This window comes from Streptomyces sp. NPDC005151, assembly GCF_053599875.1.
The window spans coordinates 200,282-254,918 of sequence record NZ_JBSFYR010000001.1 but is presented as its reverse complement, the minus strand read 5'-3'; the positions used below and the strand labels follow the sequence as shown (position 1 = coordinate 254,918).

Annotated in this window: 54 protein-coding genes and 4 pseudogenes (2 of these 58 cut by a window edge); 27 read left to right on the top strand and 31 right to left on the bottom strand. The window is 70.7% G+C overall.

Features of this window, described 5'->3' with window-relative positions:
• Positions 1–405, top strand: partial view of a chaperonin GroEL gene (gene groL, locus ACWD6R_RS01285; protein WP_451816782.1) — the 3' portion only. Its footprint begins 1,218 nt before the window's first position; only the last 405 of its 1,623 coding nucleotides appear in the window; its start codon lies off the left edge, out of view; it ends in the stop codon at positions 403–405.
• Between the two features lie 210 nt (positions 406–615).
• On the opposite strand, the gene ACWD6R_RS01280 is transcribed toward groL, so the two are convergent.
• From ACWD6R_RS01280 to ACWD6R_RS01270, 3 genes are all read right to left on the bottom strand, one after another.
• Positions 616–690: a 50S ribosomal protein bL37 gene (locus ACWD6R_RS01280; RefSeq protein ID WP_099504217.1), complete on the bottom strand. Its 75-nt coding sequence runs from the start codon at positions 688–690 to the stop codon at positions 616–618.
• 211 nt (positions 691–901) lie between these two features.
• Positions 902–1,483, bottom strand: coding sequence for a Uma2 family endonuclease (locus tag ACWD6R_RS01275; protein WP_451816781.1), 582 nt, complete (start codon positions 1,481–1,483; stop codon positions 902–904).
• A 56-nt stretch (positions 1,484–1,539) separates the two neighbouring features.
• Positions 1,540–2,355 (bottom strand): hypothetical protein, encoded by an 816-nt coding sequence (locus tag ACWD6R_RS01270; protein WP_451816780.1) that lies wholly within the window; start codon positions 2,353–2,355, stop codon positions 1,540–1,542.
• Between the two features lie 391 nt (positions 2,356–2,746).
• Between ACWD6R_RS01270 and ACWD6R_RS01265 the strand changes: the two genes are divergently transcribed.
• The 3 genes from ACWD6R_RS01265 to ACWD6R_RS01255 all read left to right on the top strand — a co-directional run bounded on the left by ACWD6R_RS01265 (position 2,747) and on the right by ACWD6R_RS01255 (position 4,935).
• A complete protein-coding gene (locus ACWD6R_RS01265; RefSeq protein WP_451816779.1) occupies positions 2,747–3,001 on the top strand; it encodes a hypothetical protein in 255 nt (84 codons plus the stop codon).
• 76 nt (positions 3,002–3,077) lie between these two features.
• On the top strand, positions 3,078–4,088 hold the full coding sequence (locus ACWD6R_RS01260) for a GlxA family transcriptional regulator (RefSeq protein ID WP_451816778.1): 1,011 nt from the start codon (positions 3,078–3,080) through the stop codon (positions 4,086–4,088).
• A gap of 100 nt (positions 4,089–4,188) precedes the next feature.
• Positions 4,189–4,935 carry an MBL fold metallo-hydrolase gene (locus ACWD6R_RS01255; RefSeq protein WP_451816777.1) on the top strand — a complete coding sequence of 249 codons (747 nt, stop codon included), beginning with the start codon at positions 4,189–4,191 and terminating at the stop codon, positions 4,933–4,935.
• An 84-nt stretch (positions 4,936–5,019) separates the two neighbouring features.
• Here ACWD6R_RS01255 and ACWD6R_RS01250 read toward each other — a convergent pair.
• Positions 5,020–5,177, bottom strand: a pseudogene (locus ACWD6R_RS01250) (IS701 family transposase); the annotation flags it as partial.
• Positions 5,178–5,233: 56 nt separating this feature from the next.
• Here ACWD6R_RS01250 and ACWD6R_RS01245 point away from each other — a divergent pair.
• Positions 5,234–6,232, top strand: coding sequence for an aldo/keto reductase (locus ACWD6R_RS01245; protein WP_451816776.1), 999 nt, complete (start codon positions 5,234–5,236; stop codon positions 6,230–6,232).
• Positions 6,233–6,487: 255 nt separating this feature from the next.
• Here ACWD6R_RS01245 and ACWD6R_RS01240 read toward each other — a convergent pair whose 3' ends face one another.
• The gene (locus ACWD6R_RS01240; protein WP_451816775.1) at positions 6,488–6,760 is read right to left on the bottom strand and encodes a DUF397 domain-containing protein; all 273 of its coding nucleotides are present in this window, start codon (positions 6,758–6,760) and stop codon (positions 6,488–6,490) included.
• Positions 6,747–7,583, bottom strand: coding sequence for a helix-turn-helix domain-containing protein (locus tag ACWD6R_RS01235; RefSeq protein WP_451816774.1), 837 nt, complete (start codon positions 7,581–7,583; stop codon positions 6,747–6,749). Before ACWD6R_RS01235 ends, ACWD6R_RS01240 begins: the two co-directional genes overlap by 14 nt.
• A 113-nt stretch (positions 7,584–7,696) precedes the next feature.
• Between ACWD6R_RS01235 and ACWD6R_RS01230 the strand changes: the two genes are divergently transcribed.
• From ACWD6R_RS01230 to ACWD6R_RS01220, 3 genes are all read left to right on the top strand, one after another.
• Complete coding sequence (locus tag ACWD6R_RS01230) at positions 7,697–7,942, top strand: hypothetical protein (protein WP_451816773.1); 246 nt, start codon at positions 7,697–7,699, stop codon at positions 7,940–7,942.
• Positions 7,939–8,172, top strand: coding sequence for a hypothetical protein (locus ACWD6R_RS01225; protein WP_451816772.1), 234 nt, complete (start codon positions 7,939–7,941; stop codon positions 8,170–8,172). Before ACWD6R_RS01230 ends, ACWD6R_RS01225 begins: the two co-directional genes overlap by 4 nt.
• Positions 8,173–8,391: 219 nt before the next feature.
• Complete coding sequence (locus ACWD6R_RS01220) at positions 8,392–8,997, top strand: Uma2 family endonuclease (RefSeq protein ID WP_451816771.1); 606 nt, start codon at positions 8,392–8,394, stop codon at positions 8,995–8,997.
• A gap of 138 nt (positions 8,998–9,135) precedes the next feature.
• Here ACWD6R_RS01220 and murQ read toward each other — a convergent pair whose 3' ends face one another.
• Together murQ and ACWD6R_RS01210 are read right to left on the bottom strand one after the other, a co-directional pair.
• Entirely contained in the window at positions 9,136–10,110 is a 975-nt protein-coding gene (murQ, locus tag ACWD6R_RS01215; RefSeq protein ID WP_451816770.1) for an N-acetylmuramic acid 6-phosphate etherase, read from the bottom strand.
• Between the two features lie 78 nt (positions 10,111–10,188).
• The gene (locus ACWD6R_RS01210; protein WP_451816769.1) at positions 10,189–11,106 is read right to left on the bottom strand and encodes a MurR/RpiR family transcriptional regulator; all 918 of its coding nucleotides are present in this window, start codon (positions 11,104–11,106) and stop codon (positions 10,189–10,191) included.
• A 123-nt stretch (positions 11,107–11,229) separates the two neighbouring features.
• Here ACWD6R_RS01210 and ACWD6R_RS01205 point away from each other — a divergent pair, with 123 nt between their 5' ends.
• Together ACWD6R_RS01205 and ACWD6R_RS01200 are read left to right on the top strand one after the other, a co-directional pair.
• Complete coding sequence (locus ACWD6R_RS01205) at positions 11,230–11,598, top strand: hypothetical protein (RefSeq protein WP_266983026.1); 369 nt, start codon at positions 11,230–11,232, stop codon at positions 11,596–11,598.
• Positions 11,595–11,882: a DUF4031 domain-containing protein gene (locus tag ACWD6R_RS01200; protein ID WP_451816768.1), complete on the top strand. Its 288-nt coding sequence runs from the start codon at positions 11,595–11,597 to the stop codon at positions 11,880–11,882. The genes ACWD6R_RS01205 and ACWD6R_RS01200 overlap by 4 nt, the downstream gene beginning before the upstream one ends.
• Positions 11,883–11,904: 22 nt before the next feature.
• On the opposite strand, the gene ACWD6R_RS01195 is transcribed toward ACWD6R_RS01200, so the two are convergent.
• From ACWD6R_RS01195 to ACWD6R_RS01175, 5 genes and pseudogenes are all read right to left on the bottom strand, one after another.
• Positions 11,905–13,137, bottom strand: a complete 1,233-nt coding sequence (locus ACWD6R_RS01195) for a Cmx/CmrA family chloramphenicol efflux MFS transporter (protein ID WP_451816767.1) — start codon at positions 13,135–13,137, stop codon at positions 11,905–11,907.
• Positions 13,138–13,229: 92 nt separating this feature from the next.
• Positions 13,230–13,910: an HD domain-containing protein gene (locus ACWD6R_RS01190; protein WP_451816766.1), complete on the bottom strand. Its 681-nt coding sequence runs from the start codon at positions 13,908–13,910 to the stop codon at positions 13,230–13,232.
• 54 nt (positions 13,911–13,964) lie between these two features.
• The gene (locus ACWD6R_RS01185; RefSeq protein WP_451816765.1) at positions 13,965–14,531 is read right to left on the bottom strand and encodes a hypothetical protein; all 567 of its coding nucleotides are present in this window, start codon (positions 14,529–14,531) and stop codon (positions 13,965–13,967) included.
• A complete protein-coding gene (locus ACWD6R_RS01180; protein ID WP_451816764.1) occupies positions 14,528–14,731 on the bottom strand; it encodes a hypothetical protein in 204 nt (67 codons plus the stop codon). The genes ACWD6R_RS01185 and ACWD6R_RS01180 overlap by 4 nt, the downstream gene beginning before the upstream one ends.
• Positions 14,732–14,821: 90 nt before the next feature.
• Positions 14,822–15,457, bottom strand: a pseudogene (locus tag ACWD6R_RS01175) (transposase); the annotation flags it as partial.
• Between the two features lie 119 nt (positions 15,458–15,576).
• Here ACWD6R_RS01175 and ACWD6R_RS01170 point away from each other — a divergent pair.
• A complete protein-coding gene (locus tag ACWD6R_RS01170; RefSeq protein WP_451816763.1) occupies positions 15,577–17,064 on the top strand; it encodes an LCP family protein in 1,488 nt (495 codons plus the stop codon).
• A 65-nt stretch (positions 17,065–17,129) separates the two neighbouring features.
• A pseudogene (locus ACWD6R_RS01165) lies at positions 17,130–17,246 on the top strand (IS982 family transposase); the annotation flags it as partial.
• Positions 17,247–17,660: 414 nt separating this feature from the next.
• Here the strand turns inward: ACWD6R_RS01165 and ACWD6R_RS01160 are convergent.
• Positions 17,661–17,768: pseudogene (locus ACWD6R_RS01160) on the bottom strand (DUF2891 family protein); the annotation flags it as partial.
• Between ACWD6R_RS01160 and ACWD6R_RS01155 the strand changes: the two are divergent.
• On the top strand, positions 17,757–18,596 hold the full coding sequence (locus ACWD6R_RS01155) for a 5-oxoprolinase subunit C family protein (protein ID WP_451816762.1): 840 nt from the start codon (positions 17,757–17,759) through the stop codon (positions 18,594–18,596). The pseudogene ACWD6R_RS01160 and the gene ACWD6R_RS01155 overlap by 12 nt on opposite strands.
• Positions 18,597–18,641: 45 nt before the next feature.
• Here the strand turns inward: ACWD6R_RS01155 and ACWD6R_RS01150 are convergent, their stop codons facing one another.
• Positions 18,642–20,930 carry a heavy metal translocating P-type ATPase gene (locus ACWD6R_RS01150; RefSeq protein WP_451816761.1) on the bottom strand — a complete coding sequence of 763 codons (2,289 nt, stop codon included), beginning with the start codon at positions 20,928–20,930 and terminating at the stop codon, positions 18,642–18,644.
• Between the two features lie 255 nt (positions 20,931–21,185).
• Here ACWD6R_RS01150 and ACWD6R_RS01145 point away from each other — a divergent pair, with 255 nt between their 5' ends.
• Positions 21,186–21,875 carry a copper homeostasis protein CutC gene (locus ACWD6R_RS01145; RefSeq protein ID WP_451816760.1) on the top strand — a complete coding sequence of 230 codons (690 nt, stop codon included), beginning with the start codon at positions 21,186–21,188 and terminating at the stop codon, positions 21,873–21,875.
• 177 nt (positions 21,876–22,052) lie between these two features.
• Here ACWD6R_RS01145 and ACWD6R_RS01140 read toward each other — a convergent pair whose 3' ends face one another.
• Positions 22,053–24,182: a HelD family protein gene (locus ACWD6R_RS01140; protein WP_451816759.1), complete on the bottom strand. Its 2,130-nt coding sequence runs from the start codon at positions 24,180–24,182 to the stop codon at positions 22,053–22,055.
• Between the two features lie 386 nt (positions 24,183–24,568).
• Here ACWD6R_RS01140 and ACWD6R_RS01135 point away from each other — a divergent pair, with 386 nt between their 5' ends.
• Positions 24,569–24,796, top strand: a complete 228-nt coding sequence (locus ACWD6R_RS01135; protein ID WP_451816758.1) for a hypothetical protein — start codon at positions 24,569–24,571, stop codon at positions 24,794–24,796.
• A gap of 34 nt (positions 24,797–24,830) precedes the next feature.
• On the opposite strand, the gene ACWD6R_RS01130 is transcribed toward ACWD6R_RS01135, so the two are convergent.
• The gene (locus ACWD6R_RS01130) at positions 24,831–26,474 is read right to left on the bottom strand and encodes a DNA repair helicase XPB (protein WP_451816757.1); all 1,644 of its coding nucleotides are present in this window, start codon (positions 26,472–26,474) and stop codon (positions 24,831–24,833) included.
• Between the two features lie 146 nt (positions 26,475–26,620).
• Between ACWD6R_RS01130 and ACWD6R_RS01125 the strand changes: the two genes are divergently transcribed.
• Positions 26,621–27,040, top strand: a complete 420-nt coding sequence (locus ACWD6R_RS01125; RefSeq protein WP_451816756.1) for a hypothetical protein — start codon at positions 26,621–26,623, stop codon at positions 27,038–27,040.
• Positions 27,041–27,181: 141 nt separating this feature from the next.
• Here the strand turns inward: ACWD6R_RS01125 and ACWD6R_RS01120 are convergent, their stop codons facing one another.
• Entirely contained in the window at positions 27,182–29,641 is a 2,460-nt protein-coding gene (locus ACWD6R_RS01120; RefSeq protein ID WP_451816755.1) for a helicase C-terminal domain-containing protein, read from the bottom strand.
• Between the two features lie 86 nt (positions 29,642–29,727).
• Here ACWD6R_RS01120 and ACWD6R_RS01115 point away from each other — a divergent pair, with 86 nt between their 5' ends.
• Positions 29,728–30,825 (top strand): hypothetical protein, encoded by a 1,098-nt coding sequence (locus tag ACWD6R_RS01115; RefSeq protein ID WP_451816754.1) that lies wholly within the window; start codon positions 29,728–29,730, stop codon positions 30,823–30,825.
• A gap of 41 nt (positions 30,826–30,866) precedes the next feature.
• On the opposite strand, the gene ACWD6R_RS01110 is transcribed toward ACWD6R_RS01115, so the two are convergent.
• From ACWD6R_RS01110 to ACWD6R_RS01100, 3 genes are read right to left on the bottom strand one after another with little or no spacing between them, the layout of a single operon-like run.
• Entirely contained in the window at positions 30,867–31,724 is an 858-nt protein-coding gene (locus ACWD6R_RS01110) for an ABC transporter ATP-binding protein (protein WP_451816753.1), read from the bottom strand.
• On the bottom strand, positions 31,721–32,797 hold the full coding sequence (locus ACWD6R_RS01105; protein ID WP_451816752.1) for a FecCD family ABC transporter permease: 1,077 nt from the start codon (positions 32,795–32,797) through the stop codon (positions 31,721–31,723). The genes ACWD6R_RS01110 and ACWD6R_RS01105 overlap by 4 nt, the downstream gene beginning before the upstream one ends.
• Complete coding sequence (locus ACWD6R_RS01100; protein WP_451816751.1) at positions 32,794–33,804, bottom strand: FecCD family ABC transporter permease; 1,011 nt, start codon at positions 33,802–33,804, stop codon at positions 32,794–32,796. The genes ACWD6R_RS01105 and ACWD6R_RS01100 overlap by 4 nt, the downstream gene beginning before the upstream one ends.
• 124 nt (positions 33,805–33,928) lie before the next feature.
• On the opposite strand from ACWD6R_RS01100, the gene ACWD6R_RS01095 reads away from it, so the two are divergent.
• The gene (locus ACWD6R_RS01095) at positions 33,929–34,558 is read left to right on the top strand and encodes an HAD family hydrolase (RefSeq protein WP_451816750.1); all 630 of its coding nucleotides are present in this window, start codon (positions 33,929–33,931) and stop codon (positions 34,556–34,558) included.
• Positions 34,559–34,574: 16 nt separating this feature from the next.
• Here the strand turns inward: ACWD6R_RS01095 and ACWD6R_RS01090 are convergent, their stop codons facing one another.
• Positions 34,575–34,808: a hypothetical protein gene (locus ACWD6R_RS01090; protein WP_451816749.1), complete on the bottom strand. Its 234-nt coding sequence runs from the start codon at positions 34,806–34,808 to the stop codon at positions 34,575–34,577.
• Positions 34,809–35,006: 198 nt separating this feature from the next.
• Here ACWD6R_RS01090 and ACWD6R_RS01085 point away from each other — a divergent pair, with 198 nt between their 5' ends.
• Positions 35,007–35,390 (top strand): cold-shock protein, encoded by a 384-nt coding sequence (locus tag ACWD6R_RS01085; RefSeq protein ID WP_358863230.1) that lies wholly within the window; start codon positions 35,007–35,009, stop codon positions 35,388–35,390.
• 120 nt (positions 35,391–35,510) lie between these two features.
• On the opposite strand, the gene ACWD6R_RS01080 is transcribed toward ACWD6R_RS01085, so the two are convergent.
• Genes ACWD6R_RS01080 through ACWD6R_RS01065 form a run of 4 tightly spaced genes read right to left on the bottom strand, consistent with a single transcriptional unit; the run spans position 35,511 to position 39,029 of the window.
• The gene (locus tag ACWD6R_RS01080) at positions 35,511–36,386 is read right to left on the bottom strand and encodes a 1,4-dihydroxy-6-naphthoate synthase (RefSeq protein ID WP_451816748.1); all 876 of its coding nucleotides are present in this window, start codon (positions 36,384–36,386) and stop codon (positions 35,511–35,513) included.
• Complete coding sequence (locus ACWD6R_RS01075; protein ID WP_451816747.1) at positions 36,370–37,065, bottom strand: futalosine hydrolase; 696 nt, start codon at positions 37,063–37,065, stop codon at positions 36,370–36,372. Before ACWD6R_RS01075 ends, ACWD6R_RS01080 begins: the two co-directional genes overlap by 17 nt.
• A 29-nt stretch (positions 37,066–37,094) precedes the next feature.
• Positions 37,095–37,577 (bottom strand): DUF2771 domain-containing protein, encoded by a 483-nt coding sequence (locus ACWD6R_RS01070; protein ID WP_451816746.1) that lies wholly within the window; start codon positions 37,575–37,577, stop codon positions 37,095–37,097.
• Positions 37,578–37,604: 27 nt separating this feature from the next.
• A complete protein-coding gene (locus ACWD6R_RS01065) occupies positions 37,605–39,029 on the bottom strand; it encodes an MFS transporter (protein ID WP_451816745.1) in 1,425 nt (474 codons plus the stop codon).
• A 396-nt stretch (positions 39,030–39,425) separates the two neighbouring features.
• On the opposite strand from ACWD6R_RS01065, the gene ACWD6R_RS01060 reads away from it, so the two are divergent.
• The 4 genes from ACWD6R_RS01060 (at position 39,426) to ACWD6R_RS01045 (ending at position 46,351) form a co-directional block, all read left to right on the top strand.
• Positions 39,426–40,361, top strand: a complete 936-nt coding sequence (locus tag ACWD6R_RS01060) for a DUF3027 domain-containing protein (RefSeq protein ID WP_451816744.1) — start codon at positions 39,426–39,428, stop codon at positions 40,359–40,361.
• 615 nt (positions 40,362–40,976) lie between these two features.
• Entirely contained in the window at positions 40,977–44,237 is a 3,261-nt protein-coding gene (locus ACWD6R_RS01055) for a sacsin N-terminal ATP-binding-like domain-containing protein (RefSeq protein ID WP_451816828.1), read from the top strand.
• A gap of 198 nt (positions 44,238–44,435) precedes the next feature.
• Positions 44,436–45,371: a hypothetical protein gene (locus tag ACWD6R_RS01050; protein ID WP_451816743.1), complete on the top strand. Its 936-nt coding sequence runs from the start codon at positions 44,436–44,438 to the stop codon at positions 45,369–45,371.
• Between the two features lie 206 nt (positions 45,372–45,577).
• Positions 45,578–46,351 (top strand): DUF5707 domain-containing protein, encoded by a 774-nt coding sequence (locus tag ACWD6R_RS01045; RefSeq protein ID WP_451816742.1) that lies wholly within the window; start codon positions 45,578–45,580, stop codon positions 46,349–46,351.
• 3 nt (positions 46,352–46,354) lie between these two features.
• Here the strand turns inward: ACWD6R_RS01045 and ACWD6R_RS01040 are convergent, their stop codons facing one another.
• Both ACWD6R_RS01040 and ACWD6R_RS01035 read right to left on the bottom strand, forming a co-directional pair.
• A complete protein-coding gene (locus tag ACWD6R_RS01040; RefSeq protein WP_451816741.1) occupies positions 46,355–48,823 on the bottom strand; it encodes an HAD-IC family P-type ATPase in 2,469 nt (822 codons plus the stop codon).
• A gap of 96 nt (positions 48,824–48,919) precedes the next feature.
• Positions 48,920–49,219, bottom strand: coding sequence for a DUF2530 domain-containing protein (locus ACWD6R_RS01035; RefSeq protein ID WP_451816740.1), 300 nt, complete (start codon positions 49,217–49,219; stop codon positions 48,920–48,922).
• Between the two features lie 187 nt (positions 49,220–49,406).
• On the opposite strand from ACWD6R_RS01035, the gene ACWD6R_RS01030 reads away from it, so the two are divergent.
• Positions 49,407–50,858: an NCS2 family permease gene (locus tag ACWD6R_RS01030; RefSeq protein ID WP_451816739.1), complete on the top strand. Its 1,452-nt coding sequence runs from the start codon at positions 49,407–49,409 to the stop codon at positions 50,856–50,858.
• Here ACWD6R_RS01030 and ACWD6R_RS01025 read toward each other — a convergent pair.
• Positions 50,851–51,042 carry a ribbon-helix-helix protein, CopG family gene (locus tag ACWD6R_RS01025; RefSeq protein ID WP_451816738.1) on the bottom strand — a complete coding sequence of 64 codons (192 nt, stop codon included), beginning with the start codon at positions 51,040–51,042 and terminating at the stop codon, positions 50,851–50,853. The two genes, ACWD6R_RS01030 and ACWD6R_RS01025, sit on opposite strands and share 8 nt — an antisense overlap.
• Positions 51,043–51,175: 133 nt before the next feature.
• On the opposite strand from ACWD6R_RS01025, the gene ACWD6R_RS01020 reads away from it, so the two are divergent.
• Complete coding sequence (locus ACWD6R_RS01020; RefSeq protein WP_451816737.1) at positions 51,176–51,616, top strand: MarR family winged helix-turn-helix transcriptional regulator; 441 nt, start codon at positions 51,176–51,178, stop codon at positions 51,614–51,616.
• 82 nt (positions 51,617–51,698) lie between these two features.
• A complete protein-coding gene (locus ACWD6R_RS01015) occupies positions 51,699–53,033 on the top strand; it encodes an MFS transporter (RefSeq protein WP_451816736.1) in 1,335 nt (444 codons plus the stop codon).
• A 78-nt stretch (positions 53,034–53,111) separates the two neighbouring features.
• Here ACWD6R_RS01015 and ACWD6R_RS01010 read toward each other — a convergent pair whose 3' ends face one another.
• A complete protein-coding gene (locus ACWD6R_RS01010; protein ID WP_451816735.1) occupies positions 53,112–53,702 on the bottom strand; it encodes a Uma2 family endonuclease in 591 nt (196 codons plus the stop codon).
• Between the two features lie 108 nt (positions 53,703–53,810).
• Between ACWD6R_RS01010 and thpR the strand changes: the two genes are divergently transcribed.
• Positions 53,811–54,374 (top strand): RNA 2',3'-cyclic phosphodiesterase, encoded by a 564-nt coding sequence (gene thpR, locus ACWD6R_RS01005; protein ID WP_451816827.1) that lies wholly within the window; start codon positions 53,811–53,813, stop codon positions 54,372–54,374.
• Positions 54,375–54,506: 132 nt separating this feature from the next.
• Here the strand turns inward: thpR and ACWD6R_RS01000 are convergent, their stop codons facing one another.
• Positions 54,507–54,637: the end of an alpha/beta fold hydrolase gene (locus ACWD6R_RS01000; RefSeq protein ID WP_451816734.1), read on the bottom strand. It continues 643 nt past the right edge of the window; the window shows 131 of its 774 coding nt (coding positions 644–774); its start codon lies off the right edge, out of view; its stop codon occupies positions 54,507–54,509.

Here is a 54,637-nt window from a genome sequence, read left to right as displayed (position 1 = left end):
GAGGGCATCGTCGCCGGTGGTGGCGTGGCGCTGCTGCAGGCCTCCGCCGTCTTCGAGAAGCTGGACCTCTCGGGTGACGAGGCGACCGGCGCCAACGCCGTCAAGCTGGCGCTGGAGGCCCCGCTCAAGCAGATCGCCGTCAACGGTGGTCTCGAGGGCGGCGTCGTCGTCGAGAAGGTGCGCAACCTGCCGATCGGTCACGGCCTGAACGCCGCGACCGGCGAGTACGTCGACATGATCGCCGAGGGCATTCTCGACCCGGCGAAGGTCACGCGCTCCGCTCTGCAGAACGCCGCGTCGATCGCCGCGCTGTTCCTGACCACCGAGGCCGTCATCGCCGACAAGCCGGAGAGGGCCTCTGCGGCCGCTCCGGGCGGCATGCCGGGCGGTGACATGGACTTCTGATCCTGACGGATCGGTAAGTGCCTGTACGTCGGCCCCCGGGACCAGTTGGTCCCGGGGGCCGATGTCATGTCCGGGCCGGTGCGGCCCTACGGCGTGAACACCATCGCAGGGAAGCGGGCCGAAGGCCCGTCCAGCAGAGGGTCGTCGTGCCCGCGCAGCCACCGGTCGAAGAACGACACCACGTACACGGCGGGGCAGGCGTCGGTGCGCTCAGGCGTTGGGGCGCTTGCCGTGGTTCGCCTTCTTCTTCTTGCGACCGCGTCGCTTGTTGCCTCGCTTGGCCATGGTGAATACCTCCTTATGTCGGGATTTGTCCATGCGTCAGCCAGTTTAATACCGCACCCACATGTGGGGTCGTGGTCTCGGCGTCGGTGGTGGCGTGGCGCTGCTGTGGTCAAGCCGGCGGATGTGGCGACCGATGACGGAACGCCACGGGCGCACCGCCGACCGGCAGCGGGCAGGCCGCACGGTCGGCCGGTCCTGACGCCGGGGGAGATCAGAGGGCGTAGTTCTTGAGTTTGTCGGTGTCCAGGGTGATGCCGACCGGGGCAGGGAGCGAGACTGTGTCTCCGTACGCGTGCGAGGTGCGGCTTCGGTACTCACCCTTGTGCGGGTCCGTGTAGACCACCAGCTTTTCCGCGTCACGGTCGATGAGCAGGTACACAGGGATTCCGGCGGCCGCGTAGCCGTCGCGCTTCTCGACGTGGTCGCGCCGGTCGGTGTCCGAGTTGTGCGACGTGACCTCCACGGTCATCAGGACGCCGTCCGGTGCCGCCCATTCACCGGTCTGGCCGACGAAGTGGTCGAGGGGCGCGAGAGCGCCGTCCGCCCGGGCGCGCCCTCCCCGATACGTCTCCACCTGAAGGCCCTGCTCCGGATAGAGGGCCAGCTCGGGGCGGTGCTGCATGCACTGCCGGAGCAGCCACATGACGATCGCCCCACGGATCTGGTCCGGCACCGGCTTGACCTCCAGCTTTCCGTTGATGAATTCGAGCGTCACGGTCTCGGGAGCGGACCGGGCGAGCTGCTCGAACTCCTCGACGGACATCTGTGCGTGGTCAGCGGTGCTGGGGGTCATGGCGTCGCCTCCTCCCCACCATCGTGCCCCGCTTTCGGCGCGCGTGAGCTGAACCGTCATGTCCGTGTCCTCTCGGTTCGGGGCACCATCGCCGCCCGCACCTCCGCCATCCGGTCACGGACCCCGCCGGCCGGGTTCCCGCGACTGCCCGCCGGTACGGGGACCTGCTCGCCCCGGCACGGTCCGCACTCGCCGCCTGGCAGCGCCTCCGGCCGCCCCGGCGCGCCGCACTTCGCGCATTCCAGGACCCGCAGCACGGTGCGTGGGGTGTGCGGGGCAACCCGTTCGGGTGGCATTTTGGCGGTCAGGCGACTGCGGACCAGTGCCGCCGCGTGATGCACCGGCACCGGCAACCCGTCGGTCAGCGCGTGCAGCAGCTGTACCTCGGTGGCGCCCCGGTCGAACCACAACGTGACGTACGGCTCCAGCGCCGCGCAGTCCGCCACCGACAGGCTCAGCGCGGGTGCGGTGCGGCCGAGCGCGGCGAGCAGGACGAACGCCCGGGAGCGGGTGGGCCGTTGCTGCTCCGGCGGCACGTCGCCCCTGGTGAACGCCGCCCACCAGTCGTCGTCGCGAGGCGTGCGGGAGAAAAACGTACGCGTCACCCAGCGCGCGCTGCCCGAGCCGATGACGTGTTCGCTGCCCCGGCGCAGATGCCCGGCCCGCTGAAGGTTGTTCAGCGCGGTCCGCAGCGCGCACTGCCCGTACGGGAGCACCTTGGCGAGGGTCTTCACGGATATGTCGGCGCCGTCCGGAAGCCCGTCGACATAGGCGGCGACAGCGGCCTCACGCGGCGGCAGGTGCGCGAAATCGTGTGCGGTACGGGGTTGTTGGCCGTGGGCGGACCGCTTGCCGTAGCCCGGATTGGCCATCGGGTGCGGCTGTGCGTGAGGAGGTACGTGCGGTGCGCACGGGGCAGCACTAAGCTGGCTGTCAGCCATTTGATCGCCTGTTTCGATCTCGTTGGTCAGACCCCTGTTCGGTGTTCCAGCACCGACAGGGGTCGTTCGTTATTCGGAACGCTAGAGCGTTCACACCGCGTGTGGCAAGCCGGTCACGAAAAGTGAACACGCCTGCTGGGGAGGGTGGGTGGGGAGAGGTCCCCCACCCATTCCTTGGAAAGAGGGCTCGGAGTGCGGGGCTTGAGCCCCGGGCCGTACGGGCCGTCGCCGGCGCAACGTCAACGCCCGCCACCCCCACGTCCTGACAGCCCAACGGCGCGAACGCGCCCGCGTTCGCAGCGAGGAAGGCGTTCGCTGGGCCATGGACGCCGCATCGGCGCTGCGCGAGCAGCAGGACCTGGACTTCGTCGTGGCTCCGCTGCCGAGCGTCCGTGGCGAGACGGTGCGCCGGCTCGGGGACCGCTACGGCGTCAGCGTCTTTCCGTACTCGGACGGCGTCCCCGGCGACTTCGGCCAAGCGCTCGCCGCATCGCAACGCGGCCCGGTCCCGGACATGCTGGCCCAGCACGGTCGCCCAGCAATTGAACTGCGAGCAGTGCGTGGCCAGTTGCCATGAGTCCTCCGGGTCCATGGCGGAATTCTGCAGAGTCGCGTCATTGCAGACAGGTCGGCGGCAGGCGACAGTGGAGGGCATGAACGCTTCGCTTCGTGATCCCCACCTCGTGGTGATTGCGGTGTTCCCCGGTATCGACGCGCTGGATGTGACCGGCCCTGCCGAGACGTTCGCCATCGCGAATCAGATGCTGCGATTGAGAGGAAGGTGTACGGACTACGAGGTACGCCTGATCGCTCAGCGACGCGGTCCGGTGCCGACCTTCTCCGGCGTCCAGCTGTACGTCGAGCACGAGTTCGCCGAGCAGCGGGAGCCGATCGGGACGCTGGTGGTGCCCGGCCGGGTGGATATCGGTGCGGACGGCGCGGTGCCGCGAGTCGACCCCGGGGTGGTGACGTGGCTGCGCGAGGTGGGGCCGTCCGCGGCGCGGGTGGCGTCGGTGTGCGCGGGTGCGCACGTCACCGCTGCCGCCGGGCTGCTCGACGGCCATCGTGCCACCACCCATTGGGCCACGGCCGGGCGGCTCGCCTCGGAACACCCGGCGATCGAGGTCGACGCCGACCCCATCTTCGTGCGGTCCGGGCGGATGTGGACCAGTGCCGGGATCACCGCCTCGATCGACCTCGCCGTGGCGCTGGTCGCCGAAGACCACGGCGACCAGGTCGCACTCGACGTCGCCCGCGCGATGGTGATGTACATGCAGCGGCCGGGAGGACAGAGTCAGTTCAGTGTCCCCCTGGCTCAACTCCCGGGCACCCGTGAGGACGTCCACAGTCTGCGACGCTGGATCGGCGAGCACCTCGACGGCAACCTGTCGGTGCACGCGCTCGCCGACCGGATGGCGATGAGCGAACGGCACTTCGCCCGCGTGTTCCTCGCCGAGACCGGCAGCACACCCGGCGCCTTCGTCGAACAGATGCGGCTGGAAGCGGCCCGCCGCCTGCTCGAACGTACCGACCGGCTGACCACCGACATCGCCAGGACCTGCGGGTTCGGCTCAGTCGAGACCTTCTACCGCGTCGTCCGCGACCGCCTCGGCACCACCCCCGGCGAATACCGGGACCGCTTCCGGATCTCCGCCACAGCCTGACCCCTGGCCCCTGACCCCGGCACGGCGCGACAGCGCGCCGTGCCGACCCTCGGCGTGCCCGGGACCACCCGACCACGCACTGGCAAGGAGAACGACCACCATGAAGATCACCGTGACACACATCGGCACCGCGACCGTCCTGCTGGAGATCGGCGGGCTCCGCCTGCTCACCGACCCCGTCTTCGACCCGGCGCAGTCCGAATACCCCTACGGGCCCGTCGTCCTGCGCAGCACAGCCGGCCCCGCGATCGCCGCCGGCGATCTACCGCGAATCGACGCCGTCCTGCTCAGCCACGACGAGCACGCCGACAACCTCGACGTCACCGGCCGGACCCTGCTCGCCGGACGCCCGGTGGTCACCACCGTCAGCGGCGCCGAGCGTCTCGGCGGCGCGGCGATCGGACTCGCCCCGTGGGCCACCCACGAGCTCACCGTGGCAGGAAGAACCCTCCGCATCACCAGCACCCCCGCGGAGCACATCGGCGACGTCGTCGGCTTCGTCGTCGAAGTCCCCGGCGAGAACGAAGCCGTCTACATCTCCGGCGACACCGTCTACATCGACGAACTCGACGAGATCAGCCGCCGGTTCACCATCGGGATCGCCCTCCTGCACCTCGGCGCCGCCCGCTTCAAGGAGTACAAGGACAGCCAACTGATCAGCATGGACGGCGACCAGGCCGCCGCGCTCACCCGCTCCCTCAACGCCCACACCGTCGTGCCCATCCACTACACCTCCTGGCGGCACTTCACCGAGGATCGCGAAGACGTCACAGCCCGCTTCGCTGCCGCCGGGCTCGCAGAGCGCCTTCACTGGCTCACTCCCGGCTCCCCTGAAGACCTCGGCTGACCTCCGTGCCGGGCCTCGGCACCCACTCCGAGGGCGGCGCACAAGTCCTTGCACCGCAACGGCTGCCCGGAGTCGGCCACATGCATCCGGCAGACGCCCGGCCATCGCCTGAATCGACTTGCGCCGACAGTCCAGCTCAGCCCCCGCAGATGGCACTCGCCCTGCGAACGCTGATCCCGCCTGGGCACCGAGGTAAACACATGCGTCACGAACTGCGCCAACTCCGCCCGCAGCCTTTCCACACCTGCCGCACATCGGCATCCTCGAACCCCATGTCCCCTTAAGGAGCGAGTTCCTCATGAAATACCGAAAGCTCGGCGCGAACGGCCCTGACATCTCCGCCCTCGGCCTCGGCTGCATGGGCATGTCGGGCGTCTACGGACCCGAGACCAGCGACCCCGACGAGTCCGGCTCCATCAAGGTGATCCATCGCGCACTCGATCTCGGCGTCACTTTCCTCGACACCGCCGACATGTACGGCGGTGGCAGGAACGAGCGCCTCGTCGGCCGCGCCCTGGCGGGTGCGCGCCGTGACGAGGTGATCCTGGCCACCAAGTTCGGCTTCCACCCCGGCGACGACGGCGTCCAGACGATCCGTAACGACGCGGCGTACGTCAGCGAGGCCGTGGACGCTTCGCTGGCCCGACTCGGGGTCGAGCACATCGACCTGTACTACATGCACCGCCGCAACCCCGACGTGCCGGTCGAGGAGTCGGTCGGCGCCATGGCAGAACTCGTACAGGCCGGCAAGGTGAAGCACCTGGGCTTGTCCGAGGTCAGCGCCGCGACTCTGCGCGCGGCCAACGCCGTACACCCGATCGCGGCGCTGCAGAGCGAGTATTCGCTGTTCACCCGCGGCATCGAGGCGGAGATCATTCCGACGGCGCGCGAACTGGGCGTCGCGATCGTCCCCTTCTCCCCGGTCGGCCGCGGTCTGCTCACCGGGACGATCACGACGTTGGAAGGCCTGTCCCCGGACGACTTCCGCCGCCAGAACCCCCGGTTCCAGGGCGACAATCTCGAGGCGAACCTGAAGCTCGTCGTCGAATTGCGCGCGATCGCCGAGGAGAGCGGCCACAGCGCCGTCCAACTCGCACTGGCGTGGCTGCTGGCTCAGGGCCCGGACATCGTGCCGATTCCCGGGACCAAGCGGATCACATACCTGGAGGAAAACACGGCTGCCGCCGAGGTCGAGCTGACGGCCGGACAGATTGCCCGTATTGAGGCAGCCGTCCCCGCAGGCGCCGTCATCGGTGAACGGTACGCGGCTTCCGGACGGGCGTACCTCGAACGTTGAGGTGGTCTTGGTACTCCAGCCGGACTTCTCCGCTCCCAGGTCGTGACCAGCGGGAATGGCGAAGTCCGGCTGGAGTACCAGCGGCATCCGTCGAAGGAGCGCTCTTCTTCGCCTGCTTCCTGACGGATGTCGCGCTCCGAAGAAGATCGGGACACTCGGGTAGGTGCAGTTTGTACGGCGCCGTAGGCGGGGTGCTTGACAAGCCGATGATGGGATTCTGATCCGCAGACCATCGGCAAGGTCGCGCCGCAGCCTTTACGCCTGGACGCGCTTGACGTTCGCGACGAAGGACGACCACGCCGCCGTACGGAACACGAGCGCCGGGCCGTCCGGAACCTTGGAGTCACGGACGGGGACGACCCCGGGGTGCCCGTCGGCGACTTCCAGGCAGTCACCGCCGCTGCCGCCGCTGTACGTCGACTTCCGCCAGGTGGCGACTTCGAGGCAGTCGCCGCCGCTCGCGCCGCTGTAAGAGGACTTGTGCCAGATCGCCGCGGACAGGTCGTAGTCAGAACTACTGGTCTTCATGAAGGTAATCCTCCGCCGCTGACTCGATCAGGGCCAGGGACGCTTCCGGTGACAATGCGCTGGCCACCACCAGATCGTAGGTCAGTTCGTAGTGCCTGACGGTGGCGGGATCGTCCTGCAACTTCCCTGTGCCCAGGCCCTGGAGATAGACGAGCGGGGGTGCGTCCTCAAAGGACATCAGCTTGAGCGGACCTTCCATGGCCATATGCGCGCCTGCGCTGTGCGGCAGTACTTGCGCGATGATCCGGTGTTCGCGGGCCAGCTTCAGGATGTGGCGGAGTGCCTCTGCCATCACTGCCGGTCCGCCGACCTCCCGACGCAGCACCGCCTCATCCAGAACTGCCCAAACCAAGGGAGTTGTTGGATCGGACAGCAGGTGTGCCCGGTCCAGCCTCACCGTGGTCAGGTCGTCGATCACGTTCTCCGATGCCGTCGGCAGCCCGCCTCGGAACACTGCTCGCGCGTACGCCTCCGTCTGCAACAGGCCGGGAATCAGCTGCGGTGCGTACTCCTTGATGGTCTTCGCAACGGCTTCCGCATCCGCCGCCTCCGCGAAGTGATCCGGGTACTTCGACTTCTTCAGGGCTACGCAGTTCCGTACGAAGAATCCGTCCGCATGCAGGATCTCGTCGAACTTCTGGGCCTGGTCCACCTGCATCCGGCGTGTACCGGACTCCAGTTGGCCGATGAACGAGCCACTGACGAAGAGCGGGAGACCGATTTCTTCCTGGGAGAGACCGGCTTTGTCCCTTCGGTGCCGGAGTTCGGCGCCGAGGAGGGCGCGCGGAGAGGAGGACGGATCGAGCTTCTTGGGACCCGGCATGACAACTCCCTGTGACACACGTGCGGTTGTTGGTTCTGCGCCCCTTCCAGGTTAGCCGCGCGTTGGACACGCTGGGTGGGCATTGCGATTACGGAGCGTGGAAGGTGTGCAGGATGACCAAAGCAGAGCGACGACGGGTCGCTGCCGGAAGAGTGCGGGAGACGGAGGACGCGGTGGAGAAGCTGAGGCAAGGGCTGAAAAGCGTCGGGCTCGTGCTGCCGTCGCTGCGGGTCGATCCGGTGTCATGCGCGGGGAACGAGCCCGCGCCGTTGGTGGACCTCGGGCGGTGCACCATCGATACGGCGCTGCGGCTGAGTGCTGTGCTGGTCGCGGACGGGCAACAGGGAGACCGGACATGACGGGTGAGGGGCTTGAGCCGTGTACGCCGGAACCCGGGTCGTTCGCGGTGGATTCCCGCGACGGGCGGGTGGGGCGCGTGATGGGGTGCGTCGGACCGTACGTACAGCTGCGGCCCCCGGGCGGTGGTGCGGAATGGGACTGCCCGCCGGAGTCCGTGCGGCCGGCGCCGCCCGGGGAGGTGCTGCGGGCCCGGGTCAGGGAGGTCAACCGGGAGGGACGGCTGCCGTAAGAAGCGAGGGGCGGCGCCCCGGCCGGGGCGCCGCCTGCTTGTGACGTCATGTAACGATATGGATGCATAGAGTCAGGATTGGCGCTCCGGGAGGGCGTCGGGGGAGACGGCGAGGTCGGTGCGCTCCTCACACGATCGTGGGACGCTGAGGGAAGCGGCGAACCGCCGCAGAACCGTCGATCTACGCTCCTCGTCAGGCCACAGGAGAAGGGACCCGCGATGACCGCCGCGATGGTCGAGAGCGACCGGCCCGCTGAGGGCCGCCCGTGGGAATACCTGCTGCAGACATGGCGTGAACTGGACGTGCCCGAGGGGTGGCGCGCCGAGATCGACGAAGGGCAGATCGTCTTGGTACCACCGCCTCATGCGCACCACAACGGCATCGCCGCCAAAGTGCAGCGCAGGCTCTACGGAAATCTGCCCGAAGAGCTGGAGATCTACCAGACCCTCGGGGTCCACGTCGCCCCACTGGACAAGCTCTATGTGCCGGATCTCGTGGTCATGCCATCGGAGTTGATCGATGCTGCCGACGCGGAAACCAGCGATCCCATGGACGCCTCCGAAGCCCTCCTCATCGTCGAGATCACGTCGAAGGGCAATGCCCGGGAGGACCGGACGAAGAAGTACCGCGCCTACGCGCGCGCGGGCGTGCCGCTGTACCTGCTGATCGACCGGTTCGACACGCGTGGCGCGATGGCCACGCTGTTCACGGAGCCGAACGAGGACGGGACGTACAAGCACTCCGACCCCGTGCCGTTCGGGAAGTCGCTCACGCTTCCCGAGCCCTTCGGCACGACGCTTCCCACGGGGGACTTTCCGGTGTGACCGGGCACGGCTGAGGGCGGCACCCGGTGCGGGTGCCGCCCTCTGTTGCGTTACGGGGTCAGGCGCGGGCCGGTTCCTGCGCCGGGTCCGTGGTCGGGGCGGCCGGGGTGCCGGTCGCCGTGGCCGCCGAAGGCGCCGTCAGGTGCTGCGGGGTGCGGCCGCGAGGGCGGCGCGGAGGTGGCCGTCGGACGCGGACAGGAGCGTGGCGGCGGTCGGGCCGTCGACCTGGCCGAGGATGGCGAGGATCGCGTTCTTCACCTCACCGTCGGTGGCGGCGAGCGCGGCTTCGATCTCCGCGTCGGATGCGCCGGTGGCGAGAGAAACGATCCGGCGGGAGCGGGCGCGCAGCTTCTCGTTGGAGGCGCGGACGTCGACCATGAGGTTTCCGTACGTCTTGCCGAGCCGGATCATCGTGATCGTCGACAGCATGTTGAGGACGAGCTTCTGCGCCGTACCGGCCTTCAGGCGGGTCGAGCCGGTGAGGAGTTCCGGGCCGACGACGACCTCGATGGGGTGCTCGGCCGCGGCGCCGAGCGACGAGTCCGCGTTGCAGGACAGGCCGATGGTCAGCGCCCCCTTGGCGCGGGCGTGCTCGACGGCCCCGATCGCGTATGGCGTACGGCCGGAGGCGGAGATGCCGACCACCGTGTCGTCCGGGGTGAGATCCAGTCCGTCGAGGTCGGCGGCGGCCAGCTCCTTGCTGTCCTCGGCGCCCTCGACGGCTGTGACCATCGCGGGCGGGCCGCCCGCGATCAGACCGACCACCTCGGACGGGTCGGTGTTGAACGTGGGCGGGCACTCACTGGCGTCCAGGACACCGAGCCGGCCCGCGGTGCCCGCGCCCGCGTAGATCAGCCGGCCACCGCGGGCCATGCGCGCGGCGACCCCGTCGATCGCAGCGGCGATCTCAGGCAGCCGGGCGGCGACGGCGGAGGGGACGGACTGGTCCTCGCCGTTCATGATCCGGGCTATCTCCAGGGTGGCCAGCCGGTCGATCTCGGCGAGCTCGGGCCGGAACGCCTCGGTGGTGAGCGTGGCGAGTTCGGCGCGCAGCTCCCCGTACTCGGAGGGCTGATCGGGCGTCGCGGCGTTGGCGTCGGTGGTGGGGGTCATGGAGAGCGGCTCTGCTTTCTCGATCTCGTGGCTCGTACGGTTCAGCGAGTGCGGGTGGGGGTGCGGGTGCTCGTGTTGTCAGCGGGTGCGGGGGGTGTGGCGGTGGGCCAGTGCCTCGTACGAGGCGGCGAGCGCCGGGGCTGCCGTCTCGTACGTCCGCTGGGCAACCCCTATGAACAGGCAGTCCACGACGAGGAGCTGGCTCGTCCGGCTCGACATGGCGGCGGGGCGCAGCTCGCTCTCGCGGGCGGTGGACGTGGTCAGCACGTGGTCCGCGTACTGCGTCACCGGGCCGTCGGGGCGGCCGGTGATCGCGATCGTCGTCGCGCCCCGGTCGAACGCCACCCGGAGCGGCTCGATCACATCACCGGTGGAACCGGAGTGGGTGATCGCGATCGCCACATCGCCGGAGCGGAGCTGCACGGCGTTGGTGACAGCCAGGTGCGGGTCCATGTGCGCGTGCGCGATCAGGCCGATGCGGAGCAGCTTCTGCCCCAGGTCCTGGGCGACGAGAGAGGAGGCGCCGACGCCGTAGATGTCGATCCGGCGGGCGGTCGACGCGGCGGTGACGGCGGCACCGAGCTGTACCGTGTCGAGTCCGGCGGCCGTGTCCGCGAGGGTCTGCTGCTCGTCGAAGGCGAGCTTGGCGACCACGTCGGCGATCGGGTCGTCGACGGCTATGTCCGCCGTGACGGAGGGGGCGCGGCCGGACTGCTGATGGGCGGCGAGCCCGGCGAGGGCGAGGCGCAGATCCCGGTAGCCGGGGTAGCCAAGGAGGCGGGCCGTGCGGACCACGGTCGCCTCGCTGGTGCCGGTGAGCTCGGCGAGACCGGTGACCGTCAGGGCGGCGCAGCCGGCCGGGTCATTGGCTACGGCCTCGGCGACCCGCTGCATGGAGCGCGTCATGGACGGTGCGAGCGTCCGCACCTTGGCCGCGAGTGCAGCCGGAGCGGGCGGCGCATCACCGCTGAAACTTTCCTTCAGGTCATTGGTCACATTTGAAAGATATTTTCAACCCTGCGGTCCGTCAACCTCTTTGGTCCCGACCTCTGACGGAACGGAGGCCGGGACGGGTGACTGGACGCAGGACCTGGTCGCACTCGGGGTGACAATGGCTGCATGGAGCTGAACCGCCTGGAGCAGGCGCTGCACACCGCCCGCGCCCTGGTCATGGCCGATCTCGCCGCAGGCGGTGTCGCCGAGGCCGAGATCGTCTCGCTCGTCGAGGACGCGGTGACTCACCGGCGCTGGTGGGTCGAGCATTGGCCGGACGGCGTGGAATACGTCGTCGGCCTGGTTGCCCAGGACGTCCAGGACGCGCTGCTGGAGCGGTATGGCCGCTGGCCGCTCTGCCCCGTGTGCGACGCGGGAGACCCGCACGCCCTCGACGTCGAACCGGAGCTGGGCCCGGACCCGCGCTGGGTCTGTACCAAGGCGACCGTGATGGTGGCGCGCGTGGGCGCGCTGAGCGGAGTGCTTGGCCGGTGACGGTCTATATCGACCCGCCCGACTGGCCGGGCCACGGTCGGCTCTGGTCGCATCTGGTCAGCAACGTGTCCTTCGACGAACTGCACGCGTTCGCCGCCACCATCGGCTGCCCGCCGCAGGCGTTCGAGCGGGACCACTACGACGTACCGGAAACGCGGTACGCGGACGCGGTGCGGGCCGGGGCCGTCGAGATCGGTTCGAAGGAGCTCGTCCGCCGGCTCACGGAGGCGGGACTGCGGCGCCCCAAGGGACGCCCGGCACCCGCCCGGGCGACCGGCGGCTGAACGACTGCCGAAGCCACCCCGCTCAGGCGGCGGAGGAGCTACCCGCTTCCACGTCGACGGACGTCGGCGACGACGTCGCGGCGGGCGACCCGGTCACCCGGCGCGACCTGCCCCCGCCGTGCAGTCGCAGCGAGAACACCACGGCGACCAGCGCCAGGACCGTCATCGCCGCGCCCGCCCAGGCCGTCGCCTCGAAGCCGAAGTCCGCGTCGATCACCGTGCCGCCCAGCCAGGGGCCGCCCGTGTTGCCGAGGTTGAACGCGGCGGTCGTCGTCGCGCCCGCCAGGGTCGGGGCCGCGCCCGCGATGTTGAACATCCGGGCGTTCAGCGCCGGGGCCGTGTAGAACGCCGACAGGCCCAGCAGGAACGCGAGCCCGACCGCGGCGACCTGGTTCGAGGCGAACAGCGCCAGCGCGACCAGGAAGACCGTCGAGGCCGCGATACCGCTCATCAGCACCCCGAAGAGGTGCGCGTCCGCGACCCGGCCGCCGATCGTCGTACCGACCAGCGCCCCGATCCCGAACAGCGCGAGCACCGTCGGCACCCAGCCCGAATCCAGCCCGGCGACATCCGTCAGCAACGGCGCCAGATAGCTGAACGCGCAGAAGACCCCGCCCGCCGCGAGCGCCGTGATCACGATCGACAGCCACACCTGCCGGTCACGGTAGATGGACATCTCCCGCTTGAGCTGCGGCTTCTCCTCGGGGAGCGGGATGCGGGGGATGAGCGTCGCGACACCGACGAGCGCCACGGCGGACGCCGCGCCGACCGCCCAGAACGCCGACCGCCAGCCGAGGTTCTCACCGAGGAACGCCCCCAGCGGTACGCCGAGGACGTTCGCGATCGACAGTCCGCCGATCATCACGGCCATCGCTCTGGCCCGCGCGTTCACCGGCACCATCGCGATGGCGACCGCCGCCCCCACCGCCCAGAACCCGGCGCACGCGAAGGCGCTCACCACGCGGGAGACGAAGAGCACCTCGTACGTCGGAGCGAGCGCACCCGCGACCTGCCCGAGGCCGAAGACCGAGATCAGTGCGATGAGGGTGGTGCGGCGCGGCAGCCGGAGCGTGGCCACGGCCAGCAGGGGCGCGCCGATCACCATGCCGATGGCGAAGGCGGATATGAGGAGCCCGGCCCGGGGGATCGACACGTTCATGTCGTCGGCGATCGGTGGCAGCAGCCCGGAGAGCATGAACTCGCTCGTGCCGAGGGCGAAGACCGCTACCCCCAGGATCAGGACAGCGACAGGCATGCGGGTGCGGCGGTTGGCAGAGTCTGGCATGACAGCTGCCAACACCGATCTTGACCGTTACATTCCCCTGTCGGGGTATCCCGTCGGCCGTCTCAAGGGGTGAGCAGCTCAAGCTCCGTCAGCAGGTTCTGCCGGGCCCGCGGCTCCCACTCGGCAAACCCGTGCGGCGTACGGAACAGTCGTGGCAGTCCGAGCAGCTGCCGCAGGACGGCCGCACGCCCGTCCCGGAACGCGTCGTCGGGAACGAAGCCGTACTCGTCCCGCACCTGCGCCGCGTACGCCGCGTACTCCTTCGGGGCGGCCGCCAGGATGGCCAGGTCCGCGTCGCACAGCACCTCGCCGTTGGTGTCGCCGTCCGCCGGGTCATGGGTGACGGTCAGCCGGACCAGCCGGGCGACCTCGGCGGTGACGGCGTCGGGGACACCGGCCTCGGGCAGGGCGCGCTCGGCGAGGGCGGCGCTGCGCTCCTCGTTCTCCGAGCGGTCCGGGCGGTACACCGCGTCGTGGAACCAGGCGGCGAGGCGGACCGCGTCCCGGGCGGCGGCGTGGCCGGCGAGGGTGTCGACGCGGTCGAGGACCGCCGTCAGATGGGCGGTGGTGTGGTAGCGGCGCTGCGGTTCGGCCCAGCGGGCGAGCAGGTTGTCGGCGTACGGCAGCGGATCGGGGCCGGTAGCGCCCCCCCGTACGGCGACCAGGGCATCGCTCCAGCGGGCACGGAGCGTGTCCGCGGCGTCGGGGGAGGATCCGCTCTCGTGCGCACTGTCGTCCGTCATACGCACGAGAGTAGATTCCCCCCGTCGTCCACGGCGAGCGGCGGGCGGGCCCGTTTACCCGGTGAGTCCGAGCGGCGGTGAGGGAAGCCCGAAATGATCGGCGGTGATCCGCACCGTGTGGGTGCCGTCGGCGTTGAAGCCGGGATCGGTGTCGTACTTCGGGGTGTCCCGGCCGACGATTCCGGCGTTCAGCAACTCCCGTACCAGCAGGTCTGCCATGCCTCCGGCACGCCGCGACTCGCGGCGTGCGCCGAAGTTGAAGTACGTCTGCTCGAACCCGCCGCGACTGTGGGTGAACTGGAACGGGTGCTCGGTGCAGTGCGGAACCATGTAGTTCTGCCCGTGCGGGCAGTCGCACGCGGATGTGGAGGCCAGGAACACGGTCTCCACATGGTCCGGCTCGCCGACACGTTCCGCATAGCGGTAACCGGTGATGTTGCGAGCCAGCTCCCAGACGGCCTGTCCATGCCGGGCGGTGGCATCGTGCGTCACCCATACCCAGCCGGACGATTCGCCACTGGTGAGGGCAGGACACCCCGCCTCGGCGAAGATGCCGGAGAGCGTGGACAGGTCCATGCCCTTGCAGAAGGTGACGAACGTATTCGGGGCGAGCCGGCTCACTGCGCCGTCACCTCCGCAGACAGCGGCGGCGAGGGCAAGGCGAAGAAGCCCGCGATCGTCTTCACCAGACGCTCGTGATCGTCGTAGTGATGGTCAAAACAGTCGTGACCGCCGTTGCCCTCGTCTCCACACACCGCATCGGGGCCGATGAGCTGCGCGGCCAGGAGCTCGGCGGACAGGTAATCGGGGTTCTCGCCCACCCGCTGCTGCGGGTCTTCGAAGCTGAAGCAGAGGATCGTGCGGCCGTCGCGGTAGTACTCGAAGGCGGATGTCCAGCTCGGCAGTTGCTACTCGAACTCGCGGCCGAAGTAGTTCTGGTCGCCGATCAGGGTCTGGCCGGGACGCTCGGCGGTGAGCTTCGGCTCGACGGCGAGCAGGTCCAGCAGGGTCTCGCGTTCGTCGGCCTTGGCGCCGGTCAGGGCGAAGGCGACGGGCAGGCCGCGCAGGGTGCACACCGGGTGCAGCCGCAGTCCCCAAAAGAGCCGGCTGTGGCTGGCGCAGTAGCCGTACTGGGCCCAACCAGCCAGGTCGGAGCGCTTGACGGTCTCGCGGGACCGACCACACTCGACCGGCGTGGAGTCCACCACCCACACATCGTCGGTCCACAACGTGGTGTCCACCGCCAGCGCGCGGGTGACGCGCCGAATGAGCTCGGCGGCCTTGCGCAGCCGCTTGTTGTAGCCGGGCTGCTGGGGCAGGTACGGGAACAGGTGCCGCAGGTGGGCGCGGGCGTGCCGCAGCCACCGGGCCTCGGAGGTGAAGCCGAGCATGGCCTGCATCATCGTCAAAGTCACCAGCTCGGCATCGCTGAGCTGCGGCGCAATGCCCACGGCCGACCGCCACGGGGCAAACTGCGGCGAATCCTTCAACAGGTCATCGGTCTTCACATAGAGTGCGGTCGCGGGGGAGTCCAACTCTGTCTTCACACACTGACGTTGGACTCCCTCCTCCTATGCGCGCAGGCGATCCCTTGGAATCGATCATCTAGCAAATGATGGCGGGATTCTGTCGGGAGTCCCGCGCCATCGGCGTGAGGAACCTCGTCATGACGTACACCAGCAGCACCCCCGGTTTTGTGCTCGACCGGCCGCGCGGCCGTCCTTTCCGTATCTTCCCTGTGCCTGGCACACGCATCAAGGAGCGTCACACCGTGACGGCAAAACACAACAACACCCCGCCCACCGAGCCCTCGCCCCGAGCCCGTGGGCGGCGCAGGCGCAGGCCTCAAAGGCGGCTGGGCCCTTGGATAGCGGGGGCGGTGGCCGTGCTGATTCTCGGAACGGCTGCCGCGGGAGGCTGGTTCTATTCCCAGCTCAACGGCAACATCCACGGCGCCGACGTCAAGAAAGACCTCGGCGACAACCGACCCCCGGCGGCGAAGGGCGGCCAGAACATCCTGGTCATCGGCTCCGACAGCCGAAAGGGATTGAGCGACGCCTACGGCAAGGGCCTGACGACCATGCAGTCGGACACCCTGATGCTCGTCCACACCAGCAAGAACGGGAAGTGGGCGACCGCCGTGTCCTTCCCCCGCGACTCCTGGGTACAGATCCCGGCCTGCGACCGCGGCAACGGCACCCTCTCGACACCCCACCACTTCAAGATCAACGAAGCGTTCGCGATCGGCGGTTCCACCGGCAACACCGCCAAGGCCGCCGCCTGCGCGATCAAGACCGTTGAGGCGAACACCCGCATACGGATCGATCACTTCATGATCGTCGACTTCCGTGGCTTCACCGGCATGGTCAACGCCCTCCACGGCGTCGAGGTCTGCCCGAAGGAGCCGATACACGACAAGAAGGCCCACCTCGACCTCCCGGCCGGCTGCCAGACCGTGAAGAACGAACAGGCACTCGGCTACGTCCGCGCCCGCTACAGCATCGGCGACGGCTCCGACATCGGACGCATCGGCCGCCAGCAGGAATTCATGGAAGCCCTCGCCGCCAAGGCCAAGGAAGAGCTCTACAACCCCAAGGCCCTCTACGGATTCCTCGACTCCGCCACCCAGTCCCTGACCACCGACCCCGACATGGCCGGCCTCAAACCCCTCTACAGCCTCGCCTCCAACGTCAAAGACATCCCCACCGACCGGATCTCCTTCCTCACCGTCCCCAACTACCCCCGCGAACGCGACGTCCCCACCGACAAAGCCAACGTCGCCTGGAACCTCCCCGCCGCCCAGCAACTGTTCACCGACCTCACCCACGACCGCGAAATGACCAAGGACAGGCTCAAGAAACTCGCCGACCAGCTCCCCCCGCTCGCCAGCACCATCCAGGTCACCGTCCTCAACGGCACCAGCACCCCCGGCAAAGCCGGCGAAGTAGCCGACCAGCTCCGCACCGCCGGATTCCAGATCACCGCCACCGGCAACGCCCCCACTCGAGCAGACAAGACCACCCTCGTCTACCCACCACAGCTCAAGGCCCAGGCCCAGACACTGGCCGCCCACCTGCCCGGCCTGAAGCCGACCGAGAGCAGCACCGCGACCACCCTCACCCTGACCATCGGCCCGGACGCAGAGATCACCTGACCGTCGGCGTACCGCCTCCACCACGTGCCCGGCACAAACCGCCCAGGACGACGCAGGCACCGGCACCCGCAGGCGTGGCCGTGCGCGTCCTGCAACGCATCCTCGCACTCACCGCCGCCATCTGGCGCAACGACCACACCGGCCAGCCGGTCATGCGCGCACTGACTGCCTACGACCACTAAACCCCTTGGAATCGATCATCCAGGCGTGGGCACTGACAACCGGCTCAAGCAGTCCCGGTCAGCACGCTGACGAGGTAGCCCATGTGCTGCGGAGCGCACCCCACCAGAAGCTCCGCGCCCCCGTCGCGACACTCGGCCACCCGCCAAGTCGGCTGCACAGCACAGGGGTCCGCCCGCTGCCTGTCCCTCACCCGCACCAACTCCAGGCGCCCCAGCGGGATGGAGCGCCGATGCAGCTCCGCCACCTCCGTGGGAGACGCGTCGAGCGCGGAACGGGACGTGTGCCCAGGACGCACGCCGGAAACGTGACGGTCCCTCCGGCGGCAAACAACCGGGCCTCCCTCTCCGCCCGCCGACGCCCACTGGGAACCAGAAGGCCCACCGCGACATCGATCAGTACATCGAGCAACCCGCTCACCCCCCTCGAACCAGGGCCAGCGCGGCGAAGGTGGCCAGCCAGTGGTCCGTGCTGAAGTCACCGGAGGAGACCGTGGGCAGGCCGACGGCGAGATGAGCCTCGGCCACCTGACCACCGTTCAGGACGCGGGCCGTATCGGCTGGGCGCACCTCGGGGTGCCGCGCGCCGGCGCCCTGGACGCCCCCTCCCGCCGACTCGCCAACCGGCTGGCCGGAAACCCCGCGGACGCGGCACTGCTGGAGACGACCGCCACCGGCTGCGCGGTCCGCCCGGACCGGCCCGTGGTCGCCGTCGTCGGCGGTGCGCCCTGCCGGGTCACGGTCGACGGGCGGCCCGTGGCCTGGGGGACACCCGTGCACATACCGGCGGGCGCGGTGCTCGACGCCGGCCCCGCGGTGCAGGGGCTGCGCAGCTATCTGGCGTTCGGGGGCGGCCTGCTGCCGGAACCGGTGCTGGGCAGCAGGTCCGCGGACCTGCTTTCCGGGCTCGGCCCGGCCCCGCTGCGCGACGGGGACGTACTGCCGCTGGGACACGGGCCGTCGAGGCCCGCGGCCCCCGACGCCGTGCCCTGGCCTGCCGCGCCCGCCGAACTCGTACTCCCCGTACGCCTCGGCCCCCGCCACACCTGGTTCACGGATGAGGCGCTGCGCACACTCACCACGGCGACGTACCGGGTCTCGCCGCACAGCAACCGGATCGGCCTGCGTACGGAGGGCCCGGCCCTGGCGCGCGCCCACGAGGGCGAACTGCCCAGTGAGGGGATGGTGCTCGGCGCCATTCAGGTGCCGCCGGACGGCCGCCCGGTGGTGTTCCTCAACGACCATCCGACGACCGGTGGTTACCCGGTTGTCGGTGTCGTGCACGAGACCGCACTCGCGGGGGCGGCACAGGCGGTGCCGGGAACCCGGGTGCGGTTCGTGAGCGCGGGCTGAGCACCGGCCCCGTCGGGCCGGTGCTCAGCCCTGGGGCATGTCCGCCTAGGCCGCCGCGCGGAACCCCCGCAGCCGCAACGAGTTCCCCACCACGAACACCGACGAGAACGCCATCGCGGCCCCCGCGATCATCGGATTCAGCAGCCCCGCCGCCGCCAGCGGCAGTGCCGCCACGTTGTACGCGAACGCCCAGAACAGGTTCGTACGGATCGTCCCCAGCGTCTTCCGCGACAGCCGGATCGCGTCCGCCGCGGCCCGCAGGTCCCCGCGGACCAGCGTCAGGTCACCGGCCTCGATCGCCGCGTCCGTGCCCGTGCCCATCGCCAGCCCCAGGTCCGCCTGGGCCAGCGCCGCCGCGTCGTTGACGCCGTCGCCGACCATCGCGACCGAACGGCCCTCCGCCTGCAGCCGCTTGACGACGTCGACCTTGTCCTCGGGCATGACCTCGGCGTACACGTCGTCCCGGCCGATCCCGACCTCCGCCGCGACCGACTCCGCGACCGCCCGGTTGTCCCCGGTGAGGAGGATCGGCGTCAGCCCCAGTGACCGCAGCCGCGCGATCGCCTCCGCGCTGGTGTCCTTCACCGCGTCGGCGACCTCCAGGACCGCCCGCGCCCCGCCGTCCCAGGCGACCGCGACGGCCGTCCGGCCCGCCGCCTCGGCGGCCGCCTTCTTCCGGGCCAGCTCCACCGGCAGATGGATCTCCCACTCGGCGAGCAGCTGCTCCCGGCCGACGAGGACCGCGTGCCCCTCGACGACGCCCTGCACGCCGAGCCCCGCGACGTTGACGAAGTCCTCCGGGACGGGGAGCGCCGCGCCGGTCCGCTCGACCGCACCGGCGGCGACCGCCTGGGCGATCGGGTGCTCGGAGGCGTGCTCCAGGGCGCCCGCCAGCCGCAGTACCTGCGACACGTCGGTGCCCGCCGCCACGTGGATGTCCAGCAGCGTCATCCGGCCGGTGGTGACCGTGCCGGTCTTGTCCAGGACGATCGTGTCGACGCGACGCGTGGTCTCCAGGACCTCCGGGCCCTTGATCAGGATGCCGAGCTGCGCGCCGCGCCCGGTCCCCACCATGAGAGCGGTCGGAGTGGCGAGGCCCAGCGCGCACGGGCAGGCGATGATCAGTACGGCGACGGCGGCCGTGAACGCGGCCGTCAGACCCGCCCCGTTGCCCAGCCAGAACCCCAGCGTGCCGAGCGCGAGCGCGATGACCACGGGCACGAACACCGCGGAGATCCTGTCGGCCAGCCGCTGCGCCGCCGCCTTGCCGTTCTGCGCGTCCTCGACGAGCTTCGTCATCCGCGCCAGCTGCGTGTCGGCGCCGATCCGTGTCGCCTCGACGACGAGCCGGCCGCCCGCGTTGAGCGTGGCACCGGTGACGGAGTCCCCGACACCGACCTCGACCGGCACGGACTCGCCGGTGAGCATCGACGCGTCCACCGCCGAGGCGCCCTCGACGACTGTGCCGTCGGTGGCGATCTTCTCGCCGGGGCGGACCAGGAACCGGTCACCGACCTGCAGTTCCGCCGTCGGGACGGTCACCTCGCGGCCGCCCCGCACCACGGTGACCTCCTTGGCGCCCAGCTCCAGCAGCGCCTTGAGCGCGGCGCCCGCCTTCCGCTTGGAACGGGCCTCGAAATAGCGCCCGGCCAGGATGAACGCGGTGACGCCGGCCGCCGCCTCCAGATAGATGTTCCCGGCGCCGTCACTGCGGCCGATGGTCAGCTCGAAGGGGTGCGTCATGCCCGTCATCCCCGCCGTGCCGAAGAACAGCGCCCACAGCGACCACAGGAACGCGGCCGACGTACCGAGCGAGATCAGCGTGTCCATCGTCGCCGCACCGTGCCGGGCATTGGTCCAGGCGGCGCGGTGGAACGGCCAGGCGGCATACGTGACGACCGGGGCCGTCAGGGTCAGTGACAGCCACTGCCAGTAGTCGAACTGGAGCGCCGGAATCATCGCCATCGCGATCACCGGGACGGCAAGCACCACGGCGGTCAGCAGCCGCTGCCGCAGCGGACGGAGCCCATCGGCTTCCGCTTCGGTTCCTGACGGGGCGCCTTCCCCGGCAGGTGCCGGGGGTGCGGGCTCCTGTGCGGTGTAGCCGGTCTTCTCGACCGTGGCGATCAGGTCCTGTACGGAGATGTCCTCGCCCCGGTAGCTGACCTTGGCCTTCTCGGTGGCGTAGTTGACGGTGGCGGTGACGCCGTCCATCCGGTTCAGCTTCTTCTCGATGCGGGCCGCGCACGATGCGCAGGTCATGCCGCCGATGGCGAGCTCGACCTCTGCGGTGGTGTCGGTGCCGATGCCGGTTGCGGCGGTATGCGCGGACACGGTTTCCTCCCAGGCGTTGACGGATGCTGCATACCCCTAGGGGGTATCTAATCCTGATCCATGTATACCCCCCTCCCCTATGAAGCGCAAGGGTGGATCCGGATTCGAGAGATGGATCATGCGCGTCCGGTTGCCGGGTGCCGCTCCGACCTCGCGTATCTTCGCGTTCGCGCCGGGGCTTCGCCTTCGCGCGACCGGCCCGTAGGCTGGCCATTGGACTAGACCTGTAGCTGCTTACTCGAGGAATGGGGTCCCATGAGCAACCGTGCAGTCCTGGAGGTGATCGCTCTCGACGCGGAGGACGCGGTCGCTGCCCAGGCGGGTGGCGCAGACCGGCTGGAGCTGGTCACCGACATGGAGTCGGACGGCCTGACCCCGTCCTGTGCGACCTTCGCGGAGATCCGCGCCGCGGTCGACCTTCCGCTGCGCGTGATGCTCAGGGTGGCGGACGGATTCGCGGCCCGTGACATCGACGTGCTCGTACGCAAGGCGCGCGAGCTGCGGGCCGAGGGCGCCGATGAATTCGTCCTCGGCTTCCTGGACGCGAGGGGTCACGCGGACCTCGTCGCCGTCGAACGGCTCGTCGCCGTGCTGGACGGCTGCCGCTGGACGTTCCACCGCGCGATCGACCGCGCCGCCGACCGGGACACCCTGCGCAAACAGCTGGCGGGCCTGCCGGGCCTCGACACGTACCTCACGGCGGGATCGGCGCGCGGCGTCGACGACGGCATCCCGACGCTGCTCGCCGAGGCGGCCCGCAAGGGCGAGCCCGGGTACGAGCCGCAGATCCTGGTGGGAGGCGGGCTCCGGCTCGAACACCTGCCCCAGCTGCTGGCCGCGGGCATCGACGCGGTGCACATCGGGGGCGCGGCCCGCCCGAGGGGCTGGGACGCGCCGGTGGACGCGGCAGCGGTACGGGAGTGGCGGGCGCGGCTCGACGCGTAGGGGGGTGGGTGCGGGTGCCGGGGCCGTCCGGGTTCGGGCTCACCGGGTGACCGGTTCCGTCCTCAAACGCCGGACGGGCTTGATCTCCCAGCCCGTCGAGGGGGTCCCCCCATGCCCTTAAGGCCATGGGGGAGATTGAGAACAAAGTGGCCACCGGGCGACCCCGGTAACCGCCGCTCAGCCCCCGAGCACCTCCGGCAGCCCCGCCGCATGCACCACCGTCAGCCCCGACACCGCACGGGTCAGCGCCACGTACAGCCGGCGCAGACCCGTGCGTTCGTCCGGTTCGCCGTCGACCACCGCCGCCGGCTCGTCCAGCACCACGTAGTCGTACTCCAGGCCCTTCGCCAGCGACGCCGGGACCAGCGTCAGCCGCGACTCGGCCGTCGTCTCCTCGCCCGGCGACAGATACCCGTGACCCGCCGCCGTCAGCGCCTGGGCCAGTGCCGGGATCCGCGCGTCCGCCGCGATCAGCCCGATCGATCCCTCCTGCGCCAGCGACTCCTCGCAGGCCGCGACCACCGCCGCGTCCAGTCCGGCCGCGTCAGGAACCTCGCGTACCGCCAGCGAACCCGGCGACTCACGCACCGACTCCACCGCCGCAAGTCCCGGCGAGATCACCGGCAGCAGCCGTGACGCGTATGCGATGACCTCCCTCGGCACACGGAAGCCCGCCGTCAGCTCCTCCACCACGGCGTCCCCCTTGCCCAGGTGGTGCAGCGCCTGCGCCCAGCTCTCCGTCGACCACGGCGTCGTCCCCTGCGCCAGGTCGCCGAGCACCGTCGCCGAACCCGTCGTGCACCGCCGTCCCACCGCCCGGTACTGCATCGGCGACAGGTCCTGCGCCTCGTCGAGGACGACATGGCCGAGCGAGTGCGTACGTGCCACCAGATCGCTCGCCTCGTCGATCAGCACCGCGTCCGCCGCCGACCACTTCGCCGACTTCACGCTGCGGGCCGGCTTCGTCCACAGGATCGTCTTCTGCTCGTCCCCGGTGAGCAGCCCGTCCGCGTGCGCGGCCAGGAACTCCGGGTCGCAGAGCAGCCGCAGCACCAGCTTTGCCGGATCGACCGCGGGCCAGATCGCCTTCACGGCAGCCTTCACCGCCGGAGTACGGGCCACCGCGTTCTGCACCCGGTCGTCGGGCGCCTCGCCGGCCTCCTCCATCCGGACGAGAACGGCGTGCGCGATCCGCTGCGGGAGCGCCTCGTGCGCCGCGCCGTACCGCATGTCGCGGGCCAGCAACTCGGTGACCATCTCCTCCAGTTCGTACGCGGGCACCCGCCACCGCCGCGAACCGCGCACCACCATCACCGGCTCCGTCGGCAGCGTCACATGCGAACGGATCGCCCGCCGCAGCACCTCCGCCATCCGGGCGTCACCCTTGACGACGGCCGCCTCCGCCGCGTCCGATCCCCGCACCTCGACATGTGCCGCCACCAGATCGTCGACGGTCGCCTGCTTCACCTCCAGCTCACCGAGGGCCGGGAGCACCTGCTCGATGTAGTGCAGGAACGACCGGTTCGGCCCGATCACCAGTGTGCCGGTACGGGCGAGGCGCTCACGGTGCGCGTACAGCAGATAGGCGACACGGTGCAGACCGACGGCAGTCTTACCCGTACCGGGGCCTCCCTGGACGCAGACCGTCCCGCCCAGCCCGCTACGGACGATCTCGTCCTGCTCCGGCTGGATCGTCGCCACGATGTCGCGCATCGGACCCACGCGCGGCCGCTCGATCTCCGCCTGGAGCAGCTTGCTGGTCTGTGCGGCCTCGGTGGGGTCGGTGAGGTGCTCGTCCTCGTACGCGGTCAGTTCGCCACCGGTGTAGCCGAAACGGCGCCGCTGTCCGACGTCCTGGGGGTCCTTCTTCGAAGCCCGGTAGAACGGCTGCGAGACGGGCGCACGCCAGTCGATGACCATCGGGTCGCCGTGGGCGTCATGGACGTGGCGGCGCCCGATGTAGAACTGCTCGCCCTCCCGTCGCCCACCACCACCCTTGGCCGAGGCGCTTCGCGCCGCCCCTCCCGATGCGCCCTCGGCCTGATCCGCACCGACCCGGTGCAGATAGTCGAGGCGGCCGAAGAAGAGCGGGGTGTGCGACAGATCGGCGAGCGCCTTGATGCGTACGTCGATCTGGGCCTGCAGGACGGCGGCGTTCACCCAGTTCGCGGTGACATCGCGGATGTCGAGGGCCTGCGCGTCCTCGCGCATGGCCCGCAGCGCGGCGCGGGACGCGGTGAGATGGGCGCGCTCGCGGGCCAGCGCATCGGTGGTGGTCGTGATGGCTTCGTGTTCGTGCGCGGGCACGGTGCTGCCTCCGGCTTTTGACGCAGGACGGCGGACCGCAGCTCGCACCCGGCCACGTGCCGGGGGCGATGCGGTCCGCTCGGGGATCGATCACGGGGTGTGCACGCTGGTGCGCGTGCGGCTGTCGGCCGGTTTCCGTCCGGTCGGCGGCGCTCCCCCGGCTGCCGGCGAAGAGCCGGTACCACGGTGCGGGAGGCGGGCAGACCGGCGATTGTATCGACCGCGACCGGCGGGGTCGAATGAATTGGGCTGCGGGGGCCGCCCCTCGTCCACCCCTTGGCCCACCCCGTAGGGGACGGCATGCGACCGGAGACCTGTGCGAAGCCCACCGGGATTCCGCCCGCGAGCCGATGCCTTTGCGGAACGGGCGCAGGACCATGGATTACATGAGCACCGTCAGTCTGAATCCACACGGGACCGGCCCCGCGCACGGCGCGACCGCGGCCACCGGTCACCCGCCCACCCACCACGTCGGCGACGCCGTGCGCGCCGTCAAGGTCTTCGCACGCGCCGCGTTCGGCGTGGCGGTCCTCGGCGAGTACGCGGAGGAGGCGGGCGTCCTCCGCCGCGACCACCGAGAACAGCACGACCACCGAGCGCGCCGCGAACACTGAGTGCGGCACGGCTGACCGGGCGGGACCGCTCGGTTCAGTTGTCCGTCAGCAGCTCGTCCGCGTCCACGATCCGGTACGCGTACCCCTGCTCGGCCAGGAACCGCTGGCGGTGCGCCGCGAAGTCCTGGTCGATCGTGTCGCGGGCGACCACCGAGTAGAACCGGGCCTCGTGCCCGTCCGCCTTCGGCCGCAGCACCCGGCCGAGCCGCTGCGCCTCCTCCTGCCGTGAGCCGAATGTGCCCGACACCTGAATGGCGACGGTCGCCTCCGGCAGGTCGATCGAGAAGTTCGCGACCTTCGACACGACAAGGACGTTGAGCTCGCCCTCACGGAACGCGTCGAAGAGCTTCTCGCGCTGCGCGTTGCTCGTCTCGCCCTTGATAACCGGGGCGCCCAGATGCTCACCCAGCTCGTCGAGCTGGTCGATGTACTGCCCGATGACGAGAGTCTGCTCGCCCCGGTGCTTGCGCACCAGCGCCTCCGTCACCTTCCGCTTCGTCGCGGTCGTCGCGCAGAACCGGTACTTCTCCTCCGCCTCGGCGGTCGCGTACGCCAGCCGCTCCGAGTCCGTCAGATTGACCCGCACTTCGACACAGTCGGCGGGCGCGATGTAGCCCTGCGCCTCGATCTCCTTCCACGGAGCGTCGAACCGCTTGGGACCGATCAGCGAGAAGACGTCCGACTCGCGCCCGTCCTCCCGGACGAGCGTCGCGGTGAGACCGAGCCGCCGGCGCGCCTGCAGGTTGGCGGTGAACTTGAAGACCGGCGCGGGCAGCAGATGCACCTCGTCGTAGATCACCAGACCCCAGTCGCGGGAGTCGAACAGCTCCAGGTGCGGGTAGATGCCCTTACGGCGGGTCGTCAGCACCTGGTAGGTGGCGATGGTGACCGGCCGGATCTCCTTGCGCGCACCGCTGTACTCGCCGATCTCGTCCTCGGTCAGCGACGTCCGCTTCACCAGCTCGTGCTTCCACTGCCGGGCCGAGACGGTGTTCGTCACCAGAATCAGCGTGGTCGCCTTGGCCTCCGCCATCGCACCGGCCCCGACCAGCGTCTTCCCCGCACCACACGGCAGTACGACCACCCCGGAGCCGCCGTGCCAGAACCCTTCGACGGCCTGCTTCTGGTACGGACGCAGCGCCCAGCCGTCCTCGGCCAGCTCGATCGGGTGGGCCTCGCCGTCCACGTACCCGGCAAGGTCCTCGGCGGGCCAGCCCAGCTTCAGCAGCGTCTGCTTGATCTGCCCGCGCTCGGACGGGTGCACCGCCACGGTGTCCGGGTCGATCCGCGCCCCGACCAGCGGCTGGACCTTCTTCGACCGGAGGATCTCCTCCAGCACCGGCCGGTCGGTGGAGGTCAGGACCAGCCCGTGGACCGGGTTCTTGGAGAGCGTGAGGCGGCCGTACCGGGCCATCGTCTCGGCGATGTCGACGAGCAGCGCGTGCGGCACCGGGTAGCGGGAGTACTGCACGAGGGCGTCGACGACCTGCTCGGCGTCGTGCCCGGCGGCGCGCGCGTTCCACAGTCCGAGCGGCGTCAGCCGGTAGGTGTGGATGTGCTCGGGCGCACGCTCCAGCTCCGCGAACGGGGCGATCGCCCGACGGCAGGCGTCGGCCTGCTCGTGGTCGACTTCCAGGAGCAGTGTTTTGTCGCTCTGGACGATGAGAGGTCCGGTCACGCGTCTCGGCCCTTTCTGCGGGGGTGGCCGCCCGTGCGGCCAAACGTCCAGTGTGCCGCATGCGGGGCCGGTGGTGCGTCGGTGTCGGCCGGCGGGACGTTCGGCCATCCGCCCGCCGTGCGCGGGGGACGTGTCATGGTCTGTGCGTGACTGACGCCGCTGCCGGGGAAACGCCCCCGGAACGAACCGCTTCCGCGCGTCCGGACGACCGCATACCGTCCGTGCTGCGCTTCTCCACCGAACTCGTCGCCTGGGTGACCACCCCCTGGGTGCTGGCCGGCCACTCGTGGCTGCTCGCCGCGCTGTCGCTGGTGGCGCTGATCGGCCTGCCGGCCGTTCTGTCCACCCCGGGCGACAAGAACAGTGTGATCGTCGCCGTGCCGGGCTGGGCCACGATCCTGATGGTGCTGGCCGAGCTGGGCGCTGCCGTCGTCTCGTCGTGGCTGCTGTGGCCGGTGTGGGCGGCCGTTCCGGTGACGCTGCTCGCGGCGGCCGCCGTGGTCACCGAGCAGCCTCGCTGGCGGTGGCTCGTCTCGCTGAACCAAGGGCTGTCCTGTAAGCCCTGACGGGCGCACGACGACAGCTACGGCACCTTGCCGCGTTGCCGGAACGTCCGAATACATCCAGTATGCGGACGCCCCTCCGCCTTGCGAGGCACCGCGTCCGACGCCGCGCGCTGATCCGCCAGGGATTACGGGACAACCCTGTCAGGCGTCTTCGGAGTCGGCCAGTTCCGCGACGCCCGTGACCCGGTGCAGCGGGTACGTGCGGATCTCGTCCGCCGTGTGGTCGTACGCCGTCACGAAGCCGCCCTCGACCCGCACCGGCGCGATGACGCGCTGGCTGGCAGCGCCGTCCGCATTGACGTAGCCGATCCAGATCGCCGAGCCCGTCATGGCCGCCGCCTGGACGGTCGCGAGAGTCTCGGCGGAGGTCGTACGAGGCAGTGAACCGGCCGGGTCCGCAGGTGCCCGGGAGGTGTCCTTGCGGACGACGGTGGCGGCCGTGTCCCCGGCGCGGATCGCCCGTACCGCCGCGCCCAGCAGCGTTCCGTCGGGGAGCGGCGGGCCCTCGGGGACCGGCACGGGGGGTGTACGGGGAGGGGTGCGGCGGGTGCCCGCGCGGGTGATCAGGACATCGCCCTCGGCGGACTCGGCGGCGGGCGCATACCCCATCTCGCGCAGCCCTTCGAGCAGGGACGCCGGGTCGGTCTGGGCGGCCAGCGCCGTCGGGGCGAGGCGGCGCAGGCGCAGGGTGGCCGAGCGTTTGTCGGCGAGGATCTCGTTGAGTACGGCCTCGTCGTCGCAGCGCACGTACGCGGACGCGGCGCCGATCCGCAGATGGCCGTGGCGGCGGGCGACGTCGTCGATGAGGTAGCTGAGCGGCTGCGGGACCGGCGTACGGCTGTGCGTGGCGAGGAACGCGTGCAGATCGGCCGCGGACTGTCCGGCGTCCAGCGCGCGGCGTACGGAGCCGGGCGTGAACCGGTAGACGGTCGCGCCGCCCTTCGACTCGATGTCCGCGAGGACGGACAGCGTGTCCGCGAGGGGGCGCTCCAGCGGGCCGGGCGCGACGGCCGTCAGGTCGGCCTGCAGCAGGACGTGGTCGAGAGGCTCCGGGATGAGCGGGGCGAGCAGCGCGGCCGCCTCGGCGGGCCCGGAGTCGAGCAGGGCGCGGGACTGGGAGGAGAGTGCGCCGCGGCCGGTGATGCCGAGGAGTTCGGACTCGTTCAGTGTCCACAGGGCGATCCGGGACCGGAGGTCGGTGGTGTCCCCGGCGGACGTGGAGGCGCCGCGCAGCGGCCGTTCCCAGCGGAGCCGGGCGAGCAGCGTCTCCGGGTCCGGGGCGGTGCCGGGGTCCAGGGAGGCGAGCAGGGCCAGGATGCGGTGGCGTACCTCGGATGCGGCCGAGCGGTCCAGTTCGGGGCCGAGCGCGGACAGGGCCCGGCCCTTGGCGTCCTGGCCGCCGACCAGACCGGCGGTGCGGGTGGCGGAGAGCCAGGCGGTCGCGAGGCGCACCCAGCGGTCCTGGGCGGGGAGTTCGGTCCAGTCGTCGTATGCGGGCGTCGGCGCGTACCGCTCGTCGGCCTCGCCGTCGGAGGCCAGCAGCCCGGCCGCGTAGGCGAGTTCGAGCCAGAACGCGGCGATCGGCTCGGACACGTCGAGGACGGACGCGGTCCGCTTCAGCTCGCGGACGCTGAGGCCGCCGGCCCGGAGCATGGCGGGGCCGCCGCCGTTCCAGCTCGTCAGGAGTTCCTCGACGGTGGACACCGCCAGGTACGCCTGGCCTGCGGCCGCACTGTCCACAGACTGGGGATCGCGGGCCGCGGCGGCCACGACGGCGGGCGGCAGCGGCTCCGGTACGCGGTGGGCGCGCCCGGCCCGCAGATGCAGCGCCGCCTCGCGCGGCAGGACGACGGTGCGCGTCGACACGGGCAGCAACAGCCCGCGGTCGCGCAGCCACTTCACGGGCGGGGTCGGGTTCGGGGTCACTTCCCCGTACGGCGGACCCCACACCAGCCGGTCCAGTACGGCGAGCGCCTCCATCGGCGCGGTGTCCAGCAGCTCGCCCATCCTGGTCCGGTCGGTGAACAGCGCGGCCAGCGCGGCCACGGCGGAGACCGGGTCGTGCGTGGCGGGCAGCCCGGCCGCCGCCAGGATCTCCTGCAGCCGGCCCGGCGACATGCCGGCCGTGGCCTCGGCGACGGTCGGCCCGAGACCGGTGGGGGAGGGGTGCTGCGGGGACGGTGCGAGGAGTTCGCGCGCGGTACGGACCAGCCGCAGCCGGTCGTCCTCGCCCCAGAGCAGGGCCTGTTCGCGCAAGGTCGCGACGGCTCCGGGCGCCGCGTCCCGGATCGCCGCACCCGCGTCGTCGCGCAGCGCGCCGTCGTCCCGGCCGTCGCCCGTGAGAAGGGCGAGAAGGGTGTCGTACGAGGCCGGCTCGGGTGCGACCGCGAGCGCCTCCGCGGTCTGCAGGGCGAATCGGTCGAGGTGCTCCAGCGCGCGCACGACAGAGGCACGGGTGCCGGCTCTCGTCGCCAGCTGGGTGATGTCGTTCGGCACGGGAGACAGGAGGTCGGGACGGGCACGCAGCAGCCCGGCCAGCGACTCGTCGTCCCGGGCGCGCAGCGCTTCGGCGAGCGTCCGCGGTGGTGTGGTCATCCCCATCCGTCCCACGGTAGTCGCTCCGGACAGGCCCGAGGGCGCTACCGTCGGTGCAGGGCGGCCGGAGGGGAACCGAGGGGAAGCATCGCGTGGGGATCGAGAGCGACCAGCTCGTCTACGACTATCTGAGCCGGGTCGGAGACCTGGCCCAGCAGCAACAGCTGTCCTCGGGCGCCCGGATGCGGCTCGTGGCGGCACTGCGCACCGAGATCGACCGGCAGCGCGGAAGCCAAGGCACGGACACGCCGGCGGCGGTGCGGCGCATCATCGGGAAGCTCGGCACACCGGACGAACTGGTGGCCGCGGCGGCGAGGTCGGGGGACGGGACCGTGATGCTGCCGGGGGCGGCGGCGGGCGGGGAACCCGGCGATCCGGAGCCGCGGGGGATCCCACGGCCGCGGAGAGGAACCTTCCGGAAAGAGACTTTGCGCAAGGGCGCGTCGGAGGGGAACCGGGGGGCCGGTGGGGTGCCTGGGGCGCGTGAAGCGCCTGAGGATTCCGGGGCCTCCGCGGCTTCTGCTGCTTCGAGGGGGGACGGGCCGTCGCCGCCGCACATGGCGGGGACGGATGAGCTCGGAGCGTCCGGGAGCGAACCCGACTGGTGGCGTATCGAGCCGGGGCCGTTCGGGGACGGGGTGCGGGTGCCGGGGTTCACCGGTGGGGTGGAGATCCCGGACCTTCTGAAACCGCCGTCGCCCGCGGAGGAAGCGGAAGCGGCTGCCGAGGGCGAGACGGAGGGCCACGAGAACGGTTCCGGTGAGGACGGCGGGCGCGAGGGCGCGCGGGGGCGGTGGCGGCCGCGGATCCGGCGGCGTGCGCCACGGGAGAGACGGGAGAGGGCGGGGTTCCGGTTCGCCCACCCGCTGCTGCTGCTCGCTGCCGGGTTGCTGGTCGCCGGTGCGGTGACGGGATCCCTGCTGGTACTCGCGGGCGGCTGGCTGATCGCGTACAGCTCGCGCACGCTCTCCCGTGCGGAGGCGAAGCTGGCCGCGATGGGACTGCCCGGAGCGGCCGTGGCGGGTGGCCTGGTCTGGCTGTGGGGGCGGATGGACGGGCGCTGGGACGAGCCGATCCCGGAGGACGGGATGGGGGATGCGCTGAGCGGGATGTGGCCGGTGGTGGTGCGGGCGGCTGCGGTGGCGTCGGCGGTGTTCCTGGTGTGGCGGGCGGGGAAGCGGGCTGGGTAGGCGGGGGTGGGGTGCGGTGCCCCGGTCCGGGGCGGGGCCGGTCACCCCGGACCGGGGTGGGACCACGGGGCCCCCGGCACGATCAGCGGCGAGCCCGTCACCGGGTCCGGGACGATCACTGCCTCCAGGCCGAAGACCTGGCGTACGAGGTCTGCCGTGACGATGTCCTCGGGGCGGCCCTCGGCGACGATCCGGCCCGCCTTCATCGCGACCAGGTGGTCGGCGTACCGCGCGGCCTGGTTCAGGTCGTGGAGCACGGTGACGACCGTGCGGCCCGGGGTGCCGTCCGCCGCCGGGGCGGCGAGCTGCCGCACCAGGTCGAGGACCTCCACCTGGTGCGCGATGTCGAGGTAGGTCGTCGGCTCGTCGAGCAGCAGCAGAGCCGTCTCCTGGGCCAGCGCCATCGCGATCCAGACCCGCTGCCGCTGACCGCCGGAGAGTTCGTCCACCGACCGGTCGCCGAGCGCCGTGATGTCCGTACGCTCCATCGCGTCGCTCACCGCCCGCTCGTCCTCGTCCGACCACTGCTGCCACCAGTGCTGGTGCGGCTGGCGGCCGCGGGCGACGAGGTCGGAGACGGTGATCGCCTCGGGCGCGACCGGGGTCTGCGGCAGCAGCCCGATCGACTGGGCGATCTTCTTGGTGGGGATCCGGGACAGCTCCGTACCGTCGAGGAGTACGGCTCCGCCGCGCGGCTTGAGGAGTCGGCCGAGCGCCCGCAGGGTCGTCGACTTGCCGCACGCGTTCGGGCCGACGATGACCGTCACCCGGCCGTCCGGCACGGTGAGGTCCAGCTCGTGCACGACCGTGCGGTCCTCGTACGCGAGGGTCAGCCCGCGTGCGGTGAGCCGGCCGGTCGTCGCCTGGGCGACGGCGTCGGACGTACGGGTCGAGCTCATGCTGTGCCTCCACTACGACCACCGTGACCGCGGATGATCAGCCAGATCAGATACGGGGCGCCGACCGCCGCCGTCAGTACGCCCACCGGCAGCTCGGTGGGCGAGAAGAGCTTGCGCGCCAGCAGGTCGGCGAAGACGACGATCACCGCGCCGAGCAGCGCCGAGCAGAGCAGCGGGATCTGCGCGGTCCGCGTCATGCGGCGGGCGATCTGCGGGGCGAGCAGCGCCACGAAGTCGACCGGCCCGGCCGTTCCCGTCGCCACGGAGGCCAGCACCACACCGAGCGCGACGAGCCCCAGCCGTACTCTCCCCAGCCGTACCCCGAGCGCTGTTGCCGTGTCGTCGTCCAGGGACACGGTCCGCTGGGCGCGGGCCGCCCACAGCACGGCCGGGGTCAGGACCAGCAGCGTCCAGCCGATCGGCGCGACCTCGTTCCAGCCGCGGCCGTTCAGTGAGCCCGTCATCCAGATCTGGGCCTGCTGGGCGACCAGATAGTCGCCCTTCGTCAGGAACAGTGTGGTGACGGACCGCAGCGCGATGGCGAAGCCGATGCCGATGAGGACGAACCGGGTGGCGTGCAGCCCGCCGCGCCACGCGAAGACGTACACGAGCGCCGCCGCCGCGATCCCGCCGACGACCGACAGATACGGCAGAACGGTGTACGAGGTGATGCCGAAGGTCATCGCGCCGACCGTGAGCGCGCCCGCGCCCTGGCTGATGCCGATGATGTCGGGGCTGGCCAGCGGATTGCGGGCGACCGTCTGGATCAGCGCCCCGGCGATGCCGAAGGCCGCGCCGATCAGCAGTCCGACGACCATGCGGGGCAGCCGCAGTGTCCCGACGACCAGTTCGTTCTGCGACGGCTGCCCGAGGATCACCTTCACGACCTCGGCGGGCGCGACGAAGCTCTCGCCGACACAGAGGTACGCGACACAGACGACCGCCAGCAGCACGACGAGGGCCGCCGCCGCGACCGCCGCGCGCCGGTGCAGCAGGAACCGCCCGCGCGTCCCGATCCGTACGACGCTGTACCCGGCGGGCCGGACCCGGCTCCGGGTCAGGGTGCCGCTCATGCCGGGACCGCCTTCCGACGTACCAGTGTGACCAGGAACGGCACCCCGATCAGCGCCGTCATCACACCCGCCGGGACCTCGCCCGGCGGGAAGACGATGCGGCCCACGACGTCGGAGACGAGCAGCATCACGGGCCCGATCAGCGCCGCCATCGGCAGCACCCACCGGTGGTCGCTGCCGACGATCGCACGGGCGATGTGCGGGACGGCCAGCCCGATGAACGCGATCGGTCCGGCCGCAGCGACCCCGACGCCGGTCAGCACCGTGGCCCCGATGCCGCCGACGATGCGTACCGTCGCGACTTTCTGCCCCAGCCCCTTCGCCATGTCCTCGCCGAGCGCCAGTGCGTCCAGACCTCGTGCCACCGACAGCACGAGCACCGTGCCGACCAGCAGGAAAGGCCAGATCTGCTGCGCCACCGCAGCCTCGCGCCCGGCGATCGAACCGACCTGCCAGAAGCGGAACTCGTCGAGCGCGGACGCCTTCGTCGTCAGCACCGCCATCGTCACCGACACCAGCAGCGCATTGATCGCGGCGCCGCCCAGCGCGAGCTTCACGGGCGTCGCTCCGCCGCGTCCGCGCGACGCGATCACGTACCCGGCCACCGAGGCGATCGCAGCCCCGGCGAACGCGAACCAGACGTACCCCGTCAGCGTGTGGATCCCCGCGAACGCGATGGCCAGCACCACGCCCACGGACGCACCCTGGCTGATGCCGAGGATTCCCGGGTCGGCGATGGGGTTCCGGGCGATGCCCTGGAGCACCGTGCCCGCGAGGGCCAGCGCCGCACCGACCATCAGTCCGATCAGGGTGCGCGGCACCCGCATCTGCCGGATCACTTCGGCGGCGTCGGAGTGCCCGCCGTGCAGCAGGGCGTCGAGCACCGCGGACGGTGCGATGGACCGCGCCCCCACGGCCAGGCTGAGCAGGACGGCCACCAGCAGCGCCACGACGGCCGCCGCCGTCGCGAGAGCGCGTCTGTGGCGGCGAGGTGCGGCGGCTGACATCGGACCCAATCGGCAAGCTGGGAGGCGTGGATAGGTAAGGCTTGGCTAAGTCTAAGTGGAGCCCGCCGGAGTCCGAGGGGTGGGAGGGGCCTGTGGGGCGGAAGGAGGCCGTGACCTCGGCACAATGGGCAGCATGGCTCCGCACCCCCTGACGGTCGGCTTCGACCTCGATATGACGCTCATCGACTCCCGGCCGGGCATCAAGGCCACCTACCGGGCGCTGTCCGCCGAGACGGGGACGCCGATCGATCTCGACCTGGTCGTCAGCAGGCTCGGACCGCCCGTGGAGCACGAGCTCGCGAACTGGTACCCGGCGCACGCCGTGGCCGCCGCGGCCGACCGGTACCGGGAGATCTATCCCACGTACGCGATCACGCCGAGCCCCGCCCTGCCCGGCGCCCGGGAATCCGTCGCCGCGATCCGCGCGCGGGGCGGCCGGACGATCGTCGTCACCGCGAAGCACACGCCGAACGCCAAGCTCCACCTGGCACACGTGGGAATCGAACCCGACGAGGTCATAGGCAGCCTGTGGGCGGAGCGCAAGGGGGATGCGCTGCGCGAGCACGGCGCGCAGGTGTACGTCGGCGACCACACCGGGGACGTGCGCGGTGCCCGTACCGCCGATGCCCTGTCGGTCGGGGTCACGACGGGCCCGTGCGACGCGGACGAACTGCGGGAGGCGGGCGCGGACGTCGTCCTCCCGGACCTCACGCGGTTCCCGGCGTGGCTGCGCACCTACCCGGAACCGGCGTAACCGGCGTCCGTCCCCGTCAGCGCGCGGTCCGCTTGGGGGACCCCACCCATGCCGACCGCACCACGCCCGCCGCGGCGATCAGGAACCCCACGCCCATCAGCATGCACAAGGCATACGCGAAGGGCGGGAACGGGTCGGTCCCGAGGAACAGCGGAGCCACCGTGACCAGTGTGGCCAGTGCCCCGATGAAGAAAACGATCGCGCCGACGCGGACAAGCCGGTCACCTGCGCCAGAGGGAGGAGTACTCACCCCGTCAGGGTAGTTCCCGCCCCGGAGCAACCATTCCTTCACCCGGAGTGCGCCGTTTCTGGACAGAGTCCGGATGACCAGGCTTGACGAGGGGTACTGCACCTGTGGAGGCTTCTGCCAGCAGGGGAGCACGACCACTGGACGGCCTGACCTGCTGAGGCTTGGTTCCGGCTTACGGGTTGAGATGGGGTGCGTGCTTTGCCGACTGGCAAGGTCAAATGGTTCAACAGCGAGAAGGGCTTCGGCTTCCTTTCCCGCGACGACGGTGGCGACGTGTTCGTGCACTCGTCGGTGCTCCCTGACGGAGTCGACGCCCTCAAGCCCGGCCAGCGCGTCGAATTCGGTGTCGTCGCAGGTCAGCGCGGAGACCAGGCGCTCTCGGTGGCGATCCTCGACCCGACCCCGTCCGTCGCCGCCGCCCAGCGCCGCAAGCCGGACGAGCTCGCATCGATCGTGCAGGACCTGACGACGCTGCTGGAGAACATCACGCCGATGCTGGAGCGGGGCCGCTACCCCGACAAGGCGGCCGGCAGGCAGATCGGCGGCCTGCTGCGCGCGGTCGCCGACCAGCTCGACGTCTAGGGTCTTTCGTTTGGATCAGGCCGGATCATGCCGGGCCCCGCGAGCCCGGCCTGATCCAAACGAGAGGCCCTCGGGATCTTTCGTCAGCGGGCGTCCGGCCGTAACCCGTTACGGCCGGACTCAGGCGAACGGCAGAGCATCCGGGCCGAGGGGCGGCACCAGCCCCTCGGCCGCCGCGCGCGTGAGGAGCCCGCGGATCGCCGCATAGCCGTTCTCGCCGAGGTCGGCGGTGAACTCGTTCACGTACAGCCCGATGTGCTGGTCGGCGACGGCCGGGTCCATCTCCTGGGCGTGCTCCAGCACGTACGGCCGTGACATCTCCGGGTCGTCCCACGCCATCCGTACCGACGTGCGGATCGACTCGGCCAGCAGCTTCAGCGTCTCCGCGCCCAGTGACCGCTTGGCGATGATCGCGCCGAGCGGGATCGGCAGCCCGGTCGTCGCCTCCCAGTGCTCGCCCATGTCGGCGAGGCTGTGCAGCCCGTAGTTCCGGTACGTGAAACGCGCCTCGTGGATGACGAGACCGGCATCCACCTTCCCGTCCCGCACGGCGGGCATGATCTCGTCGAACGGCATGACGACGATTTCGCCGACATCGCCCGGCACGACATCCGCCGCCCAGAGCCGGAACAGCAGATACGCGGTGGAGCGCTCGCTCGGAACGGCGACGGTCTTCCCCGTCAGATCCGTACCCGGCTCCTTCGTCAGGACGAGCGGCCCGCAGCCGCGGCCCAGCGCACCGCCGCAGGGCAGCAGGGCGTACTCCTCCAGGACCCAGGGCAGCACCGCGTACGACACCTTCAGCACGTCCAGCTCGCCGCGCTCGGCCATGCCGTTCGTGATGTCGATGTCGGCGAAGGTGACATCGAGGGCGGGCGCGCCGGGGACCCTGCCGTGCGCCCAGGCGTCGAAGACGAAGGTGTCGTTCGGGCACGGCGAGAAGGCGATCTTCACAGCGGTGCCGGGCTTCGCGGTGTCCTCAGTCGAGTCGGTCATGGTGGGTCCAACCTTCCAGTACGGGAGTGAGCTTCCCGAACGCGGCGGTGAGCGCGGCCAGTGCGTCGCCGATGCGCCAGGCGTCCCGGTCGCGCGGGCCGACGGCATTCGACACGGCCCGGATCTCCAGCACCGGTACGCGCAGCCGGTCGGCTGCCTCGGCGACCCCGAAGCCCTCCATGGCCTCGGCGACGGCGTCCGGATGTGCGCCGCGGAGTGCGGCGGCGCGGGCGGCGCTGCCGGTCACGGTGGAGACGGTGAGGATGTCGCCGGTGACCGCGCCGGTCGCGGCGGCCACGTCACGTACCAGGGCCGGCGGCGGCTCGAACCGTTCCCGGCCGAAGCCCAGGGCGGTGACGGGCACGAACCCGTCGGGGGTCTCGGCGCCCAGATCGGCGGCGACGATCGCGCTCGCCACGACGAGGGAGCCGACCGGGGCGCCGGGCGCGAACCCGCCGCCGATACCGGCGGAGACCACCAGGCCGTAGGACCCGGAGGCAAGCCCGAACGCGGCTGCGGCGGCCGCGGACGCCGGACCGGCGCCGCCCGCGAGGACATCGACACCGCCGGCGCGGTGCAGCTCGGCGCCCGGTGCCCGGACCACCTCCGGTCTGTCCGTGAACGCACGCGTGACCGCGTCCCGTTCCACCGGGACAGCGGTCACGACGAGCACACGCACGGGGAGGGTCCTCCCGGGTCGGGAGGGGGTCAGCTGGTCTTCTCGAGGGTGAAGTGCCAGATGCCCGTGAGCTTCTTGCCCGTGGTCTCCACGATGCTGATCTGCGCCTTGTTCGCGGTCTCGCCGGTCTGGCTGGAGAAGAAGGCGCTCCCCGGGATGGACCGGTAGGTCTTCTTGTACGGCTCCTGCTCGGCCTGCTGGCCGTTGATGAAGAGGGTCCAGCCGTTGTCCGCGATCTCCGGTTCGACGCCGAAGCGGACCTTGTCGTCCATCGCGACCTTGACGGTGTGCTCGGCCTTCTTGTTGTTGAGGCAGCCCTGGACCAGCGACTCCTTGATGGCGTCGCCGTCGTTGTAACAGGTTGCCTCGGCACTCACCGAGGTGTCGCCGACCGTCACGGTGGCGAGCGGCGTCGGCTTGTCGCAGGCGGACAGGACAAGGAGTCCCGCGGACACGGCACCAAGAGCGACGCCGATTCGGCGGCCCTTACCGGAGAAGAACGCAACGGTCATGGCCCGAAGGCTATCGGTCGCTCCCGCTCACGCCACGCGGGGGTGCGGCGAGCCGCGGCGAGCCGCACCCAGCAGACCCCGTACGGAGGCTGCCGCACCGAGGGCGAGGATCCCCGCGGCGACCGACATTCCCAGTACGCCGTTGAGGGGGAGAACGATGCCGATACCGCCGCCGACCACCCAGGCCATCTGGAGCAGTGTCTCGGACCGGGCGAACGCCGACGCGCGGACCTCCTCGGGCACGTCGCGCTGGATCATCGCGTCCAGCGACAGCTTGGACAGTGCCTGGGTGAAACCCGCCACCGCGCCGAGCGCGGCGACCATCACGGTCGAGAAGAAGACCGCGGCGACGACGGCGACACCGAGCGCCAGCCCCAGCACCGAGGCGATGATCACCTCCGGGCCGCGGGCCCGGAGCCAGGAGCCCATCGCCGTGCCGAGGGCATTGCCGATCCCGGCCGCAACACCGACGATGCCGAGCGAGACGGCCGCGCTCTGCCCGGCGAGCGGGTGCACCCGCAGCAGGAACGCCAGGAAGAAGATCAGGAAGCCGGAGAGCGCGCGGTGCGCGGCGTTGGCCTGGAGCCCGTGCAGGACGGACGGCCCGACGGTCCGCAGCCCCGGCCGCTTCTCCTTCTCCCCGTTGGTCCTGGCCCTGCCCTTCTTCCCGTTGACCCCGGAGGGCCTGGTGCGGACGGAGGGCTGATGACTGTGCGGCTCGACCAGCTGGGCGCGGTGTTCGCCCTTCGCCGAGTCGACCTTGTGCGGCAGCGTGAACGCGAGAACGGTGCCGCCGGTGAAGATCAGACACGCGCCGTAGAGCGGCCAGGGCGCCCCGATGATCTGCAGCCCGGCCCCGATCGGCGCCGCCACGCCCGTGGCCAGAAGCCCGGCCAGGGTGACCCGGGAATTGGCCTTCACCAGGGAGAAACGGGGTGGCAGCAGGCGTGGCACGACCGCGCTGCGCACGACCCCGTACGCCTTCGAGGCGACCAGCACGCCCAGTGCCGCCGGATACAGCTCCAGGCCGCCCGTGGCGACCGCGCCCGACATCGTGAGCGCGAGCACCGCACGCGCCAGCATGGCGCCCGCCATCGCGGCGCGGCGGCCGTGCGGCAGACGGTCCAGGAGCGGGCCGATGACCGGGGCGAGGAGAGTGAACGGCGCCATCGTCACGGCGAGGTAGAGGGCGACGCGGCCGCGCGCCTCGTCCGTCGGCACGGAGAAGAACACGGTCGACGCGAGCGCCACCGTGACCATCACGTCGCCCGCGCCGTTCACGGCGTGCAGCTCGATCAGCTTGCCGAGTCCGGACTCGCCGGCCCCGTGGGCGTGCGTCGCCTTGCGGATGCCTTTCGCGGTGCCGGTGAACGGCGTGTGCAGGGCATGACCGATCGACCGGCCCGTCCTGCGGAGCGGGCCGGACCCGTCGTGCGACCTGGCGGAAGGCACCCCGTCATAGTGCCCCAGCCACTGCGGTAACGAACCGAGAACGGTACGGGGCGCGGGGTTCGCCGCCCTGTCGGGTCAGTGAGCACCCTGCCGACAGGGCATTCCTCCGACCGCTCGACCCGGATACGGCAGTGGATACGCCGTCGTTTGGGACGGGCAGGTGGGCGGGGAGCTGCGGAGAGGGTAGCGTGCGTAGCGCGCCCCCGGCGGTTGTCCTTGGCCGCGCGCCTCTCGGCGATCCCGCAGAATGGATAGCAGAAGGCGCGCCCGAGGCAGGCACAACGGGTGCGGACGTCGACGCGGCCCCCAGGTCCGCTCCGCCCGCAACCGTTATGGCCGAAATCGATGGATCTGCTGGCGCACTCGTGAGACGGCGTATGGAGAGAAGCGAGACCTGTGAGTGCTGCTACGACGCGAAGCCGTACTGCCCGTACCCCTGCCCCCGACCGTCTGTGCGCCGAGGCGGTAGATCTCGCGCGCGCGGCGGCCGAGGAAGTGGCCGCGCCGGGGGAGGTCGGTGAGCACGTGGGCCGGGTCTCCGAGGGGGACCGGGTCGTCACGCACTACTTCGAGTGCAAGGAACCCGGCTACAAGGGCTGGCGGTGGGCGGTGACGGTCGCCAGGGCCTCCCGCGCCAAGGTCGTCACGCTCGACGAGGCGGTACTGCTGCCGGGGACCGACGCGCTGCTCGCTCCCGAGTGGGTGCCATGGAGCGAGCGGCTGCGGCCCGGCGACATGGGACCCGGTGATCTGCTGCCGACGGAGGCGGAGGATCTGCGTCTGGAGCCGGGGTACAGCGGCGAGGACGAGTCGCCGCCGAACTCGGTGGCCTCCGAGATGTCGGAGGAGATGGCCGACCTCGTCGACGCGGAGGACGCGGAACTCACGACGCGCCCGGAGGCGACGAGGCGCGGCTCGATCGCCGCGCTCGCGGAAGAGCTCGGCATGCGGCGGGCACGGGTGCTGTCCCGGTACGGGCTGCATGCCGCGGCCGACCGCTGGGAAGAGGCATTCGGCCCGAAGACGCCGATGGCTCAGGCGGCACCGGCATCCTGTGTCACCTGCGCCTTCCTGGTGCCGCTGCCGGGTTCGCTGCGGCAGGCCTTCGGCGTGTGCGCGAACGAGTTCGGCCCGGCGGACGGTCATGTGGTCTCCCTGTCGTACGGCTGCGGTGGGCACTCGGAGGCAGCGGTGATGCCGAAGCCGCCGAAGCCGGCGCCGCACGCGCTGGACACGATGCAGGTGGACGAGTACCCGCTGCGCCCGGCGCGGGACAGCGGATCGGTCCCGGTGGAACCGGATGCGCCATCGGAGGACCTGGGCCACTCCTGACGCTCCTGGCCGCTGGGGGACCGGGTTTGCGGTACCCGGGGGTCGCGCGCTGCGGTGCGGCCACGGGGCTCCCGGTGAACGCTTTGTCCTCAATCGCCGGGCGGGCTCGGTGTGGGCCCCGTGCGGGTTTCGGGTGCGGCCCGGTGGTCGTGTTGTCCTCAAGCGCCGGACGGGCTGGATGTGGCCGGGGTGCGTTCTTGGGTCGGTCGGGGTGCTTTTTCGCGGGCGCCGGGCGGGCTCGGTGTGGGCCCCGTGCGGGTTTCGGGTGCGGCCCGGTGGTCGTGTTGTCCTCAAGCGGCGGACGGGCTGGATGTGGCCGGAAGGCGTCGACGACTTGCCGGGTTCGCGGTCTCCGCAGTCGCTTTCGGCTCGCCGAGAAGGTCCCCCGTGCCCTGAAGGAGACGTGACCCGGGCGGTGCCGTGCCGAGGGCATTTCAAGCCTGTCCGGCGATGGAGGACAAGGGCGGCGCCCCACCGCCGCGCCACGCAGGATTGCCGGTCGCGGTACCTTCGGGCGCACACTGGCGGCACGGGTGTACGCGCACGCAGGCGCACGCACACCCCCGCCGCACATGGGTAACGCGTCACCGGACAGAGCGGAGTCAGAGCGTGAGCATGAATGCGACCGAGGGGGCCGATCCGTTCGGGACGGCACGGCTGCGGCGCGGCGTGCTCGACGCCTGGGGCGCCGGTCCGGCCCGGTTCCGGGAGGACGCCAACGCCGAGGAGGACCTCGCGCTCGGCGGCTACCGCGACCGCCTCGTCGTCGAGCTCGCCCAGAACGCCGCCGATGCGGCCGCCCGTGCCGGCGTCCCCGGCCGGCTCCGTCTCACCCTTCATCCCGCCTCGGACACCGGACCCGCCGTCCTCGCCGCCGCCAACACCGGCGCCCCCCTCGACGCCACCGGCGTCGAATCGCTCAGCACGCTCCGCGCCTCCGCCAAGCGCGAGGGTCACGAGTCCGCCGTCGGCAGGTTCGGCGTCGGGTTCGCCGCCGTCCTCGCGGTCAGCGACGAGCCCGCCGTCATCGGCCGGCACGGCGGTGTCCGCTGGTCCCTCGCCGAGGCCCGTGACCTCGCCCGCGAGGCCGTCGTCGGCAGCCCGGGCCTCGGTGACGAACTCCGCCGCCGCGACGGCCACGTACCGCTGCTGCGTCTTCCGCTGCCCGCCGAGGGCACCGCACCGGACGGGTACGACACCGTCGTCGTCCTGCCGATGCGCGACGGCGTCGCCGAGGACCTCGTCGGACGGCTGCTCGCCGCCGTCGACGACGCGCTCCTCCTGACGCTCGCCGGTCTCGAAGAGATCGTCATCGACACCCCCGAGGACCTACGGACGCTTCGCCGTTCCCAGCACGGCCCGTACACACACATCGACGACTCCGCGTACGGCACGAACCGCTGGCGCACCGTCGCCCAGCACGGGCCGATCGAACCGGCCCTGCTCGCCGGCCGCCCGCTGGAGGAACGGCTGCGCCCGCACTGGTCGGTGACCTGGGCGGTGCCCGTGGACGTAGAAGGGGCGCCGGTGTACCCGCGTACCGCCCCCGTGGTCCACGCGCCGACCCCCACCGACGAGCCTCTCGGCGTCCCCGCCCTGCTCATCGCGTCGCTGCCGCTCGACACCACCCGCCGCCACCCCGCGCCCGGCCCGCTCACCGACTTCCTGGTGCAGCGCGCGGCCGACGCGTACGCCGAACTGCTCGCCGACTGGCATCCGGTGTCCATCGCCACTCTCGACCTCGTGCCCGGCCCGCTCGGCAAGGGCGAACTGGACGGTGCCGTGCGCGGCGCGATCCTGGAGCGGCTGTCGCGCGTCGCGTTCCTGGAGCCCGCCGCCCCGCGCGACGCCGCCGCCGAACCCGAGCAGTGGGACGCCTGGGACGCCGGGGCGGAGAACGTCCGCGTGGCCACCACCGCGCTGCGGCCGATCGAGGCAGAGGTCGTGGAGGGGGTGGGCGCCGAGACCGTTCAGGTGCTTGCCGAGGTGCTGCCGTGCCTGCTGCCCGCGGGACTTGAGCGCCGGAGCGAACTGCGTACCCTCGGCGTCGCCCGGGTCCCGCTGGCCGAGGCGATCGACCGGCTCGCCGGTCTGGAGCGCGAACCCGCCTGGTGGCGGCGGCTGTACGACAGCCTGTCCGGAGTCGACCCCGACCGGCTCTCCGGACTCCCGGTCCCGCTGGCCGGAGCGGTGGAGAACGCGGTGGGCGCCCCGGTCACCGCACCACCCCGCACCGCCATCGGCCCCCGCCAGGTTCTCCTGCCGCTCCCCGACGCCCTCACCGGCCCGGTCCTGGGCCGGCTGGCCCGGCTCGGGCTGAAGGTCGCGCATCCGGATGCCGCCCATCCGCTTCTGGAGAAGCTGGGCGCCCTGCCCGCCACCCCGCGCGCGGTGCTGACGACCCCGCAGGTGCGTGCGGCCGTCGCCGGTTCGCTGGACGCCGGCGAGGTGTGGGACGAGGACGCGCTGGACGCGGAAGAGCTCGCGGACACCGTCCTCACCCTCGTCCGGGACGCCGACCTCGCGCCGGGCGACGAACCCTGGCTCGGTGCGCTCGCCCTCCCCGACGAGGACGGTGAGCCCGCACCTGCCGGTGAACTCGTGCTACCGGGAAGCCCGTTCGCGAGCATCATGCGCGAGGGCGAACTCGCGCTCTGCGACGAGGAGCTGGCGGACCGCTGGGGTGAGCAGCCGCTGACCGCCTGCGGGGTGCTGGCCACCTTCGCGCTTGTCCGGGCCACCGATGTCGTCCTCGACCCCGACGAACTGGAGCCACGCGAAGGCGACTTCGCCGAACCCGACGACGCGGGACTGCTCGACGCCGTCGACGTGTGGTGCGAGGACATTCTCGACCAGCTGCAATTGAGTCTGCCGCCGCGCAGCGGTGACGACGAGGGGTGGTGGTCGGGCGACGGGCGGGCCCCCGTGCCGCCCGTCGCCACCGAACTCGTCGCCGTCCGCGACCTCGACCTCGTCGACGACGACGCCTGGCCGCAGGCGCTCGCCCTGCTCTCCCGGCCGCCGCTGCGCGACGCGCTGACCCAGCCGGTGCGGGTGCTGCTCCCGGACGGCACGACCCAATCCGTGCGCCCGTACACCGCCTGGTGGCTGCGCGACCACCCGGTGCTCGACGGCCGCCGCCCGGCGGGGCTGCGGGCTGCGGGCGGCGACCCGCGGCTGTCCGGGCTGTACGACTCCGCCGACGCGACCGGCTTCGGCGACGCCCAGGTGCTGCACGCCCTCGGCGTACGGACCTCCGTCGCCGCGCTCCTCGACGAGCCGGGCGGTGCGGCGGAACTCCTCGGCCGGCTCGCGGACGAGGACCGCCCGGTCGGCTCCGTACAACTCCACGAGCTGTACACGGCCCTGGCCGATCTCGACCCGGAACAGGTCACGCTGCCCGACGAGTTGCGGGCCGTGGTCGACGGCGAGGTACGCATCGTCGATGCGGCCGACGCGGTGATCGCGGACGCCCCCGATCTGCTGCCGCTGACGGACAGCCTGCCGCTCCTGCCGGTGGCCCCGGCGCGCGCCGCGGAACTGGCCGAGCTGTTCCAGGTGCGGCGGCTCGGCGAGACCGTCGAGGCGGAGGTGACGACGGACGGCGAGGAGCACCAGGTGCCGGAGTCGGTACGGATCCTGCTCGGCGCCGGGACCCCGGACACATACGTCGAACACGGCGAACTCCGCGCGGGCGGCGTCGAGCTGGACTGGCGCCGCACCCCGGACGGGACCGTCCACGCCTCGACGCTGGAGGGTGTCGCGGCGGGTCTGGCCTGGGCGGCGGGTCAGTGGCCGCGCCGTTTCGAGGTCGCGGCGCTGCTGCAGGACCCGTCGCGCACGGAGGAGTTGGCGCGCGACCGCTGGTTCGACTGACGGGCCGGGGCCGGTCTTCGGGGCAGGGAGACACAACCGCCCGGACCTGGTCATGTATTCGCAAAGATCCTCACTGTCCGCACAACCCTTCACGCGCCCCATCGGTCTCGTCTGTGAAGCCATCAGGCTTCACAGACGACCTTGGGCCCGGGAACGGACGACCTCCGCGGGCCCCTTCTCCACATTGGGGAACGAAACATGCGTATTCGTGCCACTGTGGCCGCCGTAACCGGCGCCCTGGCTCTCTCCGCCCTCGTCGTTCCGTCTGCGGCTCAGGCCGACGACGCGCACCGCTCCACTGTCCTCGATGCCGCGCGCGCCGCTCAGGCCGCGTCCGGCGCGCAGTCCGGTGCGAAGTCCGGCGCGCGCTCCGTCACCGCTGCCGGGACCGCCGGTGTCCCGCTCGACCTGACCTTCTCCAAGTTCACCGTGAACGGCGGCAAGCCGATCGCCGTGGGTACCTCCGCCACGAAGACCGTGGCGACCACGTACACCGTGACGCACGCCGCCGACGTGAACATCTTCGGCTCCGACTTCTTCCTCGACGTCGCGCTCTACCGCGGTTCGTTCGACGTTCCGACGAACGAGCTCTATGGCGCCAAGCCCCCCACCTGCACGGCCGTCTCCTCGACGGTCGCCACCTGCAAGGGGCAGATCGCCATCTCGCCGTACTACGACCTCATCGGCAACGCGGACGCCACGACGTGGAAGGCGATGGGCTTCGCCGTCGACTACAACGGCCAGGACCCGAGCAACCCCGACCCCACCCAGATCGACTACGCGCTGCAGGACGGCCTGGGTACCACCAAGCTCCAGCGCTTCTCGAAGCTGACGGTCAACGCTTCTCCGGAGCCCGTGAAGAAGGGCAGGACCATCACGGTCACCGGGAAGCTCTCCCGTGCGAACTGGGACGACCTGGCCTACCACGGCTACACCGGTCAGCCGGTCAAGCTCCAGTTCCGCAAGAAGACCAGCACCACCTACACCACGTTGAAGACGATCAACACGAGCAGCATCGGCACCCTGAAGGCCACGGCCACGGCCTCGGTCGACGGCTACTGGCGCTACAGCTTCGCCGGTACGTCCACCACCCCGGCGGTCTCCGCCACGGGTGACTACGTCGACGTGCAGTAGTTCCACGCCCGATCGCGGGCGTGGTTCCACACGTGATCCACACGAGAAGCGGGATCTCCGGGAGGGGGTCCCGCTTCTCGTACCCCCATCCCGTGCGTCCCCGTCCGGCCCGCCGGGTCCGCGGACGCACTGACCCATCGGGTCCCGCCGCGGCCGGAGCCACCACGCCACCTGCCCGACGGACCCCAGTCTCCACCGGAGAAAACATGCGTATCCGTGCCACTGTCGCCGCCGCGTCCGGCGCCCTGGTCCTGTCCGCCCTCGCCGTCCCGGCGGCGCACGCGGCAACGGCGAATCCCGTCATCTCCAAGGTCCGCGTCAACGGCGGCAAGAACACCGTCCTGGGCACGACGGCAGCGAAGACCATCACCGTGTCGGTCACCGCCTCGCACGCCTCCGGCATAGCCGACGGCTGGGTGATCCTGTGGCACGGGAAGAGCCTGGACGAGGGCATGGACGGCGTGCTGCTGCCGAACGAGGAGGCAGCGACCTGCAAGGCCGCGAGCGCCACCACCTCCACCTGCTCGTACACCATCACGATCGACCCGAGGGCCGATCTGACGAAGAACGCGCTGGCCGGCTCCTGGCACGTCCTCGCCGCCGCGGAGGCCAAGGACGGCTCCAGCACGAACTACGACTCCTACGCCACGGCGAAGATCCAGCGGCTGTCGAAGCTGACGGTCAACGCCTCCCCGGAGCCCGTCAGGAAGGGCAGGACCATCACGGTCACGGGCAAGCTGTCGCGCGCCAACTGGGAGACGCACACCTACGCGGGCTACACCGGTCAGGCGGTCAAGCTCCAGTTCCGCAAGAAGACCAGCTCCACCTACACCACGGTGAAGACGATCAAGACGAACAGCACCGGCAACCTGAAGACCACGGTCACCGCCTCGGTCGACGGCTACTGGCGCTACAGCTTCGCCGGTACGTCCACCACCCCGGCCGTCACCACCGCCGGTGACTTCGTCGACGTGCGGTAACGGCTACACCGGGAAGCGGCGGCTGACCAGTCGCCAGGTGAACTCCAGGGCAGCAGCCGCCACCACCGCTATCCCCACCGCCGTCCACGGCATGACCACGCCCACCAGCTTCAGCGCGAAGAAGTTCTGCAGCCACGGCACCACCAGCACGACCAGGAACGCCGCTCCCATCGACGCGACCAGGACGATCCGCCACCACGTGTACGGGCGGGCGATGATCGCGAGCACCCACATCGAGACCAGGAACAGCGTGAGCGTCGCCACGCTGGTCTCCGCGTCCAGCGCCCCCGTCCCCGTGTAGTACTGCCGGGCGACCATGTACGTCACGAAGGTGGCGATGCCCGCGATGACGCCGGACGGCACCGAGTACCGCATGACTCTGCGGACGAAGTGCGGCTGGGCCCGCTCCTTGTTGGGTGCGAGGGCCAGGAAGAACGCCGGGACGCCGATCGTCAGCGTCGACAGCAGAGTCAGATGCCGGGGCAGGAACGGGTACTCCACCTGGAAGCAGACCACCAGGATCGCCAGCAGCACCGAGTAGACGGTCTTCGTCAGGAACAGGGTCGCGACCCGGGTGATGTTGCCGATCACCCGGCGGCCCTCCGCGACCACCGACGGCAGCGTCGCGAAGCTGTTGTTCAGCAGCACGATCTGGGCCACGGCGCGTGTCGCCTCGGAGCCCGAACCCATCGAGACCCCGATGTCGGCGTCCTTCAGCGCCAGCACGTCGTTGACCCCGTCGCCCGTCATCGCGACCGTGTGGCCGCGGGACTGGAGGGCGGCGACCATCTCACGCTTCTGCTGCGGGGAGACCCGGCCGAAGACCGCGTTCTCCTCCATGGCCGTGGCCATCTCGTCCGGGTCCGTGGGCAGCCGGCGCGCGTCCAGCGTGTGCTCGGCGCCGGGCAGGCCGAGCTTGCCCGCGACCGCGCCGACCGAGACGGCGTTGTCCCCGGAGATGACCTTCGTGGCGACCCGCTGGTCGGCGAAGTAGCGCAGCGTGTCCCTGGCGTCCGGCCGCAGCCGCTGCTCCAGCACGATCAGCGCGGTCGGTACGGCCCCGTGGGCGATCTCCGGCCCCTCCAGCTTGCCCTCGGCGCGCGCCAGCAGCAGCACCCGCAGCCCCTGCTCGTTGAGCTGCTCGATCTCGCCGAGCGCCGGGTCCTGGTCCGGGAGGAGCACATCGGGTGCGCCGAGCAGCCAGGTCGACGACCGCCCGTCGGCCTCGACGAACGCGGCGCCGCTGTACTTGCGTGCCGAGGAGAACGGCAGTGTCTCCGTGCACCGCCATGCCTCGCCGTTCGGGGACGGGTACGCGTCGATGATCGCCTGCAGGCTGGCGTTGGGCCGCGGATCGGATGCGCCGAGGGCCCTCAGCACCTGGCGTATGTACGGGTCGTCCGCGCCGTTCAGCGCCCGCACCTCGGTGACGTCCATCCCGCCCTCGGTGAGCGTGCCGGTCTTGTCCAGGCAGACGACGTCGACCCGCGCGAGGCCCTCGATGGCGGGCAGCTCCTGCACGAGGCACTGCTTGCGGCCGAGCCGTACGACACCGATCGCGAAGGCGACCGAGGTGAGCAGGACCAGGCCCTCGGGGATCATCGGGACGATGCCGCCCACGGTGCGGGCGATCGAGTCCTTGACGTTGGTGTTGTGGACGACGAGCTGGCTGATGATGAGGCCGATCGCGGTCGGCACCATCATCCAGGTGACGTACTTGAGGATCGTGCTGATGCCGCTGCGTAGCTCGGACTGGACGAGCGTGAAGCGGGACGCCTCTTCGGCGAGCTGCGCGGCGTAGGCCTCGCGGCCGACTTTGGTGGCGGAGAACGCGCCGCCGCCCGCGACGACGAAGCTGCCGGACATCACCGGGTCGCCTGCCTGCTTCAGTACGGGGTCGGCCTCGCCGGTGAGCAGGGACTCGTCGATCTCCAGGTTGTCGGCCTCGGCCACCGCGCCGTCGACCACGACCTTGTCGCCGGGCCCGAGCTCGATGAGATCGCCGAGGACGATTTCGGAGGTGGAGATCTCGGCCGCGACTCCGTCGCGCCGGACCGTGGGTTTCGCCTCGCCGATGACTGCGAGGCTGTCCAGGGTCTTCTTGGCGCGCCACTCCTGGACGATGCCGATGCCTGTGTTGGCGATGATCACGAAGCCGAAGAGGCTGTCCTGGATCGGCGCGACGGACAGCATGATCACCCAGAGCACGCCGATGATCAGGTTGAACCGGGTGAAGACGTTGGCGCGGACGATCTCGCGGATGGAGCGGGACGAGCGGACGGGTACGTCGTTGACCTCGCCGCGGGCGATCCGCTCGGCCACCTCGGCCGCGGTCAGCCCGCTCGTGCGGACGGCCGGGGCAGGGAGTTTCATCGGGTGGACCGGGTCGAGCTCGGAACCGGCGTCGATCATGGCCGGCCGGGGCCGGCCGGGTGTGTGCTCCCCGGAGGAGCGAAGTGCCCGCTGCGTCATGGTTCCGACGGTACGGGTGGAACATCCGGTTCACCCGTCGGGGGGTCGAAGATCAGACCGGGGGAGGAGCGGAATGGTCCTCGGGCGGTACGGAAGTCAGGGCCGGCCCCGACTTTCGTCGGTGGCGCCGGACGCGTCAGCCGGTATGGCCCCGGCGGCCGCCCGCTTGATCGCCGCGTCGCGCCCCCGCACGTACCAGATACCGATCAGTCCGAGCCCGGCACCGGCCAGGCACGTCCAGATCCACCACGTGTGCCCGTGGTCGTCGAACCAGCCGTAGAACGGCAACTGGACGAGGAAGAGGACGAACCAGAGGATCGTGCCGCCGGTGATGGTGGCGACGACGGGCCCCTCCAGGGGCTCGGGTGCCTCGTGTGTCGGTGTCCACTTCGCCATGGGCTCAGTCTATGCGGCCCGTATGCAAAGCCCCTCGGCCTAGTCGGCCCATGGGTCTACGCGCGGAGATAGCGATCTTCGCCTTATGTATTCATACTGAATCTGCTTACGGTTGGCTCGATTTATTCGTGTAAAAGTCCAAAGCTGACCATTTTTCTCTCCTTCCTACGTACGACTGAGGTCATACATGTCCCCCTCGGCCACCGCTCCGGTCGCCTCCAAGCAGCCTGCGGCGCAGCCGCACGGCGGCCTGGACCGTTTCTTCAAGATCTCCGAGCGGGGGTCGTCGGTCGCGCGCGAGATCCGTGGCGGATTCGCCACGTTCTTCGCGATGGCGTACATCATCGTGCTGAACCCGATCATCCTCGGCAGCGCGAAGGACATGTACGGGCACCAGTTGAATGGCGGCCAGCTGGTCACCGCCACCGTGCTGACCGCCGCGTTCTCCACCCTCCTGATGGGTGTCATCGGCAACGTGCCGATCGCGCTGGCCGCCGGCCTCGGCGTCAACACCGTCGTCGCCCTCCAGCTCGCCCCCCGGATGAGCTGGCCGGACGCGATGGGCATGGTCGTCCTCGCGGGCATCGTCGTCATGCTGCTGGTCGCGACCGGGCTGCGCGAACGCGTGATGAACGCGGTGCCGACGTCGCTCCGCAAGGGCATCGCCATCGGTATCGGTCTCTTCATCCTGCTGATCGGTCTGGTCGACTCGGGCTTCGTCTCCCGCATCCCGGACGCCGCGCACACCACTGTGCCGCTCCAGCTCGGCGGCGACGGCCACCTCCATGGCTGGCCGGTCCTGGTCTTCATCCTCGGCGCGCTGCTCACCCTCGCGCTGATCGTCCGCAAGGTGCCGGGCGCGATCCTCATCTCCATCGTCTCGATGACCGTCGTCGCGCTGATCATCGACGCGGTCGCCGATCTGCCCGGCGAGGCGTGGGGCCTGACCGTCCCGCAGTGGCCGGGCAATCCGGTCGCCACCCCCGACTTCGGGCTGATCGGCCACGTCAGTCTGTTCGGCGGCTTCGACAAGGTCGGTGTGCTCACCGGCATCCTGTTCGTCTTCACCGTGCTGCTGTCCTGCTTCTTCGACGCGATGGGCACCATCCTCGGCGTCGGCGACGAGGCCAAGCTGATGGACAAGGACGGCAACTTCCCCGGCATCAACAAGGTGCTGTTCGTGGACGGCATCGCGGTCGCCGCGGGCGGTGCGAGCTCCTCCTCCGCAGGAACCTGCTTCGTGGAGTCCACCGCGGGCGTCGGCGAGGGCGCCCGCACCGGCTTCGCGAGCGTGGTGACCGGCCTGCTGTTCACGGTGGCACTGTTCCTGACGCCGCTGGCGACCATGGTCCCGTCGCAGGCGGCCACTCCGGCGCTGCTGGCCGTCGGCTTCCTGATCATCGCGGGTTCGGTGCGGGACATCGACTGGAGCGACTACACGCTCGCCATCCCGGCCTTCCTGGCCATGGTGATGATGCCGTTCACCTACTCGATCACCAACGGCATCGGCATCGGCTTCATCGCCTTCTCCGTGCTGCGGGTGGCAGCCGGGCGCTGGCGCGAGGTGCCGGTAGCCATGTACGTCGTGTCGGCGGTCTTCGTCTTCTACTACGCGATGCCGGCTCTCGGCCTCACGTGATCTCTTCCGCCCCGTAGAACTTCTGCGTCTCGTCGACGGCCGTCTTGAAGCGTTCGTCGAAGTCGTCCCGAATGAGCGTCCGGACCACATAGTCCTGGACGCTCATTCCGCGTTTGGCGGCGTGCTGCCGGAGCCGGTCGAGCAGCTCACCGTCCAGCCGCAGGCTGAGCACTGTCGATCCCATGGCAAGCAGGGTTAGGCCTCCGAGGTCGCTTGGCGTCACTTTCCGCATCCAACTCACTCGTTCGGGTGAGTGATCGGGCGTGCGTGTACCACCGAATGGTCTTTAGGGTGGGTAATGAGTTACGCTAATGAACATGCCTGACCTGATCCACGACGGCGACAGTGCGGCCGCCGTGAGCTCCCTTCGTTCCGCCGTGATGCTGCTGGGCCGACGCCTCAAGCACCAGCGCGTCGACGAGTCGCTGAGCCCCACCGAGATGTCGGTGCTCGGCACGCTCGCCCGCTGCGGTTCCGCCACCCCCGGTGAGCTGGCCCGCAAGGAGCATGTGCAGCCTCCGTCGATGACCCGCATCGTCGCGCTGCTGGAAGCCAAGGGGCTGGTCAGACTGGAACCGCACCCCGATGACCGTCGCCAGAAGGTGGTCAGCCAGACCGAGCAGGCCGAAGCCATGCTCGAGGAGAGCCGCTCCAAGCGGAATGCCTGGCTGGCCACCCTCGCCGAGGGCCTGGACGAGGAAGAGTGGGAGACGCTGCGCAAGGCCGCGCCCGTACTGGAAAAGCTCGCCCACCTGTAGCGGCGGTACCGGACCACGGTCCGGTACCGCCGTCACTGCCTCGTCAGTCAGTGAAATGTCCACGCCGAGGAGGCGAACCCTTTTGAGTACGGGATCCGGAGCAGACTCCGCCCCCGCACCGACGTCCACCCACGAGAGCAAGCCCGGCGGGACCTTCTCGTCGCTGAAGATCCGCAACTACCGCCTGTTCGCCACGGGCGCCGTGATCTCCAACACCGGTACCTGGATGTCCCGCATCACGCAGGACTGGCTCGTCCTGAGCCTCACCGGGTCCGCCGCCGCCGTCGGCATCACCACGGCCCTCCAGTTTCTTCCCATGCTGCTCTTCGGCCTGTACGGCGGCGTCATCGCCGACCGGCTCCCGAAGCGCAAGCTCCTCCTCGTCAGCCAGGCCGCGCTCGGCCTCTGCGGCATCGCCCTCGCCGTCCTCACGCTCTCCGGAGTCGTCCAGGTCTGGCACGTCTACCTGATCGCCTTCCTCCTCGGCATGGTCACGGTCGTCGACAACCCGGCCCGCCAGTCGTTCGTCTCTGAGATGGTCGGCCCGGCCCAGCTGCGCAACGCGGTCAGCCTGAACTCGGCCAACTTCCAGTCCGCCCGGCTCATCGGCCCCGCCGTCGCGGGTGTCCTGATCACCACGGTCGGCAGCGGCTGGGCGTTCATGTTCAACGGTCTGTCGTTCCTCGCCCCGCTCGTCGGTCTGCTGATGATGCGTACGAGCGAACTGCACCAGGCGGTCGTCGTGCCGCGCGCCAAGGGGCAGCTGCGCGAGGGGCTGCGCTATGTCTCCGGCCGCCCCGAGCTGATCTGGCCGATCGTCCTCGTCGGCTTCGTCGGCACGTTCGGCTTCAACTTCCCGATCTGGCTCACCGCCTTCGCGGACGAGATCTTCCACGGCGGCGCCGGGATGTACTCGTTCTTCAACATCCTCATGGCCGCCGGCTCCCTGGCCGGCGCCCTGCTCGCCGCCCGCCGCCGTTCCTCGCGGCTGCGGATGCTGGTGGTGGCGGGCACCGCGTTCGGTCTCCTGGAGATCATCGCGTCCCTGTCGCCGTCCGTCTGGCTCTTCGCGATCCTGCTGGTCCCGATCGGCATGATCGGCCTGACGACCAACATCAACGCGAACACGAGCGTCCAGATGGCGGCCGACCCGGCCATGCGCGGCCGGGTGATGAGCCTCTACATGATGGTCTTCGCCGGGGGTACGCCGGTGGGCGCCCCGATCGTGGGCTGGATCAGCGACGCGTACGGCGTCCGGACCGCCATGGCGGTCGGCGGCGCGTTCTCGCTGCTGGCCGCGCTCGGCGTCGGCATCATGCTGGCCCGCGTCGGCGGCCTGCGCCTCAAGGTCGACCTGCGGCCGGGCCACCCGCATGTGCGGTTCGTCCCGCGCGAGCAGCTGGCGACGGCGGCCTGAGGACCGCCCGTACGCGACGTGGTTCGGCCCCGACCGGTGGGTACCGGCCGGGGCCGTTGCGCATGGCCGGGGGCGCTGTCAGTCGCGCGGGAACTCGTCGGTCCTGAGGGTGATACCGACGGGGGTGTCGGTGAGGTCGATGTCTGTGCCGAAAAGCACGGTCAGCTTTGATCCGTACACGCCGTTCGTGGCATTCCGGAAGACGTGGCACTCGCCGCTGTACGGGTCGGCGATCAAGTACACCGGAACGCCCGCCGCCGCATACGCGTCCTTCTTCGGTCCGTAGTCGTTCGTCGCGGTGCCCTTCGAGATCACCTCGGCCACGAACTCCACACCCGAGAACAGCCAGTTTCCTTTGCCGTCCTTCGCGGCGTCCTCCCTCAGCGCCAGCACATCTGCCGCGAACCCGTTCAGGTGTCCAGGAAAGTCGACCCGCACATCGGACTTCACGCGCCTGCGCGGATACGTGGCCCGCAGTTGCTCGAAAATGTCGGCAATGATGTCCCAGTGGGTGTTCCGCTGAGGCGACATGAAGATGTTTCCCCCGACGATCTCGGTCTTGATTCCCTCGGGGACGGGCATCTTCTCGAGCCACTCGAACATGGAGTCCAGAGTCCGCTCGTCGCGCTCTTCGGCCATCTCGATCCTGTCGGTGTCTACGACGGTCATCGTGGCGCTCCTCCCCGCTGCCGCACGGCACGGGCAGCCACGTAGTACAACGATACGCACGGTGACCGGGACACGCCGGTACGGTGCGACACTCGGTTCATGAGCCGCATGAGACTCTTCGTCGCTGTTCTGCCGCCCGCCTCCGCCATCGCGGAGCTCCGCCGTGCCGTCGCCCCGCTGCACACCCTTCCGGGCGCCGGTGGCCTGCGCTGGACCGGAACCGACGCGTGGCACTTCACGCTCGCCTTCCTCGGTGTGGTCGACGACGCGCTGCTGCCCGATCTGCACGAGCGGCTGGCGCGCGCCGCCGGTCGTACCGAGCGGTTCCCGCTGCGCATCCACCGCGGCGGCCGGTTCGACGGCCATGTGCTGTGGGTCGGGGCCGCGGGCGGCCTCGACACGCTGAGGCTCCTCGCCGAGCGCGCCGACGCCGCCGCCCGCCGCGCCGGCGTGCCGATGGACGAGCACCGCCGTTACACCCCGCACCTCACCCTCGCCCGCAGCCGCGCCGAGGCGGACCTGCACCCCTATCTGGAGGCCCTGGACACCTTCGAGGGCGCACCGTGGGAGGTCGGCGAGATCGCTCTCGTGCGCAGCAATCTGCCGGTCTCCGGGGTGCCGGGGGAGCAGCCGCGTTACGAGGTGGTCGCATCCTGGTCGCTGGGACACTGAGCGGTGCGGTTACGCTCGACGGGTGGACCCGAAGACCAGAAACCGCATCATGGCGGTCGTGCTCGTGCTGATGTTCGCCGTCGTCGCCGTGGCAGCCGCGGTCGGCGGCTGAGCGGCCGGCACCGGCTCCCGTCAGGCGAGCCCCAGCCCCCGGGCGGTCTCCCTCGCAAACGCCTCGGGGTTGTCCAGCATGATGTTGTGCCCGCACTCCGGGACCGGCACGACCCGCACCCCGGCCGCGACGAGACCGTTCTCGTCGGGCA

Bases quoted from the DNA above. Each gene is read 5' to 3' on its own strand.
- ACWD6R_RS01275 (WP_451816781.1), bottom strand. From the start codon at position 1,483: ATGACCCCCAGCACCGCTGACCACGCACAGATGTCCGTCGAGGAGTTC.
- ACWD6R_RS01270 (WP_451816780.1), bottom strand. From the start codon at position 2,355: ATGGCCAATCCGGGCTACGGCAAGCGGTCCGCCCACGGCCAACAACCC.
- ACWD6R_RS01265 (WP_451816779.1), top strand. From the start codon at position 2,747: ATGGACGCCGCATCGGCGCTGCGCGAGCAGCAGGACCTGGACTTCGTC.
- ACWD6R_RS01260 (WP_451816778.1), top strand. From the start codon at position 3,078: ATGAACGCTTCGCTTCGTGATCCCCACCTCGTGGTGATTGCGGTGTTC.
- ACWD6R_RS01255 (WP_451816777.1), top strand. From the start codon at position 4,189: ATGAAGATCACCGTGACACACATCGGCACCGCGACCGTCCTGCTGGAG.
- ACWD6R_RS01245 (WP_451816776.1), top strand. From the start codon at position 5,234: ATGAAATACCGAAAGCTCGGCGCGAACGGCCCTGACATCTCCGCCCTC.
- ACWD6R_RS01240 (WP_451816775.1), bottom strand. From the start codon at position 6,760: ATGAAGACCAGTAGTTCTGACTACGACCTGTCCGCGGCGATCTGGCAC.
- ACWD6R_RS01235 (WP_451816774.1), bottom strand. From the start codon at position 7,583: ATGCCGGGTCCCAAGAAGCTCGATCCGTCCTCCTCTCCGCGCGCCCTC.
- ACWD6R_RS01230 (WP_451816773.1), top strand. From the start codon at position 7,697: ATGACCAAAGCAGAGCGACGACGGGTCGCTGCCGGAAGAGTGCGGGAG.
- ACWD6R_RS01225 (WP_451816772.1), top strand. From the start codon at position 7,939: ATGACGGGTGAGGGGCTTGAGCCGTGTACGCCGGAACCCGGGTCGTTC.
- ACWD6R_RS01220 (WP_451816771.1), top strand. From the start codon at position 8,392: ATGACCGCCGCGATGGTCGAGAGCGACCGGCCCGCTGAGGGCCGCCCG.
- murQ (WP_451816770.1), bottom strand. From the start codon at position 10,110: ATGACCCCCACCACCGACGCCAACGCCGCGACGCCCGATCAGCCCTCC.
- ACWD6R_RS01205 (WP_266983026.1), top strand. From the start codon at position 11,230: ATGGAGCTGAACCGCCTGGAGCAGGCGCTGCACACCGCCCGCGCCCTG.
- ACWD6R_RS01195 (WP_451816767.1), bottom strand. From the start codon at position 13,137: ATGCCTGTCGCTGTCCTGATCCTGGGGGTAGCGGTCTTCGCCCTCGGC.
- ACWD6R_RS01190 (WP_451816766.1), bottom strand. From the start codon at position 13,910: ATGACGGACGACAGTGCGCACGAGAGCGGATCCTCCCCCGACGCCGCG.
- ACWD6R_RS01170 (WP_451816763.1), top strand. From the start codon at position 15,577: ATGACGTACACCAGCAGCACCCCCGGTTTTGTGCTCGACCGGCCGCGC.
- ACWD6R_RS01155 (WP_451816762.1), top strand. From the start codon at position 17,757: ATGAGCCTCGGCCACCTGACCACCGTTCAGGACGCGGGCCGTATCGGC.
- ACWD6R_RS01145 (WP_451816760.1), top strand. From the start codon at position 21,186: ATGAGCAACCGTGCAGTCCTGGAGGTGATCGCTCTCGACGCGGAGGAC.
- ACWD6R_RS01135 (WP_451816758.1), top strand. From the start codon at position 24,569: ATGAGCACCGTCAGTCTGAATCCACACGGGACCGGCCCCGCGCACGGC.
- ACWD6R_RS01120 (WP_451816755.1), bottom strand. From the start codon at position 29,641: ATGGGGATGACCACACCACCGCGGACGCTCGCCGAAGCGCTGCGCGCC.
- ACWD6R_RS01110 (WP_451816753.1), bottom strand. From the start codon at position 31,724: ATGAGCTCGACCCGTACGTCCGACGCCGTCGCCCAGGCGACGACCGGC.
- ACWD6R_RS01105 (WP_451816752.1), bottom strand. From the start codon at position 32,797: ATGAGCGGCACCCTGACCCGGAGCCGGGTCCGGCCCGCCGGGTACAGC.
- ACWD6R_RS01100 (WP_451816751.1), bottom strand. From the start codon at position 33,804: ATGTCAGCCGCCGCACCTCGCCGCCACAGACGCGCTCTCGCGACGGCG.
- ACWD6R_RS01095 (WP_451816750.1), top strand. From the start codon at position 33,929: ATGGGCAGCATGGCTCCGCACCCCCTGACGGTCGGCTTCGACCTCGAT.
- ACWD6R_RS01080 (WP_451816748.1), bottom strand. From the start codon at position 36,386: ATGACCGACTCGACTGAGGACACCGCGAAGCCCGGCACCGCTGTGAAG.
- ACWD6R_RS01070 (WP_451816746.1), bottom strand. From the start codon at position 37,577: ATGACCGTTGCGTTCTTCTCCGGTAAGGGCCGCCGAATCGGCGTCGCT.
- ACWD6R_RS01055 (WP_451816828.1), top strand. From the start codon at position 40,977: ATGAATGCGACCGAGGGGGCCGATCCGTTCGGGACGGCACGGCTGCGG.
- ACWD6R_RS01050 (WP_451816743.1), top strand. From the start codon at position 44,436: ATGCGTATTCGTGCCACTGTGGCCGCCGTAACCGGCGCCCTGGCTCTC.
- ACWD6R_RS01045 (WP_451816742.1), top strand. From the start codon at position 45,578: ATGCGTATCCGTGCCACTGTCGCCGCCGCGTCCGGCGCCCTGGTCCTG.
- ACWD6R_RS01040 (WP_451816741.1), bottom strand. From the start codon at position 48,823: ATGACGCAGCGGGCACTTCGCTCCTCCGGGGAGCACACACCCGGCCGG.
- ACWD6R_RS01035 (WP_451816740.1), bottom strand. From the start codon at position 49,219: ATGGCGAAGTGGACACCGACACACGAGGCACCCGAGCCCCTGGAGGGG.
- ACWD6R_RS01030 (WP_451816739.1), top strand. From the start codon at position 49,407: ATGTCCCCCTCGGCCACCGCTCCGGTCGCCTCCAAGCAGCCTGCGGCG.
- ACWD6R_RS01025 (WP_451816738.1), bottom strand. From the start codon at position 51,042: ATGGGATCGACAGTGCTCAGCCTGCGGCTGGACGGTGAGCTGCTCGAC.
- ACWD6R_RS01020 (WP_451816737.1), top strand. From the start codon at position 51,176: ATGCCTGACCTGATCCACGACGGCGACAGTGCGGCCGCCGTGAGCTCC.
- ACWD6R_RS01010 (WP_451816735.1), bottom strand. From the start codon at position 53,702: ATGACCGTCGTAGACACCGACAGGATCGAGATGGCCGAAGAGCGCGAC.
- thpR (WP_451816827.1), top strand. From the start codon at position 53,811: ATGAGACTCTTCGTCGCTGTTCTGCCGCCCGCCTCCGCCATCGCGGAG.